Genomic DNA, 56,235 nt, shown 5'->3' on the forward strand with positions numbered 1-56,235 from the left:
GCGCTCGACACCACGACCGAGCAGGATATCCAGGCGGCCCTCGACATTGTATCGCAAAATCGCACCACTTTGGTCATCGCCCACCGGCTATCGACCGTGATCGGCGCCGACGAAATCATCGTTTTGAAAGCGGGCGAAATCGCCGAGCGTGGCACACACGCGGAACTTCTCGCCCAAAACGGCCTTTACGCCTCGATGTGGAACCGGCAGCGGGAGGCGACCCAGGCAGAAGAGCATCTGCGCCAGGTGCGCGAAAGCGACGATCTCGGTGTGGTCACGCGCCTGCCGCCTGCTGTGTGATCGCATGTATAAAAGTGCGGCGGCTTTCCCGTGAGGGGCCTCAATCAGGCCCGGCATTGCCCCTGAACACGTTTCGCGGTAGTCACGTCATCAATAGAGTTTTCAGGAGAAGTCCTACCGATGTCCTTGTTCGATACGATCCGCAATACCCTCGTCCCCGTGCATAAGGAAGGCTATATTTTTGTCGGCGCTTTCTTCGTCGGGTCGCTGGTGCTCGGATGGATCTGGGAGCCGCTGTTCTGGGTCGGCCTGCTGCTGACACTATGGTGCGCCTATTTCTTCCGCGACCCGGAGCGCCTCACCCCGCAGGATGACGATCTGGTGGTCAGCCCTGCCGATGGCCGCGTGTCGATGATCCAGATGGTCATCCCGCCGGAAGAATTGCAGCTGTCGAGCGACCCGATGTTGCGCATCTCTATCTTCATGAATGTCTTCGATGTTCATATCAATCGCGCCCCGGTACGAGGCGCAATCCGCCAGGTTGTCTACCGCGACGGCAGTTTCCTGAATGCCGAACTGGACAAGGCCAGCAGCGACAATGAGCGCAATTCGCTGGTCATCGACGGCCCACGCGGCGCCATCGGCGTGGTGCAGATCGCAGGCCTCGTGGCCCGCCGCATCCTGTGCTGGTCGGTCCCCGGTCAGGCGCTCGGGGTTGGCGAACGTTTCGGTCTGATCCGATTTGGTTCGCGACTGGATGTCTACCTCCCAGCCGGTGCCGAGCCCCGCGTTGCGGTTGGCCAGCGTTCGATTGGCGGTGAAACCGTGATCGCGGAATATGGTTCGGCAAAGGGCCCGGTCATCAGCCGCCGCAGCTGAGACGATTTTTGCAAGCCATAACGGAGACAGGCCAGCCATGACCAGCGACACGCCGCAGCATCAGGCACACCCTTCGCAAGAGCATGAGGGACCGAAAACTCAGGCGGATGAGAATCAGCCGGGCCAGCAGGAGGTCAACGAGGCTTCACGCGGGCCTCGGCTGCGGGAAATTCCCCTGCGGCTGATGATTCCGAACCTGATTACCGTTTTGGCCATATGCGCTGGTCTGACCGGCGTCCGCCTGGCCTTCGAAGGACGTTTCGAGCTTGCGGTCGGCATGGTGCTGGTCGCCGCTTTTCTCGATGGCATCGACGGACGCATCGCCCGCCTGATGAAAGCCACATCGAAATTCGGCGCACAGATGGACTCGCTTGCCGATATCGTCAATTTCGGCGTGGCGCCCGGTCTGGTTCTGTATGTCTATATTCTGGATCAGGCCCGATCCTTCGGCTGGATCGCGGCGCTGATCTTTGCGATATCAGCAGGCCTGCGGCTTGCCCGTTTCAATGTCATGGACGAACGTGCCATCAAGGCCCCTTGGCAAAACGCCTATTTCGTCGGCGTTCCCGCGCCTGCTGGTGCGCTTCTGGTCATGCTGCCGATCTATCTCGGCTTTCTGGGTGTGGAAGCCACGCCCGGATTTGCCTTTGCGTCCTCAGCCTATACGATGCTGATCGCCTTCCTGCTGATCAGCCGCTTGCCGGTCTGGTCCGGCAAATCTGAAAAGAAGGTCCGCCGCGATCTGGTTCTGCCACTGACGATCGCCGTGGTGCTTTATGTCGCCCTGCTGATGAGCTTCACCTGGGAAGTGCTGTCGGTGACGGTCATTGTCTATGTGCTCTCCCTGCCCTTCGGCGCCCACGCCTGGAAGCGGAAATACGGCACCTTGACGGTCATGGAAGACCACGACGACCATCACGGCGCCGGAATGGATCGAGGCCTTTAAAACCGGAAATTGTAAAACAGACTCACGAAAAGTAGCAGTCTTTGATTTAAATTAATTTGCATTATTCACGAAAGTGTCATGATCTCTCAACCTGAGCAGTCAGGAAAACGACTGTTCGGGAGTTTGTCACGGGAAAAACGCAACCCGATTTTCTCGATAAGGACAGACTGAAACAAGGGAAATGCATGTCCCTCAGGTTGCAAGCAAACCTGACAGGCCGCAATGGAAACACTTTGGAGAACATCATGCCCGCCCCCCTGCAAGCCCCCGCGCTCCTGCAAGCCAAAGAAGCCCCGCAACCGGCCAAGCCGGAATTGAGCGACAATTACCGCCCAATCGGTTTGAAAGCGGTGATTGCCGCCGCTCTGATGTTGAAGCGAGCGCCGATCAAGAAAGTCGCTTGAGGACGTCCTTTTTCCAATACCGTTCAAAACAGTGATAGCTGTTCAGAAGGCGGCTTAGGCTCGGCTTTCGGCATCGGGTTTTCGACGCGGACCTGCACATCCGGGCCGGTATTGGCGACCTTATTGACCTTATCGGAAACCGGAATGGCTTCGAACATGTCCTCGCCTGCCGGTTTCAACAGGTCAGCCACGTGGCGTGGCTCCTGGCGCTTGCAATCCAGCCAACGCTCGAAATCCTCCGGGCCGATCACGACAGGCATGCGGTCATGGATCGCTCGAATGGAGCGATTGGCACTGGTGGTCAGGATGGCGCCGGTATCGATTTCAGATCCATCAGCGGCGGCAAAGGTTTCGACCAGACCACCGAACGCGACAATACCGCCCTGGGTGGGGCGGATCCAGTAAGCCTGCGGTTTTTCACCGCTTTCTTTTGCTGGTCGATACCATTCGTAGAATCCGGAGGCCGGGATCAAAACACGACGATGGCGCATGGCGCCGCGAAACGACGCTTTCGTTTCCGCCGTCTCAGAGCGCGCATTGATCAGCAACGGAAAATCACTTGGATCTTTCACCCAGCCGGGCAGAAAACCCCAGCGCACCAGCAGCGCCCGCCTGCTCGGCAGGTTGCTGCCCACCATAGGCACCTCCCCATTGCCAACCGTCAGAATCGGCTGGGTCGGAGCAATGTTGAACCGGGGCGGAAAGGCCTCGAGTTCGTGCAGACCGAAGGCCTCCACGATCTCGCCCGGTGTCACGGTCAGGGCAAAACGTCCACACATGGTCTTGTCTTCGCAGTCGCAGAGCCTATCGTCAAGCGACCTTACAACGACTGCCTGGCGCGTCAGATCAGCAAACAGAACGAGCACCGCATGACCGAGCAACCCGTCCCGGTTTTTTTCGCCCCCGCCTCCTCCGCCATCGTGATCCGGCAGGGCAAGCTGCTGCTGGTCAAGCGGTCGAAACCGCCCGCCGCCGATCTCTATGCCTTTCCGGGCGGGCGTGGCGAACCCGGCGAAACACCGGAAGAGACCGCCTTGCGCGAACTGAAAGAGGAGACCGGGCTATCGGCCCATGCGCCCAGTCTGTTTGCCAGCTACGACCTCTACCCGGACCCGGGCGGCCCCAGTCACCATCACTTCCGGCTTTCCGTTTTCCTCGTCACCCTGGACGATCCGGCGGCGGCAGCGGTCGCCCAAAGCGACGCCGCTGCGCTGGGCTGGTACAGCCCGGCAGAAATCCTGGATCTGCCCGCGCCACCCAGCGTGCGTGACTGCGTGGAAAAGCTGGTGGCTTGCGGTAAAGCAGCGTAAACGAAGGCGGGAATCGTGATAACGTTGACGTTAATCCCGGCGACCCCGCCACATATGCCACGGATATGCATGACCCGACCAATCCTGCTTTTTCCTGCCCTCTGTACCGTGTCCGTCCTTATGGCGGGACTTGCGGCAGCGGCAAATGTCGCACCTCCAGCAAAGCTGCCCGGCGAGGCTGCAACGCCTGCGCAACAGGCAACACCCTATGACGGACAGTTGAACCGGCTCTCGGAAATTCTGGGGACCGTGACCTATCTGCGCAATCTCTGCGCGGGCCAGCCGGAACAGCAATGGCGGGCTGCGGCCGAAAAGCTCATCGCGCTTGATGCAGGCACTGAACCGGCTCGCAAGCAGATGCTGACAGCCGCCTATAACCGTGGTTATCGGGCCTTTGCCGCAGTGCACCCCTCTTGCACTTCCGCCGCTCGGGTGGCAGAAAGCCAGTATCGTGCTGAAGGCGCAACACTTGTTCGGGAAATGACGGCGCGCTTTGGAAATTAACCAATAATTCATCCGATTTAGCATTCGCCCGTGTCGTTTTGATAAAACACTGATAGAGTCGTTAACAACTGAGTAAGTACCGCTTCGAGGACATGCAGAATGGAACCACGCCGCAACGAGATTGACGACATGATCGTTCATGAAAAGATGCAGGCTGCCCTCGAATATCAGAACGAGGCATGGGCCGATGGCATGGCTGACGGTATCGAACCGGAAATCATCGCCGATGCGGCCATTGCACTGGCCATGCGCGAAACCATCCGCATTCATGGTGAAGATGGTGCGGAAGCCATGTTGGAGTCTTTGCGTGCCCGCATGCTGGCCGGTGAGTTTTCTCCCAAGCGAAGTGTTCAGTAAGTTTCAGAGGCAATAAGATGCGCAAGGCATGCCAGACCGGAGCAAAGGCGACCGGTCTCAAGAACAATGTAAAAAGAATGCTGGTCTGCGGCTGGATGGCAAGTATTGCCGTTGTCGCTCTGCCCGGCAGCAGTTTCGCTCTGTCGGAATTGCAGGGCGGCGCCAAGGATGCGGCGCAGCAGGGGCAGCAACCGCAAACCGGTCAGCAGCCGGGCCTGCCAACCGATAGCACTTCCGACCCGAAAAGCGCCCCCAGCGCCGAACCACAGCAGGCGACACCCGCCGACAAGGCGAAGGGTGCGGCTGCCGAAGCGGCTCCGCACACACCTTTTGAGGTAATCTACGATATCAGCAAGGCGCCTGAACCGGTGCGCAAACTGCGCGAAAAGCTGGTGGAAGCCGCAGCCTCCGGCGATCCGGAACGGTTACGCGCTCTTCTGGCGGGCGGCAACGATCCGACGGCTCTGGCGCTTGGCAATGACAATGGCGACCCGATCCAGACGATCAAGAGTGTTTCCGGCGATCCCGATGGCCTTGAAGTTCTGGCCATCATGCTGGACGTGCTGTCGACCGGCTTCGTCCATGTCAATGCCGGCACCCCGGAGGAAGCCTATGTCTGGCCCTATTTCGCCGAAAAGCCGCTGACAACGCTGACCCCACCGGAAAAGGTGGAATTGCTGCGGCTGGTGACAGCGGGCGATTTTGAAAACATGCTGGAAGTTGGCAATTACAATTTCTTCCGCATCGGCATTGCACCCGACGGCAAATGGAAATTCTTCACGGCAGGCGATTGATGGCCGAATGTTTGCCTTAAAGTTGTCAGGGAAAAGCCCAACCCGCTTTTCCCGACAAGGCAAACGGCGTCAAGGTATTTCACCTCGCGGCAATCGATTTTGCTGACGAGAAAAATGTGCAATCCACGGCTTCGCCCAATGCCGCCGTGGTTTCGTAAGATGTGATTGGATCGTCTCATGCCAGCCGTTTTTCTTGAAAACCGGGCTTTTCTAAAGGTCGCTGGAGCAGAGGCCGCGCATTTTCTCAACAATTTGCTGACAGCGGATCTCGGCCTTATCGAACCTGGGCAAGCCGCACCCTCGGCGTTGCTGACACCCCAGGGCAAGATCCTGTTTGACATGCTGGTTTATCCGCTGGCCGATGGTTATCTGCTGGAGGTGGCATCTGACGAGCAGGAGGCCCTGCTGCGCCGCCTGACGCTCTACAAGTTGCGCGCCGCTGTCACCCTAACCCCCGCTGAATTTTCCGGAGTCACGGTGATCTGGGACAACGTGCCGGCCGGAGCTTTTCAGGATCGTCGTTTCGCTGCTGCCGGTGAAACGGTCTGGCGCGTGCCGGGTCGCGTCAACTCGGCTGTGGATGATATCAGGCTTTATACAGCGTTGCGAATCAAGGCCGGGGTGGCCGAAGCGGGGCTCGACTATCCGCTTCAGGATGCCTATCCGCACGACATATTGTTTGACCTCAATGGCGGCGTCTCCTTCAAGAAAGGCTGCTATGTCGGGCAGGAAGTGGTGTCGCGTATGCATCACCGCAAGATGGCCCGCCGCCGGATCGCCATCGTCTCCGCTGACACTGCCCTGCCCGCAACCGGCACCGAGCTTCGTGCCGATGGTAAGCCACTCGGCACACTCGGCACGGTTTTGGACACCATCGGATTGGCGATCCTGCGTATTGACCGCACTGGCGATGCGATGGCAAACGGCACACCTATTCTGGCCGGTGATCAAGCCGTGCGTCTGCACCTGCCCGCCTGGACCGGCCTGGATTTTCCTGCCGCGTCAGACGAGGACTGACATGCCCGCCGCCCCTCCTCCGATATCGGCGCGGGCTTGGCAGCGGATGCTGTCGGGCCGTCGCCTCGATCTTCTGGATCCATCACCGCTTGATGTCGAGCTTTCCGATATTGCCCATGGCCTGGCCCGCGTCGCCCGCTGGAATGGCCAGACGATTGGCGACCATGCCTTTTCCGTGGCCCAGCACAGCCTTGTGGTTGAAGAGATCTTTCGCCGCTGCAATAGCAAATACAATGCCAACGACCTGCAAATGGCCTTGCTGCACGATGCCCCGGAATATGTGATCGGTGACATGATCTCGCCCTTCAAGGCTGTGGTGGGCGGCGGCTATAAGCTGGTCGAAAAGCGGCTGGAGGCGGCCATCCATCTGCGGTTTGGGTTGCCCTCGCATCCCACGGCCAGCCTGAAAAGCCTGATCAAGAAAGCCGATAGCATCGCCGCCTATTTCGAGGCCACCGAGCTTGCCGGATTTACAAGCGCGGAAGCCGTGCGGATCTTCGGCCAGCCGCGCCATATAACCGCCGACATGCTGCCACTTGCCCCCATGCCAGCCGTTGAAGCGCAGCGGCAATTCGCGGATCGTTTTGACGCCATCGAGCGGCTGCGTGAGGCGGAAAATCACAAAAAATCCGGTACGGGTGCGCCATGAGCTATTTCGTCGTCAGCCCGCTGGCCCGCCTTGCTGAAATGGCGGTGCGCCACAAGGCGAAAGAGATGATCAGCCTGCTGGCCAAGGGGCAGGATTTTCATCGCCCCGCAGTGATTTCTCCGGATCGCCATCTGACGCTTGCGTTGAACGATATTACCTTTGCCGGCAGAGGCGATCTCATTGCCCCGCAAGATGTGCATGTGGAACAGATCATTCATTTTGTGAAGGATTGGGACCAGACTGCGCCGCTGCTGATCCATTGCTGGATGGGGGTATCACGCTCTCCAGCTGCGGCCTTGATTGCCAGTCTCGCGTTGCATCCCGAACAGGACGAGGAAGCCCTGGCGCTAGGCTTGCGGGCCGCGTCGCCTTTTGCGACGCCCAATATCCGGATGGTGGAGATTGCCGATACCTTGCTTTCACGCGGGGGGCGCTTCGTTGCGGCGATGAAAAAACTGGGCCGTGGCCAGGATGCCGATGGCAATGCGCCGTTTGTGCTGCCAATTCTAGCAGCCGATCCGGTTTCCAGCTCTGCTTGATACGGATAAGCGCTCGATCCGAGGGATCTATAAATCAGAATTGAATGGGATAAAGAAGGAATAGATTTGGAAAGCTTGATGCGGGTTCAATCGGCATAGGCATCATGTCTCCATGCCGTTTGTTTGCAAGTAGCGGCCCTTCAGGGCAGCATTCAGCCTCATGGCTGATATAATGTTCTCCCAGTCTCAGTACTAGAACGATGAGCTCCAAAGCCCTGCACCGGGATGGCCGGGTGCCGTAGCAACCCGTCAGGCAGCGGCGGTTTGTCCGGTCGTATCGGTTTCGTCGGCAGTGCCGCCAGCGGAACGATAGGCATTGATAACCGAGCTCATCTGGCTGAACACATCATCCATGGACATGCTGTCTTCACTGCCACTGCTGTCACCGGACATCATACTGCTAAGGCTCTGCATGTCGCCCATACCACCCATACCGCCCATCATCATCGGAGGAGGCATTTTAGTCTCAGACTGCAGCTGGTCTTCGGTCACATAGCCAGCATCATCCGAGTCGATGGCCTCGAACATCTTGGTCGAATCTTCTTCCGACGCACCCTCTGGACGTGCGTTGACAAATTCTTCCTGGGTTACTTTTCCATCGCTATCAGTGTCGATGGACTTGGTTGAATTCTGGTCGGTAGAAGAGCTGTCGCCACGGGCCAGAACCATGGCCATCATATCACTGGAAAGCTGCGAGGATGTGCTGTTGGCGGCACTATCGCTCAAAACGGTCGGATCCTGGGTCCGGGTAGATCCCGCGGATTGCTCTTCCGCAGAAACGACACCATCGCTATTGGTGTCCAGGCTGGATGTCGAGCCGACGTTGTAAGACGACACCGACGAAAGAGACGCTGAAGAAACACTCGTCATTGAAAACCCCTGTCTAGGTTGTTTCTATTTTTATAGCGCCATTTAAACGCGAGACAGGACGGCGCTACGCGATGCCTATCGTGATTTGGGGTCATTCGTCAAAAGGCAATTGTTATAGGTGATAATTTGTATGAGCTGGATGATTTCCCTAGAAATTCAGGGTTTTCTAGAGGTTGAGTTGAAAAACGCTCAGCTGTTGCCGCGCGGGATCACGGAAATATGCGTCCTTGCGTACCGCTTTTCCACCCTGCGAAGGCCAGGGCAAAATCATGCGATTTTGAGGGTGGATTTATCCTTCAATCTCAGTGGATTTGGGCAATGATACAGCAGAACCAAGTGATTCCCTGCGAGAAGATGCCCCGATGATCACCACAGCCTTCACCCCTCATGAGCATCTTGCCAAATGGCTCCTGCCGCATGCCACTGAGGGCAATGACGGCTCGCATGACGCCGCCCATATTTTGCGCGTATTCAAAAACGCCATGCGCATTCACGCGCTCGAAGGCGGCGACAGTCAGGTTCTTGCCGCAGCCGTTCTGCTGCATGATTGCGTCTCCATGGAAAAGAACGCACCCAACCGCGCGGATGCGTCCCGCCTTGCCGCAAAGAAAGCTGAAGCAATCCTGGCTGACGACAGACAATGGCCAACAATCAGCATCCAATCGGTCTCCCACGCAATCCTCACCCATAGTTTTTCGGCCAATCTTGCGCCCGAAACGCTGGAAGCAAAAATCCTGCAAGATGCCGACCGGCTGGATGCCATCGGAGTGGTCGGTGCGGCGCGTTGTTTTTATATTGCCGGGCGGCTCGGCTCCGGCCTTTACGATCCAGCCGATCCGAAGGCCTTACAACGCCCGCTGGACGACAAGCGCTTTGCCATCGACCATTTTCAGACCAAGCTTTTCAAGCTGGCGGATGGCTTCCAGACCCCGACCGGGCAACATATGGCGCACGAGCGCCATGCCCGCCTACAGGCAATTTTCAGCGATTTTCTTGAGGAGATCTGATTCGATGTTTCTCTCCGACCTTTGCATCTATCCTTTAAAAAGCGCGCGGGGCCTCGCCCTGGGCCAAGCCGACATTCGTCCCGAGGGTCTTCGCCGCGACCGCCAGTTGATGCTGGTGGAGCCCTCAGGGCATTTCGTCACCCAACGAGAACTGCCGGAACTGGCCCGGCTGGATGTGCGTCTGGATGGGGAGTTTTTATACCTGCGACTCGATGACGGTCGCAGCATTAGCCTGTCACTGAAAAGTTTTACCAGCCGCAAATCGGTCACGGTCTGGCGGTCATTGGTTGATTCGGCCTTGGCTGATCCCGCCGTCAACGAAACCTTGTCGCAATGGTTCGGCAGGCCGCTCGAACTGGTGTTCTTCGATGAGCGGGCCTCGCGCCTGGCCAATGCAGACTGGGCCGGACCAGACACGCCCGTCACCTTTGCCGATGGCTATCAGGTGTTGATCACCACGACAGCCTCGCTCGACGCGCTGAATGCCGATATGGAATCCCATGGGGAAGGCATGGTTGCCATGGACCGCTTCCGGCCCAATATCGTCATCGACGGCGCACTGCCCTGGGAAGAGGACCAATGGGCCAGCATCGCCATCGGCGGATTACGCTTCGATCTCGTCAAGCCCTGCGCCCGCTGTATCATGACAACACAAGATCAAAAGACCGGATCGCGGTCCGGCCCCTCGCCGCTTGCTGCCATGGGACGGCTTCGAATGTCAGGCGATAAGCGCGTTCCCGGTCCGCTGTTCGGCTGGAACGCTATTCCCCGCGCTATCGGCACACTGCGCCTTGGCGATACTGTTGAGGTGCTGGAAAGGCGACCGGAAGGCATTGAACTTAGGAAACGCCGGTAAACGGTTCTCTTAACCGACAGATATTTTGCATAAAAATCCAATATTTCAATTTTAACGGGAATTTTTTCTGACTTTTTGCGACTGCGCAGATTTTGCCGCAATGCGAACGCTATTTTCCGAAATGGGGCATTTGGGATTCATTTTGCCATGAAACCTTCATATTCAATCGATCACAAAAATATATTTTGTTTTTGATTGGAGCGCCATTGACGGATCGACCCATTGATCTTACCTTCAACGCTGTCGACAAGGTGGTGATACACGCTACCAGGATCTGTCAATCAGACAGGAAATCCATCGACACGTGTTCAATGTAGAGCCGGTTCCATAACCGGCTCCCAGGCAAGGAGGTAAAGCATATGCGCAGACTATCGCACCATGCGGCGCGCTCCTCGCATCTATGCCCGCTTGGCGTGAGAGGCGTTATGATGATGTCTTTCATTTGCTGTCGAATGTGACGCGTTCTTAAAACAAGACACCACAATTGATCGACTATTGGCCTGCGTATCAAAGCGGGCGGGGATATGACTATGGAAAAACAAGTTATTGAATATGCCGGTGTTCCGGTTGGAATCAGCGTCCCGGAAGGCAACCGGGTCAAATTTATCGCCGTGAAATTTCCAGTCATTGATCTGGATGGCGGCGTTTATAGCAATGTCACCGAACTGCAACGCGCCATCCGCACGCATATGAAAAAATCCGACGAGAATGCCTATGGCACCCTCACCGGTTTCGGGGCAGCTCCACCCAGCACACTCTCATCCGGCGTCTCCAAGGCTTTCAGCGCCGCCTGACAGAAACCATCGCGCGCGGCTCCAGCCGTGAGCCCGCGCGGTTCATACACATGTCTTTGTAGAAAATAACCGGTCAGCCGGAAGGCCTGTTGCAGGGCCTGCGCATCGGCCTGTTTGTCTTTGCCGACGCACGGCTCCGGTTGCAGGAAAACCGGAAGAGTAAGAAGGCGATCCGCATAGGGCAGACCGGCGGCATGGGAAACCGCTCTTCCCGTTTTCGGCGAGACGAAAACCAGATCCTGACGCCCACCGGTGGCTGCGCAGGCTGTCAAGTCCAAGCCGAAACCAAGATCGTTCAGGATTGCCAGTTCAAAGCGGATGAACAATTCACCTGCCGACGCGGGTTCATGCAGGTGATCGAGAATAATATTCATCGCTTCATACAAATGCCCATGCGGCTCGCGCTCCGGCAGCAGCCGCAGCAGAGACGCAAGCGCCTGCACGCCATAGACCGCCGTGGCCGAACTCATCAGATGACCAGCCCGCAATTGCAAAGGCTCGACGCGGAAATCGCCCAGATGCTCTTCCAGCCGCGCCCGCCAGGTGACTTCCACGACATTGCCCGGCTGCAACACCGGCTGCATGGTGCGTGATCGCCCGCCCCGCACCAGACCGAGATGGCGGCCCCGCGCCAATGTCATCATTTCGGCAATGACGCTGGTTTCGCCATGCCTGCGCACACCCAACACAATTGCCTGATCGGTCCATTCCATAGATTGTTTTTATACCAGAGCGATGATGTTCGCCCGTAAAAAATCGGGATATTCCCCTTGATCTGGTCCCAAGCGCGCTATTCTTATGGCCGATGGAAGCATGGCAGCCATGCGATAGTCTTCGTGCCAGAATTTCACATGGCGTTGAGAAGAAGATCGCCCTATACAAAACCCGCCCTTTTCAACCTGCGGCATGCTGCACTTCAGCGCCGTATCCCTGGTTCAGATCCCGCAAGACGGCATGACATGACCCCAATGGACACGAAAAACACCGAACCCGCCTTGGGCGATGGCCGGCTGACAGCGCTTCCATCCGCGCTCAAATGGATGCTGCTGCTGCTCTTGTCGCTGCTGGTCGCCGGGGCTTTGGAATATGTCCGCTTCCCGGCAGCGCTTCTGCTTGGGCCGATGATCGCCGCTATCGTGTTTGCCACCAATGGCGCAAGACTTTCCCTCCCGCGCCCGCCCTATATCGCCGCCCAGGCTCTAGTGGGCTGCATGATCGCCGAGTCGCTGAATGGCGATATCCTGCGACGGTTCTTGCAGGATTGGCCGCTGTTTATCGGCGCGACGCTGTCGGTGATCGCGCTCAGTTCACTGCTCGGCTATATCATGGCGAAGCGCCAGGTTCTGCCGGGGACCACAGCGGTTTGGGGCAGTTCCGCCGGAGCGGCCTCAGCTATGGTGCTGATGGCGGAAGCTTACGGCGCCGACACAAGGCTGGTTGCCTTCATGCAATATCTGCGGGTGGTCTGCGTGGCCTCGGCGGCTGCGGCCATGGCGGCCTTCGTTTTCAATATCGCCGGCGCGGAGCCACCACCCCTGGTGTTTTTCCCTGAAACTGATTGGCAAGCTCTGGCCCTGACGCTGGCGGTGACCGCTGCGTCCACTGCCGCCGGTCACTATCTGAAAATCCCGGCAGGCACGATGCTGGTGCCAATGCTCGTCATGGCCGTGCTAAATTCCTTCGGACTGGTGAAGATCGAACTGCCGCTCTGGCTGCTCGCCGTCGCCTATGCCATGGTGGGTTGGCGCATCGGGCTGGCCTTCAGCCGCCGTCTTTTGCTGCATGCAGCCAAGGCGGCACCACAGGTTGCCCTGTCGATCCTGATCCTGATTTCCTTTGGCGGCTGTCTGGCTTTTCTGCTGTGGTATCTGCTCGGCGTCGATCCGCTGACCGCCTATCTCGCCACCAGCCCGGGCGGGCTGGATTCGGTGGCGATCATTGCCGCCACCACCCATGTGGACCTGCCCTTCGTGCTGGCCCTGCAAACGGCACGCTTCCTGATGATCCTGGCGCTCGGCCCGTCGATTTCAAAGTTCATCGCCAACCGGATCAAGCAATAACCCGAAAAGCGGTTAGTCCCTCGGAAATTCCAGGCCCATTTCGCGGAATCGTTCGGGATCGTTGCCCCAGTTTTCACGGACTTTCACGAACAGGAACAGGTGAACCGTCTGTTCGAGAATTTCCGACATTTCCTTGCGCGAACTGGTGGAGATCGACTTGATGGCATCGCCATTCTTGCCAAGCACGATCTTCTTCTGGCTGTCGCGCTCGACATAGATCACCTGCTCGATCCTGACCGAGCCATCCTTGCGTTCTTCCCATTTCTCGGTTTCGACATGAGAAGAATAGGGCAATTCCTGATGCAGGCGCAGGAAGAGTTTTTCACGGGTGATTTCCGCCGCCAGCTGGCGCATCGGCAGGTCGGAAATCTGATCCTCAGGATAGTACCAGGGGCCTTCCGGCAGGTAATCGGACAGATAATCCATCACGTCCTGGCAACCAGAACCGTTGGTGGCGGAGATCATGAAGGTACGCTCAAACTTCACCGCCTCGTTGGCGGTGGAGGCCAATTTCAACAGGTCTTCATGACGAACCTGGTCGATCTTGTTCAGCACCAGGATTTTCGGCTGATGCACATCCTTCAGCGCTTCCAGAATGGCTTCGCCATCGCCGCGCAATCCGCGTTCACTGTCGATCAGCAACAGGATCACGTCAGCATCCTTGGCCCCGCCCCAGGCGGATGTCACCATGGCGCGGTCCAGCTTGCGGCGCGGCTTGAAAATGCCAGGCGTATCCATGAAGACGATCTGCGCATTGTTATGGATGGCGATGCCGCGCATGACGGCGCGCGTCGTCTGCACCTTGTGGCTGACGATCGACACCTTGGCACCCACAAACCGGTTCACCAAGGTCGACTTGCCGGCATTGGTGGGACCGATCAAGGCAACGAAGCCAGAATGGGTCGGCCGAACCACAGCCGCATCTTCAGCGACGGTGTCTGCGATCTGGCCATCGCCAGTCGGTTGGTTTTCATGCTCGGTCATTGTCATCCAATCAATCTGAGGCGGTGGATCTCGTCCACACGCCTTCTCTTTCCAGAAACCGGGTCGCCGCCGCTTGTTCTGCGGCGCGCTTCGACCGGTCAATTCCGGTTTCCGGCTCCAGCTTGCCGATTTCAACCGTGACCGTGAAGCTGGGATCATGATCCGGTCCAGAGCGGTCCGCAACCCGATAGACAGGTGTCACGGCAAATTTCGCGTGTGCCCATTCCTGTAGCTCGGTCTTTGCGTCACGCCGACCGGCATCCTGCCGGGAGGCACGCTCAGCCCAGAACTTCAACACGAAGGCACGCGCCGCTTCCAGCCCGGCATCAAGATAAATGGCGGCAATCAGGCTTTCCACCACATCGGCCCGCACATTCAGCATATTCTTGTCTGTCAGCTTTTTGACGTCGGCACCGGTGCGGATATAGCGATGCAGCTGAATTTCATCGGCCACCGCCGCACAGGTCTCCGCGCTGACCAATTGGTTCAGCCGCACCGACAACTCGCCTTCGGTGGCAGCGCGAAACACCTTGAACAAATGCTCGGCCACGCAAAGGCCAAGCACCCGGTCGCCCAGGAATTCCAGGCGCTCATAATCGCTACCTTTAGCAGGCCTGGCACTGGAATGGGTCAGCGCCTTATCCAGCCGTTCCTTGCCGATAAAGTGGTAGCCGATCACGGCCTCCACTTTTTCGCGTTCTTCAGCAGTCAGGGCCTTGGGAGCCTTCATTGAACAACCTTGAACAAACGGTCCCACCGCATATTGGACGGCCATTTCCAAATTTCACGGAAGGACGTGTTGTTGCCAAGCGAGAAGAAGATCACCGACGCACGGCCAATGAGGTTTTCAGCCGGAACGAAGCCGACATCAAAACGGCTATCGGCGGAATTGTCGCGGTTGTCGCCCATCATGAAGTAGTGACCGGCGGGAACGGTGAATTCGCGGGTATTATCGCCAGCTGAATTCTGGATTTCATCCAGCGTGTCGTAATTGACACCATTATCAAGCGTTTCGCGGAAGACCGGCACGTCGCGCCCGGCATCCATCCGGTAATCGGAGGTGAAGGTTCCGTCCGGCACTTTGGGTATCGGCTTGCCGTTCACCAGCAACACGCCATCGGTCACCTGGATACGGTCGCCCGGCAGGCCGACAAGGCGCTTGATATAATCAATGTCAGGATTGGGCGGAAAGCGGAAGACAACGACATCGCCGCGCTTGGGCTCACTCGCCAGAATACGGCCGGAGAACAGATCGAGGGAAAAAGGCAGCGAATATTTCGAATAGCCGTAGGAGAACTTGTTGACGAAGATATAATCACCCACCAGCAGCGTCGGCATCATCGAGCCGGACGGAATGGTGAAAGGCTGGAACAGCACGGTGCGGATCACCATGGCAAGCACCAGCGCCTGAATGATGACCTTGATGTTCTCCCAAAGGGCATTCTGCTTCTTTTCGACTTTATCCGTCACGCCGGTCTCTTTCATAATTCGTCAGTCTGACGTTTCTCTAGTCGTTTCAGGCCGAACCGGCAACGGCAAAACCGTTGCATCACGCGCTTGCGTCCCGATAACACGACAGGAGCGCACACGGATCAGACAATTATCGTTGAGAAACGAGCCTTACGAGAAAAGGCGGCATAGGTCGGGGTCGTCGGTCTTCATCACAGTGCTGCCGATGCGCAGCCGATAGACCAAGCAATCCAAGTTAAACACCTGGCCAAGTTAAACACTTGGCCAAGATATATAACCGTTACGGAGGCGAGCTTATTCCCGGAAAAACATCAGGAATAAAAATTTGATATGAGCTGATTTGATATTTTGATATCAAGCAGCACCCGAACGCATCTCGTTCGTCGGCGAGACCACCCAAAGATGATGGTCACGTATCAGGAAACACGACGTGGCTGGATTTGCCTCGTCTTTCATTCACAAGCCCCGGCAAGACCGCGACCATCTTTTTCATCATCCAATTCCACTTCACCCGGCATAGCTGATTTCACAGGTCAGCCATGCGCCCGGCGTATAGCGATTAACGGATGCGACGGAACAGGCCACCATCGATTTCGCGCTGGCGATATTCCAGGTCGAGGCGGTCATGGGCAGCGTTCAGGTAAGCCATTTCACGTTCCTGGGCAGTCGGGACGCGCAGGGCGCGGGCAAATTTGCGAATAGGACCAAACATTGTCTTATCTCTCTGTGTTTGTTTCGATGACCTCAATATACGAGTGCACTGCACAAAGAACCAGAGACAAGGCGCGTTGCCAGCCATGCGCATAATGCATGGCATCGTTAAAAACCGTGAAATTTAGCCAGAAACTGCACGAAATTTGATCAGAAACAAGGCTCCGATGTCAAAACATTGGCAGCACCGACGAAGCGGACAGTGAGCATTTACAGCGCCGTGCGTGTTATAAAACACAGCGATGACGCTGTACCGCTTTGTATCGGCAGCATAATTTCAATCGAAGTTGGCAATCCAAGCCTCAGTCATAGACCCGCTTGGCGGTTGCCACGCAATCCAGCTCCTTGAGCTGGGACAAAAGCTGGTTGAGCTGACGCAGATCCCAGACATCCAGATCGAAGGCCATTTCGGTGAAATCGGCAGCGACGCGCATCATGGACAGAAGCCGGATATTGATGTCCAGCCCGGCAATCAATTGCGCCACCTTGGCCAGCGTACCCGGCTCGTTGATGGCATTGATCAGGATGCGGGAATGGAAGCGCGATTTGTTGGCCTCATCCAGATCCCAGCGGACGTCGATCCAGCGTTCCGGCTCGTCATCGTATTTCTGCAAGGCAGACGCCTGGATCGGATAGATGATGATCCCCTTGCCGTCTTCCATGATGCCGACAATCCGGTCACCGGGAACGGCACCGGCTGCGGAGAAATGCACTTCGAGATTACCAGCGAGCCCTCGGATCGGCAGCGGATCCAACTCCTCCGCAAGACTGCCATCGGCAGGCTTCGCGGCGTCAGACGCCTTCTTGCCTTGCGGCAGCTTGAACATCATGCCGCTGGCCGAGCGCATATTGAACCAGCCATCGTCCATGGCAGGCTTTACCGTAACACGCTCGTCCTGGTAATCAGGGAATACGGCGCGCAGCACATCAAGCGAAGACACTTCGCCGCGACCGACTGCCGCGATGGCATCCTCGACATCCTTATGGCCCAGTCGGTGCAGAACCGGTTTCAGGATCTCGCGGGAAAAGGTCTTGGCGGCACGCTCGAACGTGCGCTCGAGGATTCGGTAGCCGAGGCCGGAATATTGCTTGCGGATCGCCATGCGGGTGGCCCGGCGGATGGCGGCGCGGGCCTTGCCCGTGACGACAATCTCTTCCCAGGCCGCCGGCGGCACCTGCACGCCGGAGCGAATGATCTCCACCTCGTCGCCATTGGCCAGACGGGTGACCAGTGGCATGATCCGGCCATTGATCTTGGCGCCAACAGTGGTATCGCCGATATTGGTATGAACGGCATAGGCAAAATCAATCGGCGTAGCGCCCCGCGGCAGGGCAATCAGCTTGCCCTTCGGGGTGAAACAGAACACCTGGTCCTGGAACAGTTCCAGCTTGGTATGCTCAAGAAACTCTTCCGGATTGTTGGCTTCCGCCAGAGCCTCGATGGTGTGGCGCAGCCAGGAATAGGCATTGCTTTCGCGTGACAGCAGCTCTCCTTCGCCACCGCCCTCACCATCCTTGTAAAGCGCATGGGCGGCAATACCATATTCGGCGATTTCATGCATCCGCCGCGTGCGGATCTGCAACTCGATACGCTGGCGCGACGGGCCGACGATGGTGGTGTGCAGCGACCGGTAGTCGTTCTGCTTCGGTGTCGAGATATAGTCCTTGAACCGGCCAGGTACCACCCGCCAGCGGGTGTGGACAATGCCGAGCGCCCGATAGCAGGCCGCAACGCCATCGACCAGGATGCGAAAGCCATAGACATCCGAAAGCTGCTCGAAGGACAGCGATTTGGACTGCATCTTGCGAAACACCGAATAGGGTTTTTTCTGGCGCCCCTTCACCGACGCCTGGAGCAGGCCATTGGCGACCAACAGTTCGCTCAACTCGTCTTCGATCTTCTTGATCAGGCCTTCATTGCGTCGGGAAAGCTCTTCCAGCCGCTTTGTAACAGTCTCGTAAGCTTCGGGATTGATATAGCGGAAGGACAGATCCTCCAGCTCGTCGCGCATGTCCTGCATGCCCATGCGACCGGCCAGCGGCGCATAGATTTCCATGGTTTCCTCGGAAATCCGGGCGCGCTTGTCGGGGCGCATATGCTCCAGCGTGCGCATATTGTGCAGGCGATCGGCCAGCTTGACAAGCAGAACCCGCACATCGTCGGAAATCGCCAGCAACAGCTTGCGCAGGTTTTCGGCCTGCTTGGCTTTCTTCGTGACAAGGTCGAGTTTCTTGAGCTTGGTCAGGCCTTCGACGAGCCGGCCGATATCCTCGCCGAACAATTCGTCGATTTCGGCCCTGGTCGCCGTGGTATCCTCGATCGTGTCATGCAGGAGGGCAACCGCGATAGTGGACTCGTCCAGATGCATTTCGGTGAGGATGGCGGCCACTTCCAGCGGATGGGAAATATAGGGATCGCCGCTGGCTCGCTTCTGCTGGCCATGTTTCTGCATGGCGTAGACATAGGCCTTGTTGAGCAACGCTTCGTTGGCGTCGGGCTTGTACTTCTGTACCCGCTCCACGAGCTCATACTGCCGCATCATGCCAAGGCTACTCCATCAATCGAAAATCAGGCCACAACAACGCTGGTCGAAGACGCACTCTCAAAAGAAAAAGCGCGCCAACCTTCCGATTGACGCACAGAGAGTTTGAAAGATCGGACCACCTCAAGACCGGTACGCCGATCTTGAGACTTCGGCAATCAGTAATCGTCGCTCTTTTCCGGCGGGACAAGGCCCTCGATGCCGGCCAGCAGCTCTTCTTCCGACATCTGGTCGAAGGCTACGGTTTCCGGCATTTCGTCCTCGTCTTGCGAGCCACTGGTCAGCTGGCCTTCGGCAATGGAGGCAGCATCCTGTTCCGGCTCGTCGACTTCGACATGCTTTTGCAGGGAATGGATCAGATCTTCTTTCAGATCATCAGGCGACAGGGTCTCGTCAGCAATTTCGCGCAGGGCAACGACAGGATTCTTGTCATTGTCGCGGTCGATGGTGATCTGAGCGCCCTGGGAGATCTGACGGGCGCGATGGCTTGCCAGCAGAACCAGTTCGAAACGGTTATCGACCTTGTCGATGCAATCTTCCACGGTGACGCGTGCCATGGTCTGTCCTTCTTTTTACTATTTAGTCCTGGGGCTTTTAATATTTATTCCTGAGGGATTGACAGACCGGATACATGTATTATCGCCGGAGTTCAAGTTTTTCCTGAGCGTCGTTTCAGCCAGACTCAACCTAGAAATTGTAAAAAAAATTGGAAACTCATAAAGATTCAATCAACAGGCGGTTGGAATATGCTCTATCGCTGGATACATAATTCATATATGATTAAATCATAATACATTGAGTCGGGTTGGAACCCGAGGCTGGCCATACATGATGCCGCGCTAATGTATATAACAAAGGATGTTGAAGGATGTTTGATCCGAGAGAAAAAATAGCGCTTTTCATAGATGGCGCAAATTTATATGCGGCTTCCAAAAGCCTTGGTTTCGATATCGACTACCGCAAGCTGCTCAAAGCATTTCAGAAGCGTGGCTATCTGCTGCGCGCTTACTATTATACCGCGTTGATCGAAGACCAGGAATATTCGTCGATCCGTCCGCTGATCGATTGGCTGGACTATAACGGCTACAAGGTCATTACCAAGCCGGCCAAGGAATTCACCGATTCCATGGGCCGCCGCAAGGTCAAGGGCAACATGGATATCGAACTGGCCATCGATGCGATGGAACAGTCCGAAACTGTGGATCATCTGGTCATCTTTTCCGGCGACGGCGATTTTACCACGCTGGTCGAAGCCCTTCAGCGCAAGGGCCGCAAGGTTTCCGTGGTTTCGACTATGTCGACCCAACCGCCGATGATTGCCGACGACCTTCGCCGCCAGGCAGATCATTTCATCGATCTCGTATCGTTGAAGGCTGAAATCGGTCGCGATCCAAGCGAACGGCCGATGCGCCAGGTCGAACCCATGCTGGCCGAGCCGCAGATCTGATCGCCGATAGCGCCGTGCCAAATATGGCGCACTCAGCTTAGCTGTAGCGCTTTTATTTGTTGCACAATGAGACGACCCTGGGTCAGCCAGGGTCCCCTCAACCACGGTCGGGCACATGTCTTTTCCTGCATTATTCAGGGACATAAACTGATGGTTGCCACGCAACCGCCCTGCCGTTTGCTTTCTTGATAAAAAATATTCCGGCTCAAATAAGACGCGATACACGCATAGCGGATCGCGACACGACTGTATCTATTAGATATTCGGCAACGTAAGCTCTGCGTATTTTAAGGGTTTTTGCGATAAAATCTTGGTTTACCCGCTCCTGCGGCTAGACGCTGGCGACCGCCTTATTATCCTATTGTTAAATTTCTGGGCGTTAACATTTCCATGGGAGGTGAGATCCTAACGGATCCACAACCGGGAGAATAATGACCGAAAACACAACCATAGCGCGTCTCTAGGCTGAGTATTTTTCCTCGGATAGCGACAGAAGGCTCGAGGCGCCACCTCTTGCATCCTGTCTTCAACACCTTGGACAAAATGGGATGTAGCGGAGACCTCGCGTTATGGCAAAGCGCAACGCCGATCTCCGTGTTGAATGGCTGACGATCGTGCATTTGTAAAACAGGATAAGTGAACCAGGGTGTTTCATGACTAATGCAACCGATGACAATGGCGAACTTCACAAGCGAATGGCTTTCCTCAAGCTGACGGCAAGCGATCTGCAGGTCGTCGCCGGCTTGCAGCCGATCATTGCCCATTCCATCGGTCCGACGCTGGATATCTTCTACCAAACCGCCAAACAGCATCCGGAAGCGGCGAAGTTCTTTTCCAGCGACAGCCATATCGAACATGCCAAACAGAAACAGATCAAGCATTGGAGCCATCTGCTTTCCGGCCATCTGGATGGTGCTTATGTTGCCTCGGCAACCACGATTGGCCGCACCCATGCAAAGCTGGGCCTTGACCCGCGCTGGTATATCGACGGTTACGGGCTAATTCTCTCAGGCCTGGTCACCGGCGTGCTGGAAGCAGAGATGCGTGGAACGCTGTTTGGCAGCCGATTGAAAGGCGCCATTCCAAAAATCTCCGCGCTGATCCGCGCCACGATGCTGGATATGGATTTCGCCATTTCCACCTATGGTGAAGCATTGAGCGAGGAGCGCAGCAAAATTGCCGCGGAGCGCGCCAGAATCGAAGAAGAACAGCAACAGGCTCTGAGCGCCCTGGACAATGCATTGGCAGCGCTCAGCAACGGCAATTTGACCGCACAGATCACCACGCCGCTTGCGCCACAATACGAGGCCTTGCGCGGCAATTTCAACAAGGCCGTCGCCACCCTGGCGGGCGCTTTCGACGAAATCAGCCACGAGGCAGGCCAGGTCAATGCCAATACCCGTGAACTGACCCGGGCGACCGACGACATGGCCAAGCGCACCGAACAACAGGCCGCCGCCCTCGAAGAGACGGCTGCGGCGCTGGAGGAAATCAGCGTGATTGCCAAGCAATCGGCGCAGCGCAGCCGCGAAGCCCAGACGGTGGCCAGCCATGCCGCAGAGGCCGCCGGCAAATCCGGCGAGATCGTCGGCAATGCGGTCGCGGCCATGAGCGCCATCGAGGACAGCTCGACCAAGATTTCCTCGATCATCAGCGTCATCGACGAAATTTCCTTCCAGACCAACCTGCTGGCGCTGAATGCCGGGGTGGAAGCCGCACGGGCGGGCGAGGCAGGCAAGGGTTTCGCAGTCGTGGCCCAGGAAGTGCGTGAACTAGCACAGCGCTCCGCCAATGCCGCCAAGGAAATCAAAACGCTGATCGACCGCTCGTCGAAAGACGTCGCCAATGGCGTGGCCCTGGTCAACCAGACCGGCGACGTCTTGCGCACCATCAGCGATCAGGTTCGTGAAGTGGACGGACATATTGCAGCCATAGCCCAGGCCGCCCAGGAACAGGCATCCGGCATGAATGAAATCAATGCCGCTATTTCCAGCATGGACCAGTTGACTCAGCAGAATGCCTCGATGGTGGAGGAAACCAACGCCTCAACCCATACGCTGCAAGGCGTATCCGACCATCTGGCATCACTGCTGGCCCGTTTCCAGACGCAAGGGACGAAGGCGCATACGCCACGGTCCGGGGCCTATCACCAGAGCTACGCGGCCTGACGACCGGATAAAAATGAACCGAGTTATTCAGCCAGAACATTTTTGAAAACGGGCATATCCATGCCCGTTTTTCGGCGGCGGAGTCCGGTGGAATGACGTAAAACCTGTTCATGCTGTTCAAACAACCTTCCGACGACACCCTCTACGCCGCACTGGTCGCCAAAGATGCGTCCTATGACGGCTTCGCCTATGTCTGCGTCACCTCGACACGGATTTTCTGCCGTTTCACCTGCACGGCGCGCAAACCCAAACCGGAAAATTGCCGGTTCACAGACACCATCGCCGCCTGCCTTGAAGGCGGCTTTCGCCCTTGCAAGCGCTGCCGCCCGCTTCTTGCCTATGGCCACGCCGATCCACTGGTGAAAACCCTGCTAGATCTTCTGGATGCCGATCCTGGCCGCCGCTGGCAGGAAGCAGACGTCGTTGCACTCGGTCATGATCCATCCACGGTCCGGCGCGCGTTCAAGCGTCGGTTTGGGATCAGCTTCATCGAAATGGCGCGATTGCGCCGGATCAGCCTTGGCACCGAAGTCCTTGCCGCTGGCGAGACTGTGATCGAAGCGCAGATGGAGGCTGGATATGAATCCGGCAGCGGCTTTCGTGCCGCCATCACCCAATTGCTCGGCAATGCTCCGGCACGGATGAAGGACCTCGACCTGCTCAAGGCTGACTGGATCGACACGCCGGTCGGGCCGATGCTGGCGATTGCCGACGATCACGCGCTGCATCTGCTCGAGTTTGCCGACCGGCCTGCCCTGCCCACGGAACTGAACCGTCTGAAGGAACGACAAGGCTGCGGAGTAACAATTGGGCGAACCGCCGTGACCGAACAGATTGCGGCAGAACTGGCACGCTATTTCAGCGGCGATCCCAATGGATTCCAAACCCGGGGATTCCAAACCCGGCTGGCCGGACATGGAACGCCATTCGAGCGCGATGTGTGGCAAGCGCTGCGGCACATTCCGGTGGGGGAGACCTGTAGCTATTCAGAGCTGGCGACATCCCTTGGTCGTCCAAGCGCCGTGCGGGCTGTGGCGCGGGCAAATGGAGCAAACCAGATCGCTATCGTCATACCATGCCACCGCGTCATTGGCGCGGATGGCAGCCTCACCGGCTATGGCGGCGGGCTGTGGCGCAAACAGTGGTTGCTCAATCACGAACGACGCGTAAAACACAACTCATAAGCGTTGCTGATCGTTGTCATTCAAAACATTCGCTGGACGATTTGACGCATCTCGGTCATTTTTCGCGCGTCCACTGGCAGCCAGAGTATTTCCAGGAAAAGGGAAAACCTCCCTGTTTCCATGATGGATAACAAGGCTCTCGGCCTGCCACCTTTTCACCCCTCACCCATCGCTTGTCTGCGTCGTCGAGACGCAGGCTCCTGTCCTCGTGCCCGCTTGAAAGGAAAAGATCATGCGCACGACAGAACCGACGAAAAACAGTGTTGTCCTGGCCCCCAGAGGCGGTTTCACCCGTCGCTTTGCGATGGCCTATCGCTGGATCGCTTCGGGACTGGCGCGCCGTGCCTTACGCCGGGGCAATGGAAAGCCGAGCAACCACATAAGTGAGTTGAATGCGCATCAATTGCGCGATATCGGCCTCGACGAAAGGGACATCTCGTCCCGGGAGGAGCAGGAGCGGCACGCCCGGCTGGCGGCCTATGCCTTCCTTATCGGGATGCACGGGCGGTAAAACTCATGCCATGCCTGTCAAAGCGCCGTACGAGAGTCTGTCAGGTTCAAATTGAACCAGACAGACTCTAGATTCTTTTGTTTTCGTTGTCTTTTCGGGAAAACCGGGTTCCACTTTTCCCTGACAAACTCTATGCGGCGCTTTGACAACTTACACGCATCTCAGCCCGTCTTCAGCAACCGGCTTTTCTGCCGGTTCCAGTCGCGTTCCTTCTCGGTCTCGCGCTTGTCATGCAATTTCTTGCCCTTGGCCAAGGCCAGTTCCAGCTTGGCGCGGCCTTTTTCGTTGAAATAGATTTTCAACGGCACCAGCGTCATGCCTTCGCGATTGATGGCAACGCGCAGCCGGTTGATCTCGCGCTTGTTGAGCAGCAATTTGCGGCGACGGCGCGGTTCATGGTTGAAACGGTTGGCCTGAAGATATTCCGGCAGATGCGAATTGATCAGCCAGATTTCCTCACCCTCGTCCGAAGCATAGGATTCGGCAATATTGGCCTTGCCTTCACGCAGAGACTTGACCTCCGTGCCGGTCAGCATGATGCCAGCCTCGTAGGTATCGATGATCTCATAGTTAAACCGCGCCTTGCGGTTTTCCGCGACGATCTTGTTTACGGTGCGCTGGCTGCCTCTGGGTGCCATGAACTCTGTCCAATCCGACCTATGCTTTTTGCTTTTTCTTACCGCCGGCGGGTTACTGCTCCGGTCTGTCAGGACTTATGTAATACAGCAGTACCCGTAATGGAAGAAGCCGGAGCCAATGTGTACTCCGGCCCAGCCCTCAATTGATGATCTCAGTTCATCAGTCCCGCATGCTGAAGGGCCGCGTCGATTGCGGCTTCGGTAGAGGCTTCCAGTGTCGACAGCAGCGGCAGGCGGGCGGTCCGGCCCATCCGACCGAGCTGAGACAGGGCATATTTCGCCCCGCAAAGACCTGGCTCCAGGAAAATTGCCTTATGCAGCGGCATCAGCCGGTCCTGGTAATCAAGCGCCTTGGCGAAATCCCCGGCCAGCGTCGCTGCCTGGAACTCGGCGCACAGGCGCGGCGCGACATTGGCCGTCACCGAAATGCAGCCAACCCCACCATGGGCGTTGAAACCCAGCGCGGTCGCATCCTCGCCGGACAGCTGGATGAAATCGCGCCCGCAGGTGATCCGCTGTTCGGAAACCCGCTCCAGCTTGCCGGTGGCGTCCTTGACGCCGACAATGGTTTTATGGGCCTGGGCCAGCTTGCCCATGGTTTCCGGGCTCATGTCGATCACCGAGCGCGGCGGAATATTGTAGATGATGATCGGCAGGGAGACCGCCTGCGCAATCGCCGAGAAATGTGCGATCAGCCCCTTTTGAGTCGGCTTGTTATAATATGGCGTCACCACCAGCACGGCATCAGCCCCGGCCTTTTCAGCGTGCTGGGCGAGATCGATGGCTTCCATCGTATTATTGGAGCCAGCGCCGGCAATCACCGGAACCCGCTTGGCGGCCACTTCGATGCACAGCTCCACCACCCGTTTGTGCTCGGCATGGGTCAGGGTTGGCGATTCGCCTGTCGTGCCGACCGGCACCAGGCCGGAACTGCCTTCGGCGATCTGCCATTCGACATGAGCGGCAAAGGCTTTCTCGTCAATCGCCCCGGTTTCGGTGAACGGCGTGACAAGCGCGGGCATGGAACCCTGGAACATGCATAGAACTCCCAACAGCCGCCAATCCCTGGTCAGCCGTAAATGTGCAATCAAACGGGGGCACATTACTGCTAGGCCCGCACCGGTACAAGCACGGTTCGGCCGGTTTTATGACAGTTTTTCAATGCGGAATTTTCGTCGCATTGACGCCATTTCATTAAGCATTCATTAATCGGGGTCAGAGTTAATGGGAGCTATGCGCATTTTCCGGACGAGTTTGCCGATGAAACGGACCATTTTGCTCAAGCTTGCCCTGTCCATAGGTGTGGCGGCGCTGGCGCCTGCCGGTGTGTCCTGGTCCCAGCCGCTCCTGGGTGGCGAGGATGTGCCAGCACCTGCCAACCGTCCGGCAGCGCTTTCGGCCTCTTCCGCATCCTCTGTTTCTGGCGACATTACCGGCTCCATCCCGGTTGTCACGCCCATGCCGGTCGAACGGTCGCCACTGAAATCCGGCCTCGACGCGCTGTCGGACCGCAACGGAGCGCTGGCGCTGTCGATTCGCGATGCCATGCCTCAAGGGCTGGACCGGCATATGCTGACATGGTCGATTGCCATGTCCGGCCTTGCTGGTATCCCTTCCTCAGAAATTGCCAATGCCCAACGCGAGCTGAAAGGCTGGCCGGGGCTTTCCGCGTTCCGCGCCAATTCGGAAAAAGCGCTGTTGCGCGAAAACCCACCAGCGCCGGATGTGTTGGCAGCCTTCGGAGAGACCAAGCCGGAAACGGCAGAAGGCACGATCATCCTGACCCGCGCCCTGGTGGCAAGCGGCAACCGCAGCCGCGCCGTTTTCATCCTGAAAGACCTGTGGCGCAGCCAGCCACTGGAGATTGCCACCGAAGACCGCATCCTGAGCGAATTCGGCGGTTTGTTGACCCGCGCCGATCACAAGCTGCGGATGGATTATCTGATGTATCGCGGCCGCACCGCCCAGGCCAAGCGCTTCGCCTCGCTTGGCGATGCGCAGGCTCTTTATGTCGCCTGGATGGCCGTTAACAGCCGTTCTCCAAAGGCCGTGGCGCTGATCCAGGCCGCCAGCGCACGGTTTGGCAATGATCCCGCATTGCTGTTCGTCAAGACCGAGTATCAGCGCCGTCAGGACAATTACCAGGAAGCGGCAAAGCTGCTGGCGCTTGTGCCCAGAGACGCGTCACGATTGGTCAATCCGGGCGAATGGTGGAATGAACGGCGCATCGTGGCGCGCGGCCTTGCCGATGACGGCAAATACCGGCTGGCCTATCAGGTTGCCGCTGGCTATACCGCCACCGACCCGGTCGATATCGTCGATGCCGAGTTTCATGCGGGCTGGTATGCCCTGCGCGGCCTCAATGATCCAAAAACCGCAGCCCAGCATTTTCGCCGGATTGTCGAGGCATCGAACCGGCCCCTCTCGGCCTCGCGCGCCTATTACTGGCTGGGGCGTGCCGATGAAGCGCAAGGCAATCCGACCGCAGCGAGGCAGGATTTCGTTCGGGCTGCCGATTATCCCGGCACATTCTATGGACAATTGGCAGGCGCCCGCCTGAAGCAGACACGGCTCGACATTCGCTACCCCACACCGACGGACGAAGACCGGCGTCGCTTCGCCAGCCGGGAAGCCATTATCGCTATTGATCGCTACAAGGCCGCCGGTCACGAATGGCGCGGCGCAAGCCTTTACCGGGCCTTGGCCGAACAATTGCAAAGCCCTGGAGAACTGGCGCTTCTCGCCTCCAAGGCCGAACGCGCTGGCAATCACCAATTGTCCTTGCAGGTGGGCAAGACCGCCTATGGCCGTGGCATCAACGTGCCAGCCCTCGCCTTTCCTATCGGGGTCATTCCGGCTTCCGCCAATATCGCTGGTTCCGGCAAAGCTATGGCCTATGCCATTGCCCGCCAGGAAAGTGCCTTCAACCCGGCAGCCGTATCCGCCGCCAATGCCAAGGGCCTGTTGCAACTGATGCCCGCCACGGCCAAGGCCGTCGCCAAGCGTCATGACATGGCATTTTCCCCTGATCGGTTAACCCAGGACCCAGCCTATAACGCCACGCTTGGTGCCCATTATCTGGGTGAACAGATCGATGCTTTCGGCGGCTCCTATATATTGACGTTCATTGCCTATAATGCCGGACCGAAGCGGGTGCCGGAATGGATCAACCGCTATGGCGATCCGCGTGGTATGCCAATCGATGACGTCGTCGACTGGATCGAGCGCATCCCCTTCCCCGAAACGCGCGGCTATGTACAACGCGTCATGGAAAACTACCAGATCTACAAGACCCGGCTGGGGCAGACCGCAGATATCGAGCACGATCTTCGCTATGGCCGCTGACGGTGGATAGTGGATAGTGGATAGTGGATAGTGTGACGACAACAGGAGTTCACGGCATGCAACACCTGGAGAATGGGACCTTTCAAGACCGGACGGTTACAGCCGCCGACGGTATCCAACTGTTCGTGCGCGATTACCAAGCCAGCAGCGATACTCATCTGGCCTCCCTGCCCCCGATCGTCTGCCTGCCCGGCCTGACCCGCAATCACCGTGATTTCACGCCCCTGGCGCAACGGCTTGCTGCGGGCGGAAGACGGGTGATCTGCATCGATTCGCGCGGTCGTGGCGGCTCTGGGCGAGATCCGGACCCGAAGAACTACAATCTTTTGACGGAAATGGCCGATGTGGTCGCAGCGCTGGACGAGTTGGCCATCGCTCAGGCGGATTTTATCGGCACATCCAGAGGCGGGCTTCTGCTGCATTTCCTGGCCGTCATGCATTCCAGCCGTATTCGCCGCGTGATTCTCAACGATGTGGGACCGGTTCTCGAAAAAGAGGGCCTAATCGCCATCCGTGATTACTTGGGCAGTGGTGGCGGACCAAAGACCTGGGCCGATTGCCCCGCCTATCTCAAATCCGTGCATGGCTTGACGTTTCCGGTGCTGGAACAGCAGGACTGGGAAGACATGGCGCAAGCACTCTACCGGGACGAAAACGGTATTCCCGTCGCCGACTACGATCCCGCGATTGCCGCGCAAATCTCCAGCATCGATTTCAGCAAGCCCATCCCGGATCTATGGGTGCAATACGAGGCGCTGGCCCCCTTCCCCCTGCTGATCATTCGCGGTGAGCATTCGCAACTGCTATCGAAGCAGGCAAGCGAATCAATGATCGCTCGCCATCCATCGGCCAGCCTGGTCATCGCCAAGGGCCAGGGCCACGCGCCCTTGCTGCACCTCATGCCGCTTGCAGACGAGATCGAGCGGTTCCTGAGCGGCAGGTAAAACGATAACGCGTTCAACGACAACAGCGCGCCGTTGCGATTGTTATGACATGACTGAATGGAAGTTTGTTTAATGGCGGAGAGGATGGGATTCGAACCCACGATACCATCTCTGGTATACTCCCTTAGCAGGGGAGCGCCTTCGACCACTCGGCCACCTCTCCGGTGCGGTCTGATTATGTCGTCGTAGATTCGATTGCAAGCGCTTTTCGCCAACTTCCACGATAAAGGCGCCATTTCCTCATAACAAACAAAGCAAACCGCACACCATTGTGCCAGCCTGGACAATTCCGCCATACTCGCCCCCGGCGACAATGCTGCTCTGTCTCGTTTTGATTGCCCTTAATTGCCCTTATAAGAAGACTGCCCTTATCAGAAGGCGGGCGCACTCTCCCTGTAACAAGCGGGCCCTGTAACAAGCGGGCTGCATGCGCGAACCTCGTCAGGTAACGAGCGACACCGCGATTGGTTGAGAGAATCGCTAGAGTCTAAAATAGAATCGCCACCGATTCCGGCTGTCCTCAGTCCGATTTTGCTACACTGCGAGCCGAAGAGGCTGTTGAAAACATCGTCTCACCTTGAAGCGACTTTGCAGCAGATCGCCTTCAAATAGCACTCGTCGGCACCGAATCGCCCGGATTTGCCGCATTTCGGATGAGGTCGGAATTCAAGCCGGTTTTCAGTTGATTGACGTTAGCCTTTGTTTTTCAAAGTGTTTCTTAACAAAGAGTAAACAAATGCCCCGCTTCGGCCATAGCTTTGTGTCCTTTCAGCAACATCAAACAGGGAAGGCTATGGTGAAACTGCCCCGTTTGCCGTTTGTCGATTGCAAGCGCAGCAGCGTTTTGTATTTTCAAATCCAGAAGCGAGGCGGTGGATCGTCCGTTTCATACGTTAACGGGAATGGGGGCAGGAAATGCTGTCCTTCAGCCAAACAAGCCCAGACCCTAATGAAACTTGACTGGAGGTCATTATGAACATCAAGAGCCTTCTTCTCGGCTCCGCTGCGGCTCTCGCAGCAGTATCCGGCGCCCAGGCAGCAGACGCTATCGTTGCTGCTGCTCCGGAACCAGCTGAATACGTCCGCGTTTGCGACGCCTTCGGCACTGGCTACTTCTACATCCCCGGCACCGAAACCTGCCTTCGCGTTAAGGGCTATGTCCGTTTCGAAGTTCAGGGCAACAGCAACGACGGCGACTCGTCCTGGTCGGGTAACCGCGACTGGAACTCTCGTACTCGTGGCCTCGTCACTTTCGACGCCAAGAACGACTCTGAAATCGGCACGATCGGCTCCACCATCACTGTCCGCACCTGGGCTGATGAAAACGGCGGCAGCCTCGAACTCGACGAAGCCTTCATCACTGTTGCTGGCTTCCAGGTTGGTGAATTCTACAACTACTTCGATACGGGCCTCTCCGGTGAAACCGATGACCTCGGCTCGAACCGTCTGAACTCGATCGCTTACAACTACAAGTCCGACACCTTCTTCGCCGGCATCGCTGTTGACGAACTGACTGGCTACTACAGCCGTCCACGTGACCTCAGCCAGGCTGATGCTTACGGCCAGAACAAGCGCGTTGGCATTGAAGGCCAGGTTGGCGGTTCTTTCGGTCCAGTAACAGCAACCCTGTTGGGTGGCTGGGACGCAGTTGCTAACGACGGCGCTGTTCGTGTGATCGCAACCGCAAACCTCGGTCCTGGCGTGCTCGGCGTCGCTGGCCTGTACTCGACCGGCGTTTCGGCTTACTACGACAAGGCTGAGTGGACGGTTGCTGCTGAATACGCAGCAAAGATCACTGACAAGCTGACCCTGACTCCTGGCGTTCAGTACTTCGCTAACACCCAGGTTGACGGTAGCGGCGATTACACCGGTCGTGACATCTGGAAGGGTGGCTTGACGCTGGACTATAAGCTGGCGCAAGGCCTGACCACCAAGGTTTCCGCTCAGTACCAGGATCATTCCTGGAACAACAGCGACGACGTATGGTCTGGTTTCGTTCGCTTGCAGCGTTCGTTCTAATTATCTCTTAGGAGATAAGACTAAGACTAGGCCCCGCTGGAATTCGGGGCCTAGTCAGTATGCCGGGGGGCAAACAACAAGAGCGGTTCATAGAGAGAATATCTCTATTTCCTAAACGACAAACTGGAGATCAAAAATGAATATTAAGGGCCTTCTTCTCGGCTCCGCTGCGGCTCTCGCAGCAGTATCTGGCGCACAGGCTGCTGACGCTATTGTTGCCGCCGCCCCCGAACCTGCTGAATACGTCCGCGTTTGCGATGCTTTCGGCACTGGCTACTTCTACATCCCTGGCACTGAAACCTGCTTGAAAATCAGCGGCTACGTTCGTTTCGAAGTTCAGGGCGCAAGCAACAACAGCCTGGGCGATGATCGTAACTGGAATGCTCGTACGCGTGGCCTCGTTACTTTTGATGCCAAGAACGACTCCGAACTCGGCACGATCGGCTCCACCATCACGGTCCGCACCTGGGCTGATGAAAACGGCGGCAGCCTCGAACTCGACGAAGCCTTCATCACTGTTGCTGGCTTCCAGGTTGGTTCCTTCTACAATCCTTGGGATAGCGATCTGTCCGGTGAAACCGACGATATCGGTTCGAACCGTCTGAACTCGATTGCTTACAAGTACAAGGCTGACAATTTCTTCGTATACGGTTCGGTTGACGAACTGACGGGTTACTACAGCCGTACTCCGGCTGCTGGCTCTGATCCGTACAGCAAGAACAACCGCGTTGGTCTTGAAGCTCAGATCGGCACGACCTACGGTCCGGTTACTGCAAACCTGCTCGGTTCTTGGGACTTCGCAACCAGCAACGGTGCTGTCCGCGGCTTGGCAACAGCTGAAGTTGGTCCTGGCGAATTCGGTATCGCTGCGATCTACTCGACCGGCGCAAGCACCTATTACGACCTCAGCAAGTGGACTGTTGCTGCTCAGTACGCTGCAAAGATCACTGACAAGTTGAGCCTGACTCCTGGCGTTCAGTACTGGGGCGAAACTCAGGTTGACGCCGATGGCGATTACTTCGGTCGCGACATCTGGAGAGCTGGTCTGACGGTTGACTACAAGCTGGCTGAAGGCCTGACCACTAAGGTTTCGGCTCAGTACCAGGACCACGATTGGGATGGCAACGACGACGTTTGGACGGGCTTTGTTCGTCTGGAACGCAAGTTCTGATCGATTGTTGATCTTCAGTTGACAATTGCCTCCGGGTTTACGCCCGGAGGTTTTTTATTGCCTTGACGCGATGCGTAATCTCACAAGCAGGGTTGGATATAAAGCGCGACTGCGCTTATTGCCCATAATCCTCTCTTATAGGACTGGGTTCGAAGGATTGGGTTCTAGGATTGTCTGGGGTCTTTCGGCTTCGATTGAACCATACAAACTCTCCCGTCTTGTGTTGCCGTTTGTCTTTTCGGGAAAACCGGTTTTCGCTCTTCCCAAGGCAACCTCTCACTCTGAAAGAATTTGGCTTGCCTTCTATCAAGGCACGGATACTCACGCATTGCCGCTTTGAACGAGATGCAGATGCTTCCACGCCTCAAGGGCCTGAGGTGCTTTAAAATGGCCCCGAGAGCTATTTCGTCAGCGCTGGATCAGGCCAGCAACTGCTTTAAATCTTCCTGCGGATTACCAATGATTGCCTTATCGGCGGACCGGCCGGCTTCCAGAAGCTTCTTAGCCGTGACATAGGCTTTCGCATCATTGATGGCATCGACCGCAAGGAAACGGTCCTGGCGATAATACCAGACGGACAGGCTACCCTCGCGCATGCCCGGCCTTATAATCGTCTCGTCATAGCCCAAGTTAAGCCCGGCGATTTGCAGTTTCAGATCGTATTGATCCGACCAGAACCATGGTTTTGGCGTGTAGGGCGTTGTCCCACCTGCGAGCACCATGGCGATGGCTTCCCCTTGATCGACGGCATTCTGAACTGATTCCAGCCGGACAGCCCCCTCACCCCAAGGAAGCAGCGCGCAATCGCCAGCAGCGGATATGTCAGGATCAGATGTCCGGGCATAGCCGTCGACAATAATGCCATTCTGCACATGCAGTCCGGCGTTGCGCGCCAATCCGTCATTGGCGGTCGCGCCGATACCGACGATCACCAGATCGACATCGAGCCTGCTGCCATCTGAAAGCTCGGCAGCGGTCACGACACCATTCTTACCCAGAAGGCGTTTCAAGCCCATGTTTTCGCGAATCATCACGCCATGGCTCTGGTGAACGGCACGTATGAAATCGGCAGTCTCCTTTGCAGCAACACGCGCAAGAATGCGGTCGGCCATTTCGATCACAGTGACCTCAAGGCCGAGATGGCGCGCCACGGCAGCAGCCTCCAGGCCAATATAGCCGCCCCCTATGATCAACAGCCGCCGCCCTGGTTTCATCACCTCAGCCAGGCGGTCAGCATCGGCCTTGTTGCGGATCGTGTAGACACCAGCAAGATTGCCGCCAATTTCCTGCGGCAATCCGCGCGGCGTCGAACCGGTGGCAAGCACGAGCGTGTCATAGGAAAGTGATGAACCGTCCTGAAGCCGAAGCAGCTTTTTCGGTCGATCAATTTCCTCCACCCAACTGGAAAGGCGCATTGTGATCGCGTTTTCATCGTACCATTGGGCGGGCCGCAACAGCAGTCGATCAAAACTCATTTCACCGATCAGATATTTTTTTGAAAGCGGTGGGCGCTGATAGGGTAATTCCGGCGCAAGGCCAATCATGGTAATCGGTCGTTGGTCGTTCAGTGCCCGTAGTTTTGACGCAACAGAAAAACCGGCCTGCCCTGCGCCGACAATCACCAATGAATTTTCCACGCCATCCCTCCAGAAAAATCGCGAACTCTCTGCCGAAAAAATGCGGCGGTCAGCGCGATGACCATTCTCATCAACGGGTAAATACCGGATGCCAACCCGTCAAGTTCGGTTGCCACGCCTGGATGTAATAATGCCAGGTTCCGAAGGTCGGCCACTTCCTCACCTTGGGACGTCGCAGAAGAGAGTTCGCAGTTCGTCAGGCTCGAAAATTTTACCGAAAAGATGAGGCAAACAATTAGGAAAACTGCGTTAAACTGGGATACCAAGAAGGAGAAGAAGGACCGGTGTCATGCCCCTGCAGAACATTCTCGATGCAAAAAAGGACATTCCGCGGGACCTTGTCTATAAGAAATTCGGCATTGACCGACCTGGCAAAATCATCTTTGTCGGCCATCATCTCAGCACCAAAACCACGGTACGCTGCCTGATCCGCAAAATCTCTCTGCAAGGTGCGGAACTCGAAGTCAGCCGCATGCTACCCGTGCCGAAAAACTTCTTTCTGGAAATTCTAGGCATTCGCGACGAGATCGGCTGCACCTTGATGCGCAGAGAGCAAGAGACCGCAGTGGTGAGCTTCAACATGCTGATCGATCCCGAATTCCTTCATCACGTCGTAAAGCTCTCCTTCGAATTTGGACCGTAATGGCACAGACTAATATAGGTTGAACTTGAGATTGAGTTGCGCTTCTTTATGTATTCTCGTTTTGGTTTTAAAATTAGTCCAATCGCTCAAATTTGATGGAATAGATTTAACGCTCTGAAATGCCATTGCGGCAAACTTCTCCTGACAACAAGGACAACCGAGGAGAGATCATGCTGCAAGGAACCCATTTAGCAACCGTCACTTCAGAAATGTATGAGCGGCGCTGGGACCGTTATCAGGTTCGTCGGCCGGCTCGTATCATGGCGGTCCGCGCTGGTTTGAGCGGCGTGACCATGCGTAGCGCCACGGTGCTGGATATTTCCCGCGGTGGCGCCGGTATAGAATTGGATACCGGGATCGGCCTTGGCAGTCACTATTATCTGGAGGTTTTAGGGATTGCTACACGTATCGGCTGTGCCGAAGCTTATCGAAACGGCACAAGGGCTGGCGTCAAATTCCTCATGCCGATTTCAGAAGTCTTGTTGCAACGGATTATCCGTACCGACTTCGTCATGAGCGCCGACCGCACCAAAGACAATGCTGGAAAAACCGTTGCGCCAGGAACAGGCAGACTTGCCCGGTGAACAGGCGCTCAAACCTCGTTGCGCACCATTTATTTTCAACCAACTGCCGTCGGCTGCAATAAAGAGGGCTAGCCGCTGCTGTTTGATCTAATGCCCCTTGGCGGCTCCTTACAGCCTTTCTATTCTCAGCGACACCGATTCGCCAGGAATAGCGTTCATGTCATCCTTTTCGCGGTTTACGCCGCTTATCTCCCGCCTGCCCGCCACCGTTCCCTTTGTCGGCCCAGAGGCTATCGAGCGCCAGCGTAGTCTGCCGGTCAAGGCCAGGATCGGCGCCAATGAAAGCGGCTTCGGCCCCTCGCCCAAAGTTCACCTGGCGTTGCAGGCCGCGTCATCCGAAATCTGGAAATATGCCGATCCTGAAAATTTCGATCTGAAGGCCGCCCTGGCCGCACATTATGGCCTTGCCGCCGAAAATTTTGCGGTTGGCGAAGGCGTCGATGATCTTCTAGGCCTGACCGTGAGGTTGGTGATCGAACAGGGTTTGCCAGTCGTCACTTCGCTTGGCGGTTATCCGACCTTCAATTTTCACGTCAGTGGCTTTGGCGGGCGACTGGTGACGGTGCCCTATCGGCAGGACCGCGAGGATCTCGACGGTTTGCTGGAGGCAGTCCGCCGCGAAAATGCTCCGCTGGCCTATCTCGCCAATCCCGACAATCCGATGGGAAGCTGGCATGAAAGCCACGACGTGGTTGCCTTTGCCCGCGCCTTGCCGGAGACATGTCTGCTCATTTTGGACGAAGCCTATAGCGAAACTGCCCCGGTTGGCAGCATCCCTGCTGTCGATGCGCTGATCGATCTGCCGAATGTGCTGCGGATGCGGACATTTTCAAAGGCTTATGGCTTGGCCGGGGCACGGATCGGCTATGCGATCGGCACGCCTGGAACGGTGTCTGCTTTCGACAAGATCCGCAATCATTTCGGCATGGTGCGCACCTCCGTCGCCGCAGCTCTGGCCGCCCTCGCCGACCAGGATTATCTGACCGCAACCGTCGCGCGGATCATCGCGGCACGGGAGAGAATTTCCTTAATTGCCCGCCAGAATGGCCTGCAACCATTGGCCTCAGCGACCAATTTCGTGGCGGTGGACTGCGGCCGCGACCCGGCCTATGCCCGCGCAATTGTCGATGGACTGATGCAGCATGGGGTGTTTATCCGCATGCCGGGTGTGGCGCCGCTCAATCGCTGTATCCGCATCAGCGCTGGCTTGCCGGAGGATCTCGATTTGCTGGAACAGGCGCTGCCAGTCGTACTGCGTGATATCGGCTAACACGGCGACAATACCGTTTGAAAACAAAAACCGCGCCAGCCTTGTTCCTGCTGGTCGCGGTTAAATAGTTTGGCATTACCCTGTTTCGTTGATGCCCTGTTTGGATGGCGGTGGATCAGTGGGAGGTCATCCATTCACGGGCGTCACGCAGCGCTTCGGCCAGCTGGCTTTTGGTCATGGTCGAGGCCAGATCGGAGCGGAGGCCGACGGAGCGGTCACAGCCTTTGATCGCGGCGATATTCAGCCATTTATGGGCAGACACCAGATCCTGCTCGCAGCCACGACCGGTGGCATACATCAGGCCCATGATCCGAAAGATATCAGCCTGGGGCTGACCACCAATCGTGGCCATATCGTCTGCCTGCATATCGAAACGTGCCATGGTCTAGTCCCTGTCCAATTTGGTTTCGGTTGGTCTTTTTTCAGTGTCATGGCGGGTTTCCGGCTTATCACTGCGCCGGAATACTCCGCCAGGCTAAGTCCCTGTTTTTATGTCTGAACCGTCAACATCCTGGCGATCTAACGTCGCTTTTCGGTGTTTGCGGTGCGGCAGGTTTTCCCTGCTCGTTTGATGGGTTCATTATGTCGGACGGGTTTCAAAATGCGCTTAAAATGCTTGCTTAACGGGTGGCAAACGGGCTCGAAACCCTTTGTCAACTTGTCTTTCCGTTAAGCATTACAGCGGCTGGTTTACCGGCAAATAGAGGTTAATTTTACCGATTTTTCACGGTTGTGATTTTACTCTTTGTTCACCATGATCAAGAGAGGCGCAGAAATGTTTCGAAATGTCAGCCTCGTCATGGCGCACTTCACATCGCAGCGGAGCCCTATTTACGTTTACGTGCGCGTCATTTAATTTGATGGTCTTGCTACCCGAAACCATATCGGGGGCGGAGGATCGTGGAGGAACGGATGAAAACTATTCTACTCGCAGCCGGACTACTGGCCTTGAGCCTGACAAGCGTCAGCGCGGCGGAGCCGATCGAAGGCAAATGGAAGACGGCGAGCGGTGAAACTGCCGAGATCGCCAGCTGTGGCACAGCCTTTTGCATCACCTTGAAGACGGGCAAGCATGCAGGCAAGCAAATCGGCAAGCTGAGTGGCGCAAGTGCCAGTTATACCGGCGAAGTCACCGATCCCGACAATGACAAGACCTATTCCGGCTCGGCAAATGTCCAGGGCAAATCCCTCAATTTGAAGGGCTGCGTGCTGGCCGTACTGTGCAAGAGCCAGACCTGGACCAGACTGTAATATTTCGCCGCGCCGGATCATACCGGCGCGGTATTGACTGTTTTAGAAGACGCCCGCTTATCGCGCCTTTTGGCCAAACAGGACTTTCTTGGCTTCCTCATCGGTGGCGACATTGCTGCGCCGCTCGGCGCCAACAGCAATACCGGCCTTGACCGCCGGGCGTTCCATCATCGCCTCAAACCAGCGCTTCAGATGGGGGAAATCGTTGAGGTCCTGTCCCTGATTGGCATGGGGTACGACCCAGCCGATGCAGGCCATGTCGGCAATGGAATAATCGCCCGCCAGAAACTCCCGATCCGCCAGCCGCTTGTTCATCACGCCATAGAGACGGTTGACTTCATTGGTGTAGCGGTTGATGCCGTATTCGATCTTTTCCGGCGCATATTGGCGGAAATGATGCGCTTGTCCGGCCATCGGACCGAGGCCGCCCATCTGCCAGAACAGCCATTGATCCACCTCGACGCGGGCGCGCTCGTCCGTGGGATAAAATTTGCCGGTCTTGCGCCCGAGATATTGCAGAATGGCGCCGGATTCGAACACGGATATCGGCGCTCCGCCCGGACCGTCCGGATCGATGATCGCTGGCATACGGTTATTGGGCGAAATTTTCAGGAAATCCGGCGCGAATTGCTCGCCCTTGCCGATATTGATGTAGGTCACCTCATAGGGCAGGCCGAGTTCTTCCAACAAAATGGAAATCTTCCAGCCGTTCGGCGTGGGCCAGTAATAAAGCTCGATAGGCGCTGTCATGGGCTCTCTCCTTTGAAGCATCACGCAATGTCTGCCTGCCCCTGAGGTAAAGATCATGGCGCCAAGTTCAAGGGACAAACGCAAAAGCGTCAGCCAGAATTCCAGCCTCGCGATAGCTTGATCGTTTCATATCAAAACCATCAAGCTATCGGGGGATATCATGAGAGACATTACACTACGGCTGACGGCAGTGACGGTTATCATGGCGGTGTTCGCGGCGCTGTTTTCCATACTGGTCATCAATTCTACCCGGATACCGCAAAACCTGCGCACGGGCCTGACGGGAGAGCGGCTCTATTCGCTGCAAAACGGGTCGGCGCCGACCATCCAAAGCATCGCGGCGCGCAGGGGATAAATTCAGCGGAAATGCATGGCTGTCGTTTGCTTGTTATTCAGACCGATATATAACGTCTCATGAGCAATAGAATCGTCAATTCCATCCCTGGGCCTATCCCTGTCACCATCATCAGCCCACCCGCTTACGAGGCAAGGCTGTTTGCCGACGCCCGCGAGGCCGTCGATGCGATTACAGAGATTTATGAGCGCAATACGGCGTTTCTCATCGATGCGTTTACAGCCCTTGCCAATGGCGCACCGATAGAGGGCCGTTATCGGGCCTTCTATCCGCAGGTCAGTATCGAGACCAATAGTTTCGGCCATCTGGATACCCGACTTTCCTATGGCCATGTCACCTCGCCGGGCATCTATACGACGACGCTGACCAATCCGAAATTGTTTCGCCATTACCTGAAGGAACAGCTGTCCCTGCTGATGCGCAATCATCAGGTTCCGGTCAAGGTCAGTGAATCGACAACGCCGATCCCGTTGCATTTTGCCTTCGGCGAAGGCGCCCATGTCGAGGCCTCGGCTACCGGCTTTTCCGATATCCAGTTGCGCGATATTTTCGACACGCCTGACCTTTCGACCACGGACGACGAAATCGCCAATGGCGAATATGAGCCGCCAGCCGGTGAACCGTTTCCACTGGCGCCTTTCACGGCGCAGCGGATCGATTATTCGCTGGCGCGGCTGTCGCATTATACCGCGACCAGCGCCAAGCATTTTCAGAACTTCGTGCTGTTCACCAATTACCAGTTCTATGTCGATGAATTCTGCGCCTATGCCCGCACCCTGATGGCCAATGGCGGCGAAGGCTATACAGCCTTTGTCGAGCCGGGCAATATCACTACTCTGGCCGGGGAAAACGCACCCTCCTCCGGCGCGCCGCTTGGCCGCCTGCCGCAAATGCCAGCTTACCATCTGAAAATGAAGGGGCATGCTGGCATTACCATGGTCAATATCGGCGTTGGCCCGTCCAATGCCAAGACCATTACCGACCACGTGGCCGTGCTGCGTCCGCATGCCTGGCTGATGCTTGGCCACTGCGCCGGTCTGCGCAACAGCCAGCGGCTGGGTGATTATGTGCTGGCCCATGCCTATATGCGTGAAGACCACGTGCTGGACGACGACCTGCCCGTCTGGGTGCCGATCCCGGCACTGGCCGAAGTGCAGCTGGCGCTGGAAGATGCCGTCGAGGAAATTACCGGTTATGAAGGCTTCGAGCTGAAGCGCATCATGCGCACCGGCACGGTAGCCACCATCGACAACCGCAACTGGGAACTACGTGACCAGCGCGGTCCGGTGAAGCGCCTGTCGCAGTCGCGCGCCATTGCGCTCGATATGGAATCGGCGACGATTGCCGCCAATGGCTTCCGCTTCCGCGTTCCCTATGGCACCTTGCTCTGCGTGTCCGACAAGCCGCTGCATGGGGAGTTGAAGCTGCCTGGCATGGCGACGGCTTTCTACAAGACGCAAGTCAGCCAGCATTTGCAGATCGGTATCCGCGCCTTACAGAAGCTCGGTGCCATGCCAACGGAAAAACTGCATTCGCGCAAGCTGAGAAGCTTTTTCGAAACGGCCTTCCAGTAAGCATCTTCGATGCCTTGCCGTTGATGCCTTGACGTTGATGCCTTGCCGTTTTAGGGCTTTCGCGCAGGCGAAGGGAAGACCGCGTGCAGCGCCAGCGAGAGCGCTGCACTGAGCAGGGCCGAGACGATGACGATCAGATGCAGGTTGACGGCAGCCTTGGCCAATCCGTCCATATCCTGCACTGCCGCTCCAAGAGCCGCCGCACCGGCGACGATGCCAGCCGGATAGGTGCCGACGCCAGCGGGCGCATGAAAGGGAAGGACGGAGGAAAGCTCTCCGCCCAGTGCTCCGCCAAAAGCCGCCGATAGCGGTGTTACCTGCATCAGGCTCAACACCCAGGCAAACACCAGAACCTTGGTCCCCCAAGTGACGATGGTCATGGCCCAGGCCCGGAAAAAGGCCCCTTTATGCGCAGGCAGGCCTGCCTCCACGCCTTCGACCATCTTGAGCAACCTGCCGGAAAATCGCGTCTTGGCAAACAGGATTGCCGGGCGTTTCAAGGCAAAACCGATCAGCGGCAGGACCAGAAACAGCAGCCAAGCCATTCCCCACACTTGCGGCTGCGGCCTTCCCAGCACCAGACCGAGACCGGCGGCAGCCAGAAGCGCATGCAGATCCAGGAGCCGCATCACCAGCAGCGCCGAGGTACCTGACAGTAGCGGCACGGAAAATTCCGAGCGCATCAGCAGCGGAAAGCTGGTCTCACCACTTCGAAACGGCAAAAGAATATTGAGGAGATTATGGACCTGTGCCAGATGAAACAGCGCGGTGAACCGGCCCGAGGTTTGGCGTGGGAAATAATCGTAGATCCGCCATGCCCGCACCAGAGAGGTGGACACCAACAGGCCCAGCGCCAGCAGCACTGTTGAAAGGCCCAGTGCCTGCCACTCTTGCAGCACCATGGACCAGCCCCAGACGGCTTCGACAAAAACCACATAAGCGGCAATGGCGATAAAGGCGACGAGTGAAACGCCATGGCGCTTTATCCACGATTTGCGGTGACTTTGATCGATTGAGGTCATTGCCCTGACAGTTCCGAATTGCGTGGCCGCGCCGGTTCCTATAACACCCGGACTTATAAAGGCCAGCAATTTTCGGAGTTCCTCCCTTGCCGACAGACAGTTTCGCCGCCGTAACCGGCCCTGCTTCCTCTGATAATGCCGCATCCGCGATTGAACTGTCGGTCGTCGTGCCCTTCATGAACGAAGAAGACAATATTGGTCGCATGATCGAGCGGGTGATGGAAGCGCTGAAGGATTTCGGCAAGCCCTGGGAATTGATCGTCATCGATGACGGCTCCACCGACCGGACATTGAGCCGGGCGCGAACCTATCTCGGTCGGGAGGGCCTGGACCTGAAAATCATCGAATTTCAGCGCAATTTCGGCCAGGCAGCAGGTCTTCAGGCCGGTTTCGACGCCGCACGCGGACGGCTGATCGCCTCGCTGGACGGCGACCTGCAAAACGATCCGCACGATATTCCCGGCATGATCGTTGAGTTGGAAAGCCGTGATCTCGACCTGCTCTGCGGCTGGCGCAAGGCAAGGCAGGATGCGCTGGTGCTGCGCAAGATCCCCTCTTGGTGCGCCAACCGGCTAATCGGCAAGGTGACTGGCGTGCGCATCCACGATTATGGCTGCGGGCTGAAACTGTACCGCGCCCATATCATCAAACAGATCAGCATCATGGGCGGCATGCACCGGTTCATTCCGGCCTGGGTCGCCAGCGTCATTCCATCGTCGCGGATCGGCGAAACTGTGGTCAATCACCACGCCCGCCAGTTCGGCACCTCGAAATACGGTATTTCCCGCACCGCCCGCGTCGTGCTCGATCTGCTGGCCGTGCTGTTCTTCATGCGCTTCCGCCAAAGGCCCGGCCATTTCTTCGGGATGATCGGCTTCTTCATCGGCACGCTCAGCGCGCTGATCCTGTTTTATCTGTTCGTCATCAAGCTGATGGGCGAGGATATCGGCACACGGCCGCTGCTGCTGGTCGGGGTTATGCTGTTCCTGGCCTCAATCCAGATGATCACCACTGGCATTGTCGCGGAAATGCTGACCCGTTCCTACGATACACCGCGTGCCTATGTGATCCGCAAAACCTATGACCAGGCTCCGGATACCAAGGATATCTGAGATGATTTCGACGCTCCGGCAGAAGCCCGCTTCGCTCTTCCTTCTCCTGGGCGTCTATTTCATCGTTCAGGTGCTGGTGCGCCTGGCCCTGCCTGCGTCGCTGGAACTGGACGAAGGCCAGCAGCTCTATTATGCGCAATGGCTTTCAATCGGCTACGACAGCCAGCCGCCGTTCTACAACTGGATCCAGTATGGCGTGGTGGAGCTACTCGGCCCCAACCGGCTCGCGCTGGCGCTGTTGAAAAACCTGATGCTGTTTGCCAGCTATGCGCTAATCGCGCTGGCCGCAGCACAGGTGCTGAAAAGCCGGGATCTCGTCATCATCGCCTGCCTTAGCCTGTTGACCATGCCGCAGATCAGCTTTGAGGCACAGCGAGACCTGACCCATACTGTCGCGCTGATTTTCTGCACCGCGCTGCTGCTGTTCGGGGTGTTGCGGACCCTGAAATCGCCCAGCATCTGGAGCTACGCCCTGACCGGGGCTGCCATTGGCTGTGGGTTTATTTCCAAATACAACTTCGTTCTGTTGGTCAGCGCCGCCTTCCTCGCCATCCTGGCGGAGCCGAAGTTTCGCCGGCGTGTACTGGACTGGCGCATCCTGCTGACGGCTGGCGTGGCACTGGCGATCTTGCTGCCGCATGCCCTGTGGTTTTTCCAGCATATGCAGGAAGCGACGCGCAATACGCTGGGTAAAATGACCGATGACAATATTACCAGCCTGCCACAGCAGATCTTCAAGGGTCTGACATCGCTCAGCACGGCGGTTCTGGCCAGTGCCGCTCCCACTATGGCGCTGCTGCTGATCCCCTTCGCCCGCACCCTGCCCTTCCCGCATCTGCCGCGCCCAGCTGCCTCCGTTTTGTCCGCCAGCAATGAATGGACCCGGCTGCTGGGCCGGATGATGCTGCTGGTGGTCGCCGTTCTGGCACTGATGGTAATTTTTGGCGGCGTCAGCGCCATCAAGGACCGCTGGCTTGCGCCCTGTTTTCTGATGCTGCCGCTCTATCTCTGCCTGAAAGTCGAAGCGGCGGGCCTGGGCGAAGAAGGACAGTTGCGCCGCTTTCTGGTCGTCGCGCTTGCTATCATGGTGCTTGTGCCGGTCATCCTCTATGGTCGCGTGGTCGGCGCTGGCATTATCGGTCATTACCAGAAGCAGAATGTACCCTATGGCCAGGCCGTTGCCACGGCGCTGGCCTCAGCGCCAAGCCGTCCAGTTCTGGTGCTGACCAGCGATCAGCAGATGGCGGGCAACATCCGTCTGCATGCACCCGATATTGCTGTCACCGTTCCCCCAACCAGCGGCGTACCTGTACCGGCGCGTTTCGACGCACAGCATCCGCTGCTGGTGATTTGGCGCAATTTCGGCAGGCCCAACCCTGAAATGCCAAAGGCCCTGAAGGACTGGATCGCCACCTATCCCGGTCTACAGGCCCAATCGGTCGGCGAAATCGCCCTGCCCTTCCTGCATGGACGGCCGCATTCGCTCTATTCCTTCGGCTACGCCCTCTATTACTCCACCACGCCCTGACATATTCCGATTTGGCAAAAAAATCGCAATGCCTCTTGATAGATTTTATCTAAGATATATCTTAGACCTATAAAAACTTATCGGAGATAGATAATGCGATTTTCTCATTCACACGAATACCAAGGGGAACATGGTGGCAGACATGGCGATCGAGGGGGCCATCCACTTGCCGACCTGATGCACGCGATGCGTGGCGGTCCCTTTGGACACAAGGGACCAGGCGGCAAGCACGGACGCGATGGCGAACGTCGCCGGATGTTTGAGACCGGCGAATTGCGGCTGGTGCTGCTGAAGCTGATTTCGGAACTGCCACGCCATGGCTATGACCTGATCCGCGAGATCGAGCGGCTCTCAGGCGGTGCCTATGCGCCCAGCCCCGGCGTGATCTATCCGACCATGACCCTGTTGCTGGATATGGGTCTGGCCGAGGAACAACAGACCGAGGGCGCGCGCAAATTGCTGGGTATTACCGAGGCTGGAAAAATCCACCTCGACGACAATGCCGAAGCGGTAGAGATTGCCATCGCCCGGCTGACCGCCCTTGCCAAATTGACCGAACGCACCGATGCCGGGCCAGTGCGCCGGGCAATCCATAATCTGCGCGCCGTGATCCATGACCGGCTCGCCCAGGACGACGTATCGCGCGAGACACAATTGGACGTCGCCCGCATTCTCGATGAAGCAGCCAGCAAGATTGAAAGGCTTTGACCATGACAAAAACCATTGCCACCGTCCCCACCGAACACGGTTGGAAATATGTCCAGCAGCTCTGCAAGCACTGGAGCCACAAGCTGACCGTCGAGCTTGGCGAAAACCAAGGCACAGTGACCTTCGACACGGCCACCGCCGTGATGACCTGCGACGAGGCAGGACTGACGGTCACCATCGAAGCGGAAAACGACGAGTTGCTGGAGCGCTACAAAGGTGTGGTTTCCAGCCATCTCGACCGTTTCGCCTTCCGCGAAGCGCCTCTGCCCTTTGATTGGAAGCCTGCCTGATACCAAGGTCATTGAAAATGACCTTGTATTCCCTTTGCAAATATCTCAAGCCGTGCAAGCATTTGAGATATTTGCAATGCCTTCAAGGCGAGGATGCGTGAGCATGTCAGAGACTTGGCAATAAAGTGACCTATTCGCGATAATTGTCGCGCAGCCAGTCCAGCGCCTTGCCCAAAACCTGCACCGCCTGATCGACCTCGGCGCGGGAAATAATAAATGGCGGCGAAAACAGCATGCGGTCGCCGGTGGCGCGGACAATCACGCCATTGGCAACGCACTGATTACGCACCTGCGCGCCAACATCGTCGGGCTTGGCGAAACGACGGCGTGACGCCTTGTCCGCTGTCAATTGCACAGCGCCGATCAGCCCAAGACTGACCACCTCGCCTACCATCTGATGATCGGCAAGCGACGCCAGCGCCGTGGCGAAATAGGGGCCGATATCGTCGCGCACCCTCTCCACCAGCTTTTCCTCTTCGAGGATACGGATATTTTCCAGTGCCGCCGCCGCGCATACCGGATGGCCAGAATAGGTATAGCCGTGATTGAAATCGCCGACCTCGTTGATCAGCACCTCAGCCACCCGGTCCGAAACCAGCACGCCACCAACCGGTAGATAGCCTGACGATAGGCCCTTGGCAATCGGAGCCAGATCCGGCTCGAACCCGAAATGCTGATAGCCGAACCAGCTGCCCAACCGGCCAAATCCGCAGATCACTTCGTCCGAGACCAGCAGAACGTCATAGTGCTTGCAGATCCGGACGATCTCCGGCCAATAGCTATCCGGCGGAATAATTACGCCGCCCGCCCCTTGCACGGGTTCAGCCACGAAAGCCGCAACGTTTTCCGCGCCAAGTTCCAGAATTTTCGCTTCCAGTTCCTGCGCGGCCTTAAGGCCGAATTCCTCAGGCGAAAGGGTGCCGCCCTCGCCATACCAATAGGGCTGATTGATGTGGTGAATGCCCTCAATCGGCAGATTGCCCTGTTCATGCATGTATTTCATGCCGCCCAGCGAAGCGCCCGCAACGGTCGAGCCATGATAGCCGTTCTTGCGAGCAATCACCTGGGTCTTGGTGGGGTGGCCGAGTGCCTTCCAATAGACCCGCGCCAGGCGAAACCATGTATCGGTGGCCTCGGAACCCGAATTGGTGAAGAACACATGGTTCATCTGCGGCCCGGCCAGACTTGTGACCTTCTGGGCCAAGAGTGTCGCCGGTGGCGTGGTGGAACCGAAAAACGTGTTGTAATAGGGTAGTTCCTGCATTTGCGCATAGGCCGCATCGGCAATCGACTTGCGGCCATAGCCGACATTGACGCACCACAACCCACCAAACGCATCCAGATATTTCTTGCCCGTCGCATCCCAGATATGGACGCCTTCAGCACGCTCAATAATGCGCACACCTGCCTCGTTCAGCTTTTTGGTATCGTTGAACGGGTGCAGATGATGGGCGGCATCGATGGCGGCAAGATTGGAAAGGACGGCAGGTTTCTCGTTCATGGCAGGCATCCTCAGGCGGCGGTGTCGCATTGAAAGGCGGCAATTTATCCGCTACGACCATGACGATATGCACCAGCTTTGGCAAGAACCGCCAGGGGCTGGCAGACCTCTTTCGAAAGCCCGCCATGACCCAGATCGACGCCTCCACCAGCACCGCTCCCGACCCGCAGGCCCGGATCGAAATCCTGCTGGTCGGCATGAACGGCGATCTGCGTGGCAAGATGATCCCGCTGAACGCCGAGGACAAGGTCTGGAAAAACAGCGTCCGCCTGCCCGCCTCCACCCAGTCGCTGGATATCTGGGGCGATGATAATGACGACCTGACCGGCATTTCGCTGACCTTGGGCGATCCAGATGGCCTGTGCATACCCGACAAGCGTTCGCTTAGCCCCATGCCCTGGGCACCATCAGGCTCCAAACAGGTGCTGGCCACTATGCATACACTTGAGGGCCAGCCGCATTTCGTCTGCCCGCGCGCCATTCTGGCCCGGGTGCTGGAGCGGTTTGCGGCCTTGGGCCTGACGCCGGTCGTGGCGACCGAGCTGGAATTCTACGTGATGGAAGATGATTGGCGCGAAACTGGTCGCCCCATGCCGCCCAAGGCGCTGACCTATCGCGGCGAGCCGAACGGCTTTCAGCTGTATGACATGCGGGCAACCGGGGCGATGGAGGATTATCTCGCCACCGTGCGCGCCTATGCCGATGCCATGGGCCTGCCCGCCGATGCGACGACGGCGGAATTCGGACCCGGCCAGTTCGAGGTCAATCTTCTGCACCGGCCCGATGCCATGGCAGCGGCGGATGACTGTATCTACCTGAAGCGCGTCGCCGAATTTGCCGCCCGCCGCCACGGGCTGAAATCCACCTGCATGGCCAAGCCCTATGGCGACCAGGCAGGCTCCGGCCTGCATGTGCATGTCAGCATTATCGATGCCGAGGGTCGCAATATTCTCGATGCCAAAGGCGGCGAACCGGTCAAACTGAAATCGGTAACGGCGGGCCTGTTGCAGACCATGCGGGAAGCGCAGCTGATTTTTGCGCCCTTCGCCAATTCCTACCGCCGTTTCCAGCCCGGCTCCTTTGCACCCGACCGGATCGACTGGGGTTTCGGCCATCGCGGCACCGCTATTCGTATTCCAGACAAGGACGGCCCGGCAGCACGGATCGAGCACCGTGTGGCGGGTGCCGACGCCAATCCGCATCTGCTGCTCGCCGCCATTCTCGGCGGCATGTTGAAGGGGTTGGAGGCCGATCTCGATCCCGGCCCAGTGACCACGCCTGATGCGCCAGCCACCAGCCCGGACTTGCTAACCCATGACTTCCTGACCGCCGTCGATGCCTTCCGCACGTCTGATTTCATCGCCGATGTTTTCGGAAAACAATATCGCCAACTCTACGGTGATACCAAGCGCAAGGAAGCGATCACCTATCTGCGCACCGTGTCGGATTTCGATTATCGGACCTATCTGCCGCGCTTGTAAACGCGCCTGCCATGTCCAGAAATGCCGGACCATGAAAACCGTTCAGCGGAATGTGATCCCATGCCGATCGCAATCTGAACAATAAAATACTAAAATAGCGCAACCAAACAGAATGGAGCACCAACTTCCCCTAAAATCATGGGGATGTCGGGCCAGACTGTGGAAAACATTTTGCCTTTTGAGCACAAAGTGCCTCTGGTCAGAAACCGACAATGTTTTTTTGAAGGCAGGGCTTGTTTTTTGGGCAATTTTACCATTTGGTCAACAACCGAACGAATTCCCCATGGGCGCGGAGACAACAAGAATGACCCAGATGAAAATCCGATTGGCAACGGCGGTATTGGCCGGTTCCCTGCTGTTTGGTGCAAGCAGTGCACTGGCGGAAGCGGTATTGAACCGCGGCAATGCAGGCGAACCGAAATCGCTCGATCCGGCGCATATCTCGATCGACATCGAAGGCTTTGTCATTCACGACATGTTCGAAGGCCTGACGACGCATGACGCAAATGGTAAGATCGTGCCTGGCGCCGCCGAAAGCTGGAAAGTCTCCGACGACGGCACGGTCTACACCTTCAAGATCCGCGATAATGCCAAATGGTCCGACGGTTCGCCGGTAACCGCGGAAGACTTCCAGTTCGCCATGCGCCGCCTGGAAGACCCCAAGACCGCCGCCGAATATGCCAACCTGCTCTATCCGATCAAGAATGCGGAAGCTGTAAACACAGGCAAGGCGCCTGTCGATCAGCTTGGCATCAAGATCGTTGATGCCAAGACACTGGAAATCACCCTGGAGCGCTCAACGCCCTATTTCCTGCAACTGATGGCTCATTATACCGCCCTGCCGATCAGCAAGGCCAATTACGAAAAATTCAGTGATCAGTTCGTCAAGCCAGGCAATATGGTCAATAACGGCGCCTTCAAGCTGGAATCGCATGTGCCGAACGACAAGCTGGTAGTTGCCAAGAACGACCAGTATTGGGATGCCAAGAATGTTAAACTCGACAAGGTGGTATTCTACCCAATTGAAGATGACGCCGCCGCCGTTCGCCGTTACGAAGCCGGTGAACTTGATGTCGTCTACAATTTCTCCGCCGACCAGTTGAAGCGGTTGCGCGCTGCCTATAATAGCCAGGTCCATGTCGATCCGGGTCTGGCAACCTATTATTACACATTTGACATGCGCCAGGAGCCTATGAGCGACGTGCGCGTTCGCAAAGCTCTGTCTATGGCCGTAGACCGAGATTTCCTGTCGAGCGAAATCTATTCCGGTGCGCAATTGCCGCTCTATTCCATGGTGCCTCCGGGCATGGAAGGCTATGAAAAGCCGGCCGCGCCCGATTTTGCCTCGCTGTCGCAAATCGACCGCGAAGACAAGGCCGTGGAATTGATGAAGGAGGCCGGTTACGGCCAAGGCGGCAAGCCGCTCAACCTCGAAATCCGCTACAACACCAATACCAACCACGAGCGCGTGGCGACCGCCATTGCCGATATGTGGAAGACCACCTTCGGTGCCAAAGTATCGCTCGTCAATCTAGACGTGGCCTCGCACTATTCTTACCTCAAGGAAGGCGGCAAATACAGCGTCGCCCGTGCTGGCTGGGGGGCAGATTATGCCGACCCGGAAAACTTCCTGGCGCTGACGATCAGCACCAACACGACCTTCAACTACAGCCACTGGAACAATCCGGAATTCGACGCGCTGATGAAGAAGTCCTATGACGAAAAGGACCAGAAGGTGCGGATGGAACTGATGCATAAGGCTGAACAGATCCTGGTGGATCAGCAGCCAGTGGCCCCGCTGATGAACACGGCCAATCTTTGGCTGGTATCCAGCAAAGTTTCCGGTTGGGGCGACAATGCCGTCAACGAGCATTATTCCAAGTATCTCAGCGTATCCAAGTAACGTCGAACAGGAGAATGACGCGCGATGGGCCAATCCGGTCCGTCGCGCGTCGGCTATTTGACCATGATCAATTTCGTCCTGCGCCGACTGATGAGCGCCGTGCCAACGGTGTTCGTCGTCATCACCATATCCTTCTTCCTGATGCGCTTTGCGCCGGGCGGGCCGTTCGACCTCGAGCGCCCGTTGCCGCCTGATATCATGGCCAACCTGATGAAGACCTATCAGTTGGACCAGCCGATCTGGCAGCAATATATCACCTATCTCGGCAATGCCCTGCGCGGTGATTTCGGTCCAAGTTTCATCTACAAAGACAATACCGTTGCCCAGTTGATTGCCCAGGCCCTGCCCTATTCGGTTCAGCTTGGTGCTACCGCCCTGCTGATCGCGCTGATAGGCGGCGTCATCCTCGGGACTATCGCCGCGTTGCGTCAGAATGGCCTGATCGATTTCGTCGTGATGACCTTCGCGACAGTGGGCGTCACAATTCCGAATTTCGTCATGGGACCAGTGCTGACGCTGATTTTTGCCCTGATGCTATCCCTTCTACCTGCGGGCGGATGGGGTGACGGCTCGCCCTATTATCTCGCCCTGCCGATCACCGTTCTGGCCCTGCCGCAAATCGCCATCATCGCGCGGCTGACGCGCGGCTCGATGATCGAGGCACTGCATACAGACCATATCCGCACGGCCCGCGCCTATGGCCTGCCGTCGCGCACCATCGTCATCACCCATGCCTTGCGTGGCGCCATGCTGCCGGTCGTGTCCTATCTAGCGCCCGCAGCCGCCGCCCTCCTGACCGGCTCGGCTGTGGTCGAAAGCATTTTCACCATTCCGGGCGTCGGCCGCTTCTTCGTCATCGGTGCGCTAAACCGTGACTATCCCTTGGTCATGGCCACCGTGGTTCTCGTTGCGGTATTCGTGATCGTTTTCAACCTGATCGTCGACATCGCCTACGGCCTGCTCGACCCGAGGGTTCGCCATGACTGATATTTCCATTACCTCTCCGGCGGTCGAAGGCCGCAGCCTTGGCCAGCTGGCTCTCTTGCGCTTTCGCCGCAACAGAGCGGCCATGGGCGGCTGCTTCGTTTTGCTGCTCATCACCCTCTTTGCTTTCGCAGGCCCGCTTTTCGTGCCGCATAACTACGATCAGGTATTTCCATCCTATGTTTCGGTACCGCCGAGCCTCAAGCCCTTCCCGGATCCGGCCACACTTCAACAGGTTGCCGAGGGCGCGGCCAATCGAGCGCGGCTGAAGATCAGCGCATTCGCTGTGGAAAACGGCAGCTTCACTGCCACGATCACGTCAGACAAACCGATCGACCCACGCACCGTGCGCTATTTTGACCGGGTCAATGAGTTCAAGGAAACGCGGGTCGCCCAGACCACCCCAGACCAGCTCAGCATGGTATTGACCGGTCGCGTTTCTCAGGAATATTTTCCGTTCGGAACCGATAGCAATGGCCGCGATCTTCTGGTGCGTGTCATGCTGGGCGGTCAGATTTCGATTGCGGTCGGCCTTGCCGCCAGTCTCGTATCACTCGGAATCGGCGTGATCTACGGGGCCACCTCCGGCTATCTGGGCGGGCGGGTTGACAATGTGATGATGCGCATCGTCGAAATCCTCTATTCGCTGCCCTTCGTGTTTCTAGTCGTCGTCATGGTGGTATTTTTCGGCCGCTCCATCTGGCTGATCTTCATCGTCATCGGCGCTGTGCAATGGCTGGAAATGGCCCGGATCGTCCGCGGTCAGACCTTGTCCCTGAAGCGCCGTGAATTCGTCGGTGCGGCGGAAGCACTGGGTCTGAACGACTGGCAGATCATCCGCCGTCATATCATTCCCAACACCATCGGCCCGGTCATCGTCTTCGTCACCGTCGTGGTGCCGCAGGTCATCCTCACCGAAAGCTTCCTCTCCTTCCTCGGCCTTGGCGTTCAGGCTCCGCTGGCCAGTTGGGGAACTCTGATTTCCGAAGGTGCGAAAAACATGCAGAACGCTCCGTGGCTGCTGATCTTCCCCGCCTTTTTCTTCGTGCTGACCCTGTTTTCGCTCAATTTCGTGGGCGACGGGCTGCGCGATGCGCTTGATCCCAAGGACCGATAAGCATGGACAAGACCGAAAACCAGACGGTGCTGACCGTCAAGGACCTGAAGGTCACATTCACCACGCCCGATGGCGAGGTGAATGCCGTCAAGGGCATTTCCTTCGAGGTCAAGAAAGGTGAGACGCTGGCCATCGTCGGTGAATCCGGCTCCGGCAAAAGCCAGACGATGATGGGCATTATGGGGCTGCTGGCCTCGAATGGACAGGTGGTAGGCTCGGCCCGCTACGGCGAAACCGAACTGGCAGGTGCCAGTATCTCGACGCTGAACGACGTGCGCGGCTCGAAGATCACCATGATCTTTCAAGAGCCGATGACCTCGCTCGATCCGCTCTACACGGTCGGCAAGCAGATTTCCGAGCCGTTGATTTTTCATCGCCGCATGAGCCGGTCGAAGGCGCGCGCCCGCGTGCTGGAACTGCTCAAGCTGGTCGGCATCCCGGAACCGGAACGGCGGATCGACAGCTATCCGCACGAATTGTCCGGCGGCCAGCGCCAGCGCGTGATGATCGCCATGGCGCTCGCCAACGAGCCGGACCTGCTGATCGCCGACGAGCCGACCACGGCGCTGGACGTGACGATCCAGGCGCAGATCCTCGATCTTCTCGCCGATTTGCAAAAGCGCTTCGGCATGGCCATCGTGCTGATCACCCACGATCTCGGTGTGGTCAAGCATGTTGCCGACCGCGTGGCGGTTATGCGGCGCGGCGAGATAGTCGAACAGGGCAGCCGCGACGATATTTTTGAGCGCCCCCAGGCCGATTATACCAAAATGCTGCTGGCCGCCGAACCATCAGGTTCCAAGGCCGCACCGCCCTCCGATGCACCGGTTATCCTCGAAGGCCGCAATGTCGTGGTGGATTTCAACATCAGCTCCGGCATCCTGTTCAAGGGCAATCGAAAGTTCCGGGCCGTCGATCATGTCAATCTGAAGCTCCGGCAGGGCCAGACCATCGGTATCGTCGGCGAATCCGGTTCCGGCAAATCCACGCTGGGACGGGCGTTGCTGAAGCTGCTGTCCGCCGATGGCCGGTTCAGCTTCGAGACCACGGATATTTCCGGCCTCGACCGCGCCGGGATGCGTCCCTTCCGCCGTCAATTGCAGCTGGTGTTTCAGGACCCCTACGGCTCGCTCTCGCCCCGCCAGACGGTCGGTGAGATCATCACCGAAGGGCTTTACGTGCATGAGCCTGATCTTAGCAAGGCGGAACGCGACAAGCGTGCCATTGCCGCCTTGAAGGAAGTCGGCCTCGATCCGGCCTCGCGCAATCGCTATCCGCATGAATTTTCCGGCGGCCAGCGTCAGCGTATCGCCATCGCCCGCTCGATGATCCTCAAGCCGAAAGTGGTAATCCTCGATGAACCGACCTCAGCCCTGGACCGTTCGGTGCAGCGGCAGGTGATTGAGCTATTGCGCGACCTGCAACAGAAACACGACCTGTCCTACGTGTTCATCAGCCACGATCTGTCGGTGATCAAGGCGATTTCCGACCATGTGATCGTGATGAAAAACGGAAAGATCGTTGAAGAAGGGCCGACGGAAGACATTTTCGAAAGCCCCGCCGAGGACTATACCAAGGCCCTGATTGCCGCTGCGTTTACGCATTGAAGCTTTTTGGAAAATGTCACAGTTTAAACGCCCGGCTCGTCCGGGCGTTTTCATGAGATGGACTATGCCGAAAGGGCGGGCGCCAAGACTTTTAGTTCCCCTGGATGGATTCTGATCTCCACATCGCGCGGCATCCGCAGCAGTTCTCCATCAATCACGCAGGCAACACCGTGGCGATGTTTTGGGAAATGCAGCTTGACGATTTGTGAGGTGGCCGACGTGACGGCCTGGTTTTCCGTGAGCTTGCCGCGCAGAATATCAATCGCCAATCCCGCCAATCCGACCGAATCAAGTGGGGCAGCAAGATAAATTCCGAGTTGTCCTGTGGTAATATCATCGGCATAAAACAACGGGTTGGTTCCAACCGGGTTGTTGCAAACCGAAACGGCTGACACTTCCTTGCTATCCTGTCGTCCATCGGCGTCGATATCGAAGACGACGTCGAAGCGAGGCGGATTGAACATCACGCTGATCGCAGCGCTGGTGCTGGCCCGCATCTTGCCGAAGCGCGAAGCATAGTCCATCCGGTTGCGCAGACGGACCATCCGGGCGTGCAGGCCAGCGGAAAACTGGTGCACATAGGGCTGACCATTGGCAGTGGCGATGTCAACAGACTGGACCTCCGCCGATGCCAGCACGTCCAGAACCTGCCAGATATCGAGCGGCAGTTTCAGCGAGCGTGCAAACAGGTTCATCGTCCCGGCGGGGACGACGCCGAGCGGCAAACCGGCTTTCCAGGCAATGCCGGCGGCCGTCGATATGGTCCCGTCGCCGCCACCGGCGATCAGCGCGTCATACCCCTGCTTTGCAGCGGTCTCGAGGGCCTTGACGATATCACGACCATCAACAGCCATGGTTTCGATCTCATGACCGGCATCGCGGAAGATTTGCTCGGCACGTGCGCAATAGGCATCCATGTCGGTAGTGCGAAAGGTCCCGCCCTCCCGGTTGAAAACGGCCATGATTTTCATTCCCGCGCTGCTCCTTTTGACCGCCGCCCAGCTCCAGGCTGGTGTGCCTTACGTTGAAACCGCACGACAACGCATTTTAACGATCCACCACCGATTATGTTGCATGCGTCTGCTGCAAATCGGGTTTGCAGCCGAAAAGATCAAGATCATCATTATCATTCTACCGCAACGCACACATGCATGCTAAGGGTAACGGCATCACGTTTGACCATCCCCGTCCGCAGGTTTGCGACTTTGACTGTCTTGCCTTGCGCATGACAGCACAAGGTTAGCGGCGGCATTGTGGATGCGCCAAATGGGTTATTTCGCGATTCAGCTGCGTCGAGCAGTTTTCCCTGCTGCATTTTCTATTGAACAGCACCAGCCTTGCTCCGGTGCCGGGATGATTTTATGAACGATACGATCCGCTTCGCACCCTCGCCCGTCAGACCCAGTTCAGACCGGATCGAAGCCGCCCTGTCGCCGCGCACCGTCCTGTTGATTGAATTTGCGCTGGCCGTCGGTGGGTTTGGCATCGGCACCGGAGAATTCGCCATCATGGGCCTGTTGCCGGAGGTGGCGCAGACCTATTCCGTCAGCGTACCCGAAGCGGGCCGGGTTATCAGCGCCTATGCTTTGGGCGTGGTCGTCGGAGCACCGATCATTGCCGCACTGGCGGCAAAACTGCCACGCAAGACATTGCTGCTGATGCTGATGGGCCTGTTTGCTCTTGGCAATATCGCCAGTGCAATGGCCCCGGGCTTTCTGAGTTTCACCGTCCTGCGCTTCATCACCGGGCTGCCACATGGCGCCTATTTCGGCGTTGCCGCCCTGGTGGCCGCATCTATGGTTGAGCCGCACAAGCGGGCCCGCGCCGTTGGCCGCGTCATGCTAGGCCTGACCATTGCGACGCTGATCGGCACGCCATTTGCCACCTTCCTTGGCCAGATGATGAGCTGGCGGGCCGCCTTCATGCTGGTCGGGGCAATTGCCGCGCTGACGGCGGTGCTGATCGCGTTCAACCTGCGCAAGGACACGGTAGCCGAAGGCGCCAGCATTCGCCGCGAGCTCGGTGCTTTCGGCCGGTTACAAGTGTGGTTGGCGCTTGCCGTGGCTGCGGTCGGCTTTGGCGGCATGTTTTCGATCTTTAGCTATATCGCCAAAACCACCACCGACACCGCCGGGATGCCCGCCTCAATGATTGCTGTGGTGCTGGCGCTGTTCGGCATCGGCATGAATGTCGGCAACGTCGTTGGCTCACGCATGGCCGATTATTCGCTAAACGGCACAATCGGCGGCATGCTGGCCTTCAACGTCGTGCTGATGACGATCTTTTCGCTGACTGCCGCCAATCCAGTCATGCTGTGCATTTGCGTCTTCCTGACCGGCTGCGGTTTCGCCGCCTGTCCCGCCGTGCAGACGAGACTGATGGATGTCGCAGCCGATGCTCAGACGCTCGCGGCAGCATCGAACCACTCGGCCTTCAACATTGCCAATGCACTCGGCGCCTGGCTTGGCGGCATGGTGATTTCCGCCGGTTACGGCTATGGCGCAACGGGCTATGTCGGCGCGATCCTGTCTTTCTTCGGCCTGATCGTCTTTCTCAT

The 56,235-nt window shown here is 57.4% G+C and carries 56 protein-coding genes and 1 tRNA gene (2 of these 57 only partly in view); 39 read left to right on the top strand and 18 right to left on the bottom strand.

Going from position 1 to position 56,235, the window contains the following annotated elements:
* The 4 genes from IEI95_RS20655 to IEI95_RS20670 form a co-directional block, all read left to right on the top strand.
* Positions 1-300: the final stretch of an ABCB family ABC transporter ATP-binding protein/permease gene (locus IEI95_RS20655; RefSeq protein ID WP_194416943.1), read on the top strand. The gene continues 1,587 nt to the left of window position 1, outside the view; the window shows 300 of its 1,887 coding nt (coding positions 1,588-1,887); its start codon lies beyond the left edge, outside the window; its stop codon occupies positions 298-300.
* Positions 301-420: 120 nt separating this feature from the next.
* The gene (locus tag IEI95_RS20660) at positions 421-1,119 is read left to right on the top strand and encodes a phosphatidylserine decarboxylase (protein WP_156535270.1); all 699 of its coding nucleotides are present in this window, start codon (positions 421-423) and stop codon (positions 1,117-1,119) included.
* Positions 1,120-1,156: 37 nt separating this feature from the next.
* Complete coding sequence (locus IEI95_RS20665; RefSeq protein WP_156535268.1) at positions 1,157-2,065, top strand: CDP-alcohol phosphatidyltransferase family protein; 909 nt, start codon at positions 1,157-1,159, stop codon at positions 2,063-2,065.
* 245 nt (positions 2,066-2,310) lie between these two features.
* Complete coding sequence (locus IEI95_RS20670; protein WP_194416944.1) at positions 2,311-2,469, top strand: hypothetical protein; 159 nt, start codon at positions 2,311-2,313, stop codon at positions 2,467-2,469.
* 23 nt (positions 2,470-2,492) lie between these two features.
* On the opposite strand, the gene IEI95_RS20675 is transcribed toward IEI95_RS20670, so the two are convergent.
* Entirely contained in the window at positions 2,493-3,248 is a 756-nt protein-coding gene (locus IEI95_RS20675; protein WP_156535266.1) for an SOS response-associated peptidase, read from the bottom strand.
* 90 nt (positions 3,249-3,338) lie between these two features.
* On the opposite strand from IEI95_RS20675, the gene IEI95_RS20680 reads away from it, so the two are divergent.
* The 7 genes from IEI95_RS20680 (at position 3,339) to IEI95_RS20710 (ending at position 7,639) form a co-directional block, all read left to right on the top strand.
* Complete coding sequence (locus tag IEI95_RS20680; protein WP_071204720.1) at positions 3,339-3,779, top strand: NUDIX hydrolase; 441 nt, start codon at positions 3,339-3,341, stop codon at positions 3,777-3,779.
* A 69-nt stretch (positions 3,780-3,848) separates the two neighbouring features.
* Positions 3,849-4,283 carry a TIGR02301 family protein gene (locus IEI95_RS20685; RefSeq protein ID WP_234626789.1) on the top strand — a complete coding sequence of 145 codons (435 nt, stop codon included), beginning with the start codon at positions 3,849-3,851 and terminating at the stop codon, positions 4,281-4,283.
* Between the two features lie 99 nt (positions 4,284-4,382).
* Complete coding sequence (locus tag IEI95_RS20690) at positions 4,383-4,640, top strand: hypothetical protein (RefSeq protein ID WP_015915468.1); 258 nt, start codon at positions 4,383-4,385, stop codon at positions 4,638-4,640.
* A 17-nt stretch (positions 4,641-4,657) separates the two neighbouring features.
* A complete protein-coding gene (locus IEI95_RS20695; RefSeq protein ID WP_156535264.1) occupies positions 4,658-5,434 on the top strand; it encodes a hypothetical protein in 777 nt (258 codons plus the stop codon).
* Between the two features lie 177 nt (positions 5,435-5,611).
* Positions 5,612-6,451 (top strand): CAF17-like 4Fe-4S cluster assembly/insertion protein YgfZ, encoded by an 840-nt coding sequence (ygfZ, locus tag IEI95_RS20700; protein ID WP_156535262.1) that lies wholly within the window; start codon positions 5,612-5,614, stop codon positions 6,449-6,451.
* Position 6,452: 1 nt separating this feature from the next.
* A complete protein-coding gene (locus tag IEI95_RS20705; RefSeq protein ID WP_156535260.1) occupies positions 6,453-7,100 on the top strand; it encodes a YfbR-like 5'-deoxynucleotidase in 648 nt (215 codons plus the stop codon).
* Positions 7,097-7,639, top strand: coding sequence for a tyrosine phosphatase family protein (locus tag IEI95_RS20710; protein WP_156535258.1), 543 nt, complete (start codon positions 7,097-7,099; stop codon positions 7,637-7,639). Before IEI95_RS20705 ends, IEI95_RS20710 begins: the two co-directional genes overlap by 4 nt.
* Before the next feature lie 249 nt (positions 7,640-7,888).
* On the opposite strand, the gene IEI95_RS20715 is transcribed toward IEI95_RS20710, so the two are convergent.
* Complete coding sequence (locus tag IEI95_RS20715) at positions 7,889-8,509, bottom strand: EF-hand domain-containing protein (RefSeq protein WP_156535256.1); 621 nt, start codon at positions 8,507-8,509, stop codon at positions 7,889-7,891.
* A gap of 362 nt (positions 8,510-8,871) precedes the next feature.
* On the opposite strand from IEI95_RS20715, the gene IEI95_RS20720 reads away from it, so the two are divergent.
* From IEI95_RS20720 to IEI95_RS20730, 3 genes are all read left to right on the top strand, one after another.
* The gene (locus IEI95_RS20720; RefSeq protein ID WP_156535254.1) at positions 8,872-9,516 is read left to right on the top strand and encodes an HD domain-containing protein; all 645 of its coding nucleotides are present in this window, start codon (positions 8,872-8,874) and stop codon (positions 9,514-9,516) included.
* Between the two features lie 4 nt (positions 9,517-9,520).
* Positions 9,521-10,372: an MOSC domain-containing protein gene (locus IEI95_RS20725; RefSeq protein ID WP_194416945.1), complete on the top strand. Its 852-nt coding sequence runs from the start codon at positions 9,521-9,523 to the stop codon at positions 10,370-10,372.
* 530 nt (positions 10,373-10,902) lie between these two features.
* Complete coding sequence (locus tag IEI95_RS20730) at positions 10,903-11,166, top strand: hypothetical protein (protein ID WP_071204728.1); 264 nt, start codon at positions 10,903-10,905, stop codon at positions 11,164-11,166.
* Here IEI95_RS20730 and recO read toward each other — a convergent pair.
* Positions 11,085-11,879 carry a DNA repair protein RecO gene (recO, locus tag IEI95_RS20735; protein ID WP_156535249.1) on the bottom strand — a complete coding sequence of 265 codons (795 nt, stop codon included), beginning with the start codon at positions 11,877-11,879 and terminating at the stop codon, positions 11,085-11,087. The two genes, IEI95_RS20730 and recO, sit on opposite strands and share 82 nt — an antisense overlap.
* Before the next feature lie 246 nt (positions 11,880-12,125).
* Here recO and IEI95_RS20740 point away from each other — a divergent pair, with 246 nt between their 5' ends.
* A complete protein-coding gene (locus IEI95_RS20740) occupies positions 12,126-13,226 on the top strand; it encodes an AbrB family protein (protein WP_234891103.1) in 1,101 nt (366 codons plus the stop codon).
* Positions 13,227-13,238: 12 nt separating this feature from the next.
* Here IEI95_RS20740 and era read toward each other — a convergent pair whose 3' ends face one another.
* The 6 genes from era to rpoZ all read right to left on the bottom strand — a co-directional run bounded on the left by era (position 13,239) and on the right by rpoZ (position 19,491).
* On the bottom strand, positions 13,239-14,210 hold the full coding sequence (era, locus tag IEI95_RS20745) for a GTPase Era (protein ID WP_156535245.1): 972 nt from the start codon (positions 14,208-14,210) through the stop codon (positions 13,239-13,241).
* A 10-nt stretch (positions 14,211-14,220) separates the two neighbouring features.
* Positions 14,221-14,940 carry a ribonuclease III gene (gene rnc / locus IEI95_RS20750; RefSeq protein ID WP_156535243.1) on the bottom strand — a complete coding sequence of 240 codons (720 nt, stop codon included), beginning with the start codon at positions 14,938-14,940 and terminating at the stop codon, positions 14,221-14,223.
* Complete coding sequence (gene lepB / locus IEI95_RS20755; protein WP_087727723.1) at positions 14,937-15,680, bottom strand: signal peptidase I; 744 nt, start codon at positions 15,678-15,680, stop codon at positions 14,937-14,939. Before lepB ends, rnc begins: the two co-directional genes overlap by 4 nt.
* 559 nt (positions 15,681-16,239) lie before the next feature.
* Entirely contained in the window at positions 16,240-16,392 is a 153-nt protein-coding gene (locus IEI95_RS20760; RefSeq protein WP_015915454.1) for a DUF3563 family protein, read from the bottom strand.
* Between the two features lie 301 nt (positions 16,393-16,693).
* Positions 16,694-18,934, bottom strand: a complete 2,241-nt coding sequence (locus IEI95_RS20765) for a RelA/SpoT family protein (protein ID WP_156535240.1) — start codon at positions 18,932-18,934, stop codon at positions 16,694-16,696.
* 158 nt (positions 18,935-19,092) lie between these two features.
* Positions 19,093-19,491 carry a DNA-directed RNA polymerase subunit omega gene (gene rpoZ, locus IEI95_RS20770; protein ID WP_015915452.1) on the bottom strand — a complete coding sequence of 133 codons (399 nt, stop codon included), beginning with the start codon at positions 19,489-19,491 and terminating at the stop codon, positions 19,093-19,095.
* Positions 19,492-19,802: 311 nt separating this feature from the next.
* Between rpoZ and IEI95_RS20775 the strand changes: the two genes are divergently transcribed.
* The 4 genes from IEI95_RS20775 (at position 19,803) to IEI95_RS20790 (ending at position 24,244) form a co-directional block, all read left to right on the top strand.
* Positions 19,803-20,381, top strand: a complete 579-nt coding sequence (locus IEI95_RS20775; protein WP_015915451.1) for a LabA-like NYN domain-containing protein — start codon at positions 19,803-19,805, stop codon at positions 20,379-20,381.
* A gap of 653 nt (positions 20,382-21,034) precedes the next feature.
* On the top strand, positions 21,035-22,549 hold the full coding sequence (locus tag IEI95_RS20780; protein ID WP_156535238.1) for a methyl-accepting chemotaxis protein: 1,515 nt from the start codon (positions 21,035-21,037) through the stop codon (positions 22,547-22,549).
* 110 nt (positions 22,550-22,659) lie between these two features.
* Positions 22,660-23,733, top strand: a complete 1,074-nt coding sequence (locus IEI95_RS20785; protein WP_156535236.1) for a trifunctional transcriptional activator/DNA repair protein Ada/methylated-DNA--[protein]-cysteine S-methyltransferase — start codon at positions 22,660-22,662, stop codon at positions 23,731-23,733.
* Positions 23,734-23,965: 232 nt separating this feature from the next.
* A complete protein-coding gene (locus tag IEI95_RS20790; protein WP_156535235.1) occupies positions 23,966-24,244 on the top strand; it encodes a hypothetical protein in 279 nt (92 codons plus the stop codon).
* 161 nt (positions 24,245-24,405) lie between these two features.
* Here the strand turns inward: IEI95_RS20790 and smpB are convergent, their stop codons facing one another.
* Together smpB and dapA are read right to left on the bottom strand one after the other, a co-directional pair.
* Positions 24,406-24,882 carry an SsrA-binding protein SmpB gene (gene smpB / locus IEI95_RS20795; RefSeq protein WP_015915448.1) on the bottom strand — a complete coding sequence of 159 codons (477 nt, stop codon included), beginning with the start codon at positions 24,880-24,882 and terminating at the stop codon, positions 24,406-24,408.
* 152 nt (positions 24,883-25,034) lie between these two features.
* Positions 25,035-25,919, bottom strand: coding sequence for a 4-hydroxy-tetrahydrodipicolinate synthase (gene dapA / locus IEI95_RS20800; RefSeq protein ID WP_015915447.1), 885 nt, complete (start codon positions 25,917-25,919; stop codon positions 25,035-25,037).
* A 223-nt stretch (positions 25,920-26,142) separates the two neighbouring features.
* On the opposite strand from dapA, the gene IEI95_RS20805 reads away from it, so the two are divergent.
* Entirely contained in the window at positions 26,143-28,227 is a 2,085-nt protein-coding gene (locus IEI95_RS20805) for a lytic transglycosylase domain-containing protein (RefSeq protein WP_156535233.1), read from the top strand.
* A 56-nt stretch (positions 28,228-28,283) separates the two neighbouring features.
* On the top strand, positions 28,284-29,171 hold the full coding sequence (locus tag IEI95_RS20810; protein WP_156535232.1) for an alpha/beta fold hydrolase: 888 nt from the start codon (positions 28,284-28,286) through the stop codon (positions 29,169-29,171).
* A gap of 73 nt (positions 29,172-29,244) precedes the next feature.
* On the opposite strand, the gene IEI95_RS20815 is transcribed toward IEI95_RS20810, so the two are convergent.
* Positions 29,245-29,334 (bottom strand) — tRNA-Ser (locus IEI95_RS20815).
* An 809-nt stretch (positions 29,335-30,143) separates the two neighbouring features.
* On the opposite strand from IEI95_RS20815, the gene IEI95_RS20820 reads away from it, so the two are divergent.
* Both IEI95_RS20820 and IEI95_RS20825 read left to right on the top strand, forming a co-directional pair.
* Entirely contained in the window at positions 30,144-31,190 is a 1,047-nt protein-coding gene (locus IEI95_RS20820) for a porin (protein ID WP_156535230.1), read from the top strand.
* A 136-nt stretch (positions 31,191-31,326) separates the two neighbouring features.
* Positions 31,327-32,361: a porin gene (locus IEI95_RS20825; protein ID WP_087727637.1), complete on the top strand. Its 1,035-nt coding sequence runs from the start codon at positions 31,327-31,329 to the stop codon at positions 32,359-32,361.
* A 419-nt stretch (positions 32,362-32,780) separates the two neighbouring features.
* On the opposite strand, the gene IEI95_RS20830 is transcribed toward IEI95_RS20825, so the two are convergent.
* A complete protein-coding gene (locus IEI95_RS20830) occupies positions 32,781-33,998 on the bottom strand; it encodes an NAD(P)/FAD-dependent oxidoreductase (protein WP_194416946.1) in 1,218 nt (405 codons plus the stop codon).
* Positions 33,999-34,287: 289 nt separating this feature from the next.
* Here IEI95_RS20830 and IEI95_RS20835 point away from each other — a divergent pair, with 289 nt between their 5' ends.
* The 3 genes from IEI95_RS20835 to IEI95_RS20845 all read left to right on the top strand — a co-directional run bounded on the left by IEI95_RS20835 (position 34,288) and on the right by IEI95_RS20845 (position 36,495).
* Positions 34,288-34,641, top strand: coding sequence for a hypothetical protein (locus IEI95_RS20835; RefSeq protein ID WP_015915441.1), 354 nt, complete (start codon positions 34,288-34,290; stop codon positions 34,639-34,641).
* Positions 34,642-34,811: 170 nt separating this feature from the next.
* Positions 34,812-35,225 (top strand): PilZ domain-containing protein, encoded by a 414-nt coding sequence (locus tag IEI95_RS20840; RefSeq protein WP_060715920.1) that lies wholly within the window; start codon positions 34,812-34,814, stop codon positions 35,223-35,225.
* A gap of 157 nt (positions 35,226-35,382) precedes the next feature.
* Positions 35,383-36,495 carry a pyridoxal phosphate-dependent aminotransferase gene (locus tag IEI95_RS20845; RefSeq protein ID WP_156535228.1) on the top strand — a complete coding sequence of 371 codons (1,113 nt, stop codon included), beginning with the start codon at positions 35,383-35,385 and terminating at the stop codon, positions 36,493-36,495.
* A 115-nt stretch (positions 36,496-36,610) separates the two neighbouring features.
* Here IEI95_RS20845 and IEI95_RS20850 read toward each other — a convergent pair whose 3' ends face one another.
* Positions 36,611-36,877 carry an SEL1-like repeat protein gene (locus IEI95_RS20850; RefSeq protein ID WP_015915438.1) on the bottom strand — a complete coding sequence of 89 codons (267 nt, stop codon included), beginning with the start codon at positions 36,875-36,877 and terminating at the stop codon, positions 36,611-36,613.
* A 530-nt stretch (positions 36,878-37,407) separates the two neighbouring features.
* On the opposite strand from IEI95_RS20850, the gene IEI95_RS20855 reads away from it, so the two are divergent.
* Positions 37,408-37,746, top strand: a complete 339-nt coding sequence (locus IEI95_RS20855; RefSeq protein WP_015915437.1) for a DUF2147 domain-containing protein — start codon at positions 37,408-37,410, stop codon at positions 37,744-37,746.
* A gap of 57 nt (positions 37,747-37,803) precedes the next feature.
* Here the strand turns inward: IEI95_RS20855 and IEI95_RS20860 are convergent, their stop codons facing one another.
* Positions 37,804-38,496 carry a glutathione S-transferase family protein gene (locus IEI95_RS20860; RefSeq protein ID WP_156535226.1) on the bottom strand — a complete coding sequence of 231 codons (693 nt, stop codon included), beginning with the start codon at positions 38,494-38,496 and terminating at the stop codon, positions 37,804-37,806.
* 160 nt (positions 38,497-38,656) lie between these two features.
* Between IEI95_RS20860 and IEI95_RS20865 the strand changes: the two genes are divergently transcribed.
* Positions 38,657-38,851, top strand: coding sequence for a hypothetical protein (locus IEI95_RS20865; protein ID WP_041696379.1), 195 nt, complete (start codon positions 38,657-38,659; stop codon positions 38,849-38,851).
* 59 nt (positions 38,852-38,910) lie between these two features.
* Positions 38,911-40,425, top strand: coding sequence for an AMP nucleosidase (locus IEI95_RS20870; protein ID WP_015915435.1), 1,515 nt, complete (start codon positions 38,911-38,913; stop codon positions 40,423-40,425).
* A 50-nt stretch (positions 40,426-40,475) separates the two neighbouring features.
* Here the strand turns inward: IEI95_RS20870 and IEI95_RS20875 are convergent, their stop codons facing one another.
* Positions 40,476-41,447, bottom strand: coding sequence for a lysylphosphatidylglycerol synthase domain-containing protein (locus tag IEI95_RS20875; RefSeq protein ID WP_156535225.1), 972 nt, complete (start codon positions 41,445-41,447; stop codon positions 40,476-40,478).
* 149 nt (positions 41,448-41,596) lie between these two features.
* Between IEI95_RS20875 and IEI95_RS20880 the strand changes: the two genes are divergently transcribed.
* The 4 genes from IEI95_RS20880 to IEI95_RS20895 all read left to right on the top strand — a co-directional run bounded on the left by IEI95_RS20880 (position 41,597) and on the right by IEI95_RS20895 (position 45,085).
* On the top strand, positions 41,597-42,559 hold the full coding sequence (locus IEI95_RS20880; RefSeq protein WP_194417331.1) for a glycosyltransferase family 2 protein: 963 nt from the start codon (positions 41,597-41,599) through the stop codon (positions 42,557-42,559).
* A gap of 1 nt (position 42,560) precedes the next feature.
* On the top strand, positions 42,561-44,087 hold the full coding sequence (locus IEI95_RS20885; protein ID WP_194416947.1) for a glycosyltransferase family 39 protein: 1,527 nt from the start codon (positions 42,561-42,563) through the stop codon (positions 44,085-44,087).
* A 93-nt stretch (positions 44,088-44,180) separates the two neighbouring features.
* The gene (locus IEI95_RS20890; RefSeq protein ID WP_156535221.1) at positions 44,181-44,795 is read left to right on the top strand and encodes a PadR family transcriptional regulator; all 615 of its coding nucleotides are present in this window, start codon (positions 44,181-44,183) and stop codon (positions 44,793-44,795) included.
* Positions 44,796-44,797: 2 nt separating this feature from the next.
* Positions 44,798-45,085, top strand: a complete 288-nt coding sequence (locus IEI95_RS20895; RefSeq protein ID WP_070149436.1) for a DUF2218 domain-containing protein — start codon at positions 44,798-44,800, stop codon at positions 45,083-45,085.
* Positions 45,086-45,215: 130 nt separating this feature from the next.
* Here the strand turns inward: IEI95_RS20895 and IEI95_RS20900 are convergent, their stop codons facing one another.
* Positions 45,216-46,586 carry an aspartate aminotransferase family protein gene (locus IEI95_RS20900; protein WP_156535219.1) on the bottom strand — a complete coding sequence of 457 codons (1,371 nt, stop codon included), beginning with the start codon at positions 46,584-46,586 and terminating at the stop codon, positions 45,216-45,218.
* A gap of 125 nt (positions 46,587-46,711) precedes the next feature.
* Between IEI95_RS20900 and IEI95_RS20905 the strand changes: the two genes are divergently transcribed.
* From IEI95_RS20905 to IEI95_RS20925, 5 genes are all read left to right on the top strand, one after another.
* The gene (locus tag IEI95_RS20905; protein ID WP_156535218.1) at positions 46,712-48,067 is read left to right on the top strand and encodes a glutamine synthetase family protein; all 1,356 of its coding nucleotides are present in this window, start codon (positions 46,712-46,714) and stop codon (positions 48,065-48,067) included.
* 304 nt (positions 48,068-48,371) lie between these two features.
* A complete protein-coding gene (locus IEI95_RS20910; protein WP_156535216.1) occupies positions 48,372-49,970 on the top strand; it encodes a peptide ABC transporter substrate-binding protein in 1,599 nt (532 codons plus the stop codon).
* Between the two features lie 63 nt (positions 49,971-50,033).
* Positions 50,034-50,957 (top strand): oligopeptide ABC transporter permease OppB, encoded by a 924-nt coding sequence (oppB, locus tag IEI95_RS20915; RefSeq protein WP_015915426.1) that lies wholly within the window; start codon positions 50,034-50,036, stop codon positions 50,955-50,957.
* Entirely contained in the window at positions 50,950-52,071 is a 1,122-nt protein-coding gene (locus tag IEI95_RS20920; protein ID WP_087727626.1) for an ABC transporter permease, read from the top strand. Before oppB ends, IEI95_RS20920 begins: the two co-directional genes overlap by 8 nt.
* 2 nt (positions 52,072-52,073) lie before the next feature.
* Positions 52,074-53,678 (top strand): ABC transporter ATP-binding protein, encoded by a 1,605-nt coding sequence (locus tag IEI95_RS20925; protein WP_156535215.1) that lies wholly within the window; start codon positions 52,074-52,076, stop codon positions 53,676-53,678.
* Positions 53,679-53,740: 62 nt separating this feature from the next.
* Here IEI95_RS20925 and IEI95_RS20930 read toward each other — a convergent pair whose 3' ends face one another.
* On the bottom strand, positions 53,741-54,649 hold the full coding sequence (locus IEI95_RS20930; RefSeq protein WP_156535213.1) for a diacylglycerol/lipid kinase family protein: 909 nt from the start codon (positions 54,647-54,649) through the stop codon (positions 53,741-53,743).
* Between the two features lie 390 nt (positions 54,650-55,039).
* Between IEI95_RS20930 and IEI95_RS20935 the strand changes: the two genes are divergently transcribed.
* Positions 55,040-56,235, top strand: partial view of an MFS transporter gene (locus IEI95_RS20935; protein WP_156535212.1) — the 5' portion only. The gene runs 34 nt beyond the window's last position; only the first 1,196 of its 1,230 coding nucleotides appear in the window; its start codon is at positions 55,040-55,042; its stop codon lies beyond the right edge, outside the window.

Source organism: Agrobacterium vitis (assembly GCF_014926405.1).
Classification (GTDB): domain Bacteria; phylum Pseudomonadota; class Alphaproteobacteria; order Rhizobiales; family Rhizobiaceae; genus Allorhizobium; species Allorhizobium vitis_H.

Bases quoted from the DNA above. Each gene is read 5' to 3' on its own strand.
- IEI95_RS20660 (WP_156535270.1), top strand. From the start codon at position 421: ATGTCCTTGTTCGATACGATCCGCAATACCCTCGTCCCCGTGCATAAG.
- IEI95_RS20665 (WP_156535268.1), top strand. From the start codon at position 1,157: ATGACCAGCGACACGCCGCAGCATCAGGCACACCCTTCGCAAGAGCAT.
- IEI95_RS20670 (WP_194416944.1), top strand. From the start codon at position 2,311: ATGCCCGCCCCCCTGCAAGCCCCCGCGCTCCTGCAAGCCAAAGAAGCC.
- IEI95_RS20675 (WP_156535266.1), bottom strand. From the start codon at position 3,248: ATGTGTGGACGTTTTGCCCTGACCGTGACACCGGGCGAGATCGTGGAG.
- IEI95_RS20680 (WP_071204720.1), top strand. From the start codon at position 3,339: ATGACCGAGCAACCCGTCCCGGTTTTTTTCGCCCCCGCCTCCTCCGCC.
- IEI95_RS20685 (WP_234626789.1), top strand. From the start codon at position 3,849: ATGACCCGACCAATCCTGCTTTTTCCTGCCCTCTGTACCGTGTCCGTC.
- IEI95_RS20690 (WP_015915468.1), top strand. From the start codon at position 4,383: ATGGAACCACGCCGCAACGAGATTGACGACATGATCGTTCATGAAAAG.
- IEI95_RS20695 (WP_156535264.1), top strand. From the start codon at position 4,658: ATGCGCAAGGCATGCCAGACCGGAGCAAAGGCGACCGGTCTCAAGAAC.
- ygfZ (WP_156535262.1), top strand. From the start codon at position 5,612: ATGCCAGCCGTTTTTCTTGAAAACCGGGCTTTTCTAAAGGTCGCTGGA.
- IEI95_RS20705 (WP_156535260.1), top strand. From the start codon at position 6,453: ATGCCCGCCGCCCCTCCTCCGATATCGGCGCGGGCTTGGCAGCGGATG.
- IEI95_RS20710 (WP_156535258.1), top strand. From the start codon at position 7,097: ATGAGCTATTTCGTCGTCAGCCCGCTGGCCCGCCTTGCTGAAATGGCG.
- IEI95_RS20715 (WP_156535256.1), bottom strand. From the start codon at position 8,509: ATGACGAGTGTTTCTTCAGCGTCTCTTTCGTCGGTGTCGTCTTACAAC.
- IEI95_RS20720 (WP_156535254.1), top strand. From the start codon at position 8,872: ATGATCACCACAGCCTTCACCCCTCATGAGCATCTTGCCAAATGGCTC.
- IEI95_RS20725 (WP_194416945.1), top strand. From the start codon at position 9,521: ATGTTTCTCTCCGACCTTTGCATCTATCCTTTAAAAAGCGCGCGGGGC.
- IEI95_RS20730 (WP_071204728.1), top strand. From the start codon at position 10,903: ATGGAAAAACAAGTTATTGAATATGCCGGTGTTCCGGTTGGAATCAGC.
- recO (WP_156535249.1), bottom strand. From the start codon at position 11,879: ATGGAATGGACCGATCAGGCAATTGTGTTGGGTGTGCGCAGGCATGGC.
- IEI95_RS20740 (WP_234891103.1), top strand. From the start codon at position 12,126: ATGACCCCAATGGACACGAAAAACACCGAACCCGCCTTGGGCGATGGC.
- era (WP_156535245.1), bottom strand. From the start codon at position 14,210: ATGACCGAGCATGAAAACCAACCGACTGGCGATGGCCAGATCGCAGAC.
- rnc (WP_156535243.1), bottom strand. From the start codon at position 14,940: ATGAAGGCTCCCAAGGCCCTGACTGCTGAAGAACGCGAAAAAGTGGAG.
- IEI95_RS20760 (WP_015915454.1), bottom strand. From the start codon at position 16,392: ATGTTTGGTCCTATTCGCAAATTTGCCCGCGCCCTGCGCGTCCCGACT.
- IEI95_RS20765 (WP_156535240.1), bottom strand. From the start codon at position 18,934: ATGATGCGGCAGTATGAGCTCGTGGAGCGGGTACAGAAGTACAAGCCC.
- rpoZ (WP_015915452.1), bottom strand. From the start codon at position 19,491: ATGGCACGCGTCACCGTGGAAGATTGCATCGACAAGGTCGATAACCGT.
- IEI95_RS20775 (WP_015915451.1), top strand. From the start codon at position 19,803: ATGTTTGATCCGAGAGAAAAAATAGCGCTTTTCATAGATGGCGCAAAT.
- IEI95_RS20780 (WP_156535238.1), top strand. From the start codon at position 21,035: ATGACTAATGCAACCGATGACAATGGCGAACTTCACAAGCGAATGGCT.
- IEI95_RS20785 (WP_156535236.1), top strand. From the start codon at position 22,660: ATGCTGTTCAAACAACCTTCCGACGACACCCTCTACGCCGCACTGGTC.
- IEI95_RS20790 (WP_156535235.1), top strand. From the start codon at position 23,966: ATGCGCACGACAGAACCGACGAAAAACAGTGTTGTCCTGGCCCCCAGA.
- smpB (WP_015915448.1), bottom strand. From the start codon at position 24,882: ATGGCACCCAGAGGCAGCCAGCGCACCGTAAACAAGATCGTCGCGGAA.
- dapA (WP_015915447.1), bottom strand. From the start codon at position 25,919: ATGTTCCAGGGTTCCATGCCCGCGCTTGTCACGCCGTTCACCGAAACC.
- IEI95_RS20805 (WP_156535233.1), top strand. From the start codon at position 26,143: ATGAAACGGACCATTTTGCTCAAGCTTGCCCTGTCCATAGGTGTGGCG.
- IEI95_RS20810 (WP_156535232.1), top strand. From the start codon at position 28,284: ATGCAACACCTGGAGAATGGGACCTTTCAAGACCGGACGGTTACAGCC.
- IEI95_RS20820 (WP_156535230.1), top strand. From the start codon at position 30,144: ATGAACATCAAGAGCCTTCTTCTCGGCTCCGCTGCGGCTCTCGCAGCA.
- IEI95_RS20825 (WP_087727637.1), top strand. From the start codon at position 31,327: ATGAATATTAAGGGCCTTCTTCTCGGCTCCGCTGCGGCTCTCGCAGCA.
- IEI95_RS20835 (WP_015915441.1), top strand. From the start codon at position 34,288: ATGCCCCTGCAGAACATTCTCGATGCAAAAAAGGACATTCCGCGGGAC.
- IEI95_RS20840 (WP_060715920.1), top strand. From the start codon at position 34,812: ATGCTGCAAGGAACCCATTTAGCAACCGTCACTTCAGAAATGTATGAG.
- IEI95_RS20845 (WP_156535228.1), top strand. From the start codon at position 35,383: ATGTCATCCTTTTCGCGGTTTACGCCGCTTATCTCCCGCCTGCCCGCC.
- IEI95_RS20850 (WP_015915438.1), bottom strand. From the start codon at position 36,877: ATGGCACGTTTCGATATGCAGGCAGACGATATGGCCACGATTGGTGGT.
- IEI95_RS20855 (WP_015915437.1), top strand. From the start codon at position 37,408: ATGAAAACTATTCTACTCGCAGCCGGACTACTGGCCTTGAGCCTGACA.
- IEI95_RS20860 (WP_156535226.1), bottom strand. From the start codon at position 38,496: ATGACAGCGCCTATCGAGCTTTATTACTGGCCCACGCCGAACGGCTGG.
- IEI95_RS20865 (WP_041696379.1), top strand. From the start codon at position 38,657: ATGAGAGACATTACACTACGGCTGACGGCAGTGACGGTTATCATGGCG.
- IEI95_RS20870 (WP_015915435.1), top strand. From the start codon at position 38,911: ATGAGCAATAGAATCGTCAATTCCATCCCTGGGCCTATCCCTGTCACC.
- IEI95_RS20875 (WP_156535225.1), bottom strand. From the start codon at position 41,447: ATGACCTCAATCGATCAAAGTCACCGCAAATCGTGGATAAAGCGCCAT.
- IEI95_RS20885 (WP_194416947.1), top strand. From the start codon at position 42,561: ATGATTTCGACGCTCCGGCAGAAGCCCGCTTCGCTCTTCCTTCTCCTG.
- IEI95_RS20890 (WP_156535221.1), top strand. From the start codon at position 44,181: ATGCGATTTTCTCATTCACACGAATACCAAGGGGAACATGGTGGCAGA.
- IEI95_RS20895 (WP_070149436.1), top strand. From the start codon at position 44,798: ATGACAAAAACCATTGCCACCGTCCCCACCGAACACGGTTGGAAATAT.
- IEI95_RS20900 (WP_156535219.1), bottom strand. From the start codon at position 46,586: ATGAACGAGAAACCTGCCGTCCTTTCCAATCTTGCCGCCATCGATGCC.
- IEI95_RS20905 (WP_156535218.1), top strand. From the start codon at position 46,712: ATGACCCAGATCGACGCCTCCACCAGCACCGCTCCCGACCCGCAGGCC.
- IEI95_RS20910 (WP_156535216.1), top strand. From the start codon at position 48,372: ATGACCCAGATGAAAATCCGATTGGCAACGGCGGTATTGGCCGGTTCC.
- oppB (WP_015915426.1), top strand. From the start codon at position 50,034: ATGATCAATTTCGTCCTGCGCCGACTGATGAGCGCCGTGCCAACGGTG.
- IEI95_RS20920 (WP_087727626.1), top strand. From the start codon at position 50,950: ATGACTGATATTTCCATTACCTCTCCGGCGGTCGAAGGCCGCAGCCTT.
- IEI95_RS20925 (WP_156535215.1), top strand. From the start codon at position 52,074: ATGGACAAGACCGAAAACCAGACGGTGCTGACCGTCAAGGACCTGAAG.
- IEI95_RS20930 (WP_156535213.1), bottom strand. From the start codon at position 54,649: ATGAAAATCATGGCCGTTTTCAACCGGGAGGGCGGGACCTTTCGCACT.